Annotated in this window: 49 protein-coding genes (2 of these 49 cut by a window edge); 21 read left to right on the top strand and 28 right to left on the bottom strand. The window is 71.3% G+C overall.

The window, feature by feature from the left end; genetic code table 11:
- Positions 1-511 carry the 5' portion of an MFS transporter gene (locus GA0074692_RS26525; RefSeq protein WP_176738590.1) on the bottom strand. Its footprint begins 845 nt before the window's first position, so only the first 511 of its 1,356 coding nucleotides appear in the window; the start codon lies at positions 509-511; its stop codon lies off the left edge, out of view.
- 331 nt (positions 512-842) lie between these two features.
- Positions 843-1,793: a zinc-dependent alcohol dehydrogenase gene (locus GA0074692_RS26520; protein ID WP_176738589.1), complete on the bottom strand. Its 951-nt coding sequence runs from the start codon at positions 1,791-1,793 to the stop codon at positions 843-845.
- Between the two features lie 708 nt (positions 1,794-2,501).
- Here GA0074692_RS26520 and GA0074692_RS26515 point away from each other — a divergent pair.
- The 4 genes from GA0074692_RS26515 to queD all read left to right on the top strand — a co-directional run bounded on the left by GA0074692_RS26515 (position 2,502) and on the right by queD (position 5,736).
- A complete protein-coding gene (locus GA0074692_RS26515; RefSeq protein ID WP_091648834.1) occupies positions 2,502-3,878 on the top strand; it encodes a cation:proton antiporter domain-containing protein in 1,377 nt (458 codons plus the stop codon).
- Between the two features lie 156 nt (positions 3,879-4,034).
- Positions 4,035-4,736 (top strand): 7-cyano-7-deazaguanine synthase QueC, encoded by a 702-nt coding sequence (queC, locus tag GA0074692_RS26510; protein ID WP_091654127.1) that lies wholly within the window; start codon positions 4,035-4,037, stop codon positions 4,734-4,736.
- Positions 4,733-5,380, top strand: a complete 648-nt coding sequence (gene queE / locus GA0074692_RS26505; protein ID WP_091648831.1) for a 7-carboxy-7-deazaguanine synthase — start codon at positions 4,733-4,735, stop codon at positions 5,378-5,380. The genes queC and queE overlap by 4 nt, the downstream gene beginning before the upstream one ends.
- Positions 5,380-5,736, top strand: coding sequence for a 6-carboxytetrahydropterin synthase QueD (gene queD / locus GA0074692_RS26500; RefSeq protein WP_091648828.1), 357 nt, complete (start codon positions 5,380-5,382; stop codon positions 5,734-5,736). Before queE ends, queD begins: the two co-directional genes overlap by 1 nt.
- 99 nt (positions 5,737-5,835) lie before the next feature.
- On the opposite strand, the gene GA0074692_RS36230 is transcribed toward queD, so the two are convergent.
- The 3 genes from GA0074692_RS36230 to rsmI all read right to left on the bottom strand — a co-directional run bounded on the left by GA0074692_RS36230 (position 5,836) and on the right by rsmI (position 12,598).
- The gene (locus GA0074692_RS36230; protein ID WP_141725418.1) at positions 5,836-9,252 is read right to left on the bottom strand and encodes an MFS transporter; all 3,417 of its coding nucleotides are present in this window, start codon (positions 9,250-9,252) and stop codon (positions 5,836-5,838) included.
- On the bottom strand, positions 9,249-11,147 hold the full coding sequence (locus tag GA0074692_RS26490) for an FHA domain-containing protein (RefSeq protein WP_176738588.1): 1,899 nt from the start codon (positions 11,145-11,147) through the stop codon (positions 9,249-9,251). The genes GA0074692_RS36230 and GA0074692_RS26490 overlap by 4 nt, the downstream gene beginning before the upstream one ends.
- 635 nt (positions 11,148-11,782) lie before the next feature.
- Positions 11,783-12,598, bottom strand: coding sequence for a 16S rRNA (cytidine(1402)-2'-O)-methyltransferase (rsmI, locus tag GA0074692_RS26485; RefSeq protein WP_176738587.1), 816 nt, complete (start codon positions 12,596-12,598; stop codon positions 11,783-11,785).
- Positions 12,599-12,998: 400 nt separating this feature from the next.
- Between rsmI and GA0074692_RS26480 the strand changes: the two genes are divergently transcribed.
- Together GA0074692_RS26480 and GA0074692_RS36585 are read left to right on the top strand one after the other, a co-directional pair.
- Positions 12,999-13,763: a PIG-L deacetylase family protein gene (locus GA0074692_RS26480; RefSeq protein ID WP_091648822.1), complete on the top strand. Its 765-nt coding sequence runs from the start codon at positions 12,999-13,001 to the stop codon at positions 13,761-13,763.
- Entirely contained in the window at positions 13,760-14,722 is a 963-nt protein-coding gene (locus tag GA0074692_RS36585) for a methyltransferase (protein WP_091648818.1), read from the top strand. Before GA0074692_RS26480 ends, GA0074692_RS36585 begins: the two co-directional genes overlap by 4 nt.
- An 89-nt stretch (positions 14,723-14,811) precedes the next feature.
- On the opposite strand, the gene GA0074692_RS26470 is transcribed toward GA0074692_RS36585, so the two are convergent.
- The 6 genes from GA0074692_RS26470 to GA0074692_RS26445 form a co-directional block, all read right to left on the bottom strand.
- Positions 14,812-15,291, bottom strand: coding sequence for an SRPBCC family protein (locus GA0074692_RS26470; RefSeq protein ID WP_245730475.1), 480 nt, complete (start codon positions 15,289-15,291; stop codon positions 14,812-14,814).
- Between the two features lie 9 nt (positions 15,292-15,300).
- On the bottom strand, positions 15,301-15,642 hold the full coding sequence (locus tag GA0074692_RS26465; protein WP_091648812.1) for an ArsR/SmtB family transcription factor: 342 nt from the start codon (positions 15,640-15,642) through the stop codon (positions 15,301-15,303).
- A gap of 147 nt (positions 15,643-15,789) precedes the next feature.
- Entirely contained in the window at positions 15,790-17,031 is a 1,242-nt protein-coding gene (locus tag GA0074692_RS26460; RefSeq protein ID WP_218106714.1) for an asparaginase, read from the bottom strand.
- A 596-nt stretch (positions 17,032-17,627) separates the two neighbouring features.
- Complete coding sequence (locus tag GA0074692_RS26455) at positions 17,628-18,164, bottom strand: PepSY domain-containing protein (protein WP_091648803.1); 537 nt, start codon at positions 18,162-18,164, stop codon at positions 17,628-17,630.
- Positions 18,165-18,391: 227 nt separating this feature from the next.
- A complete protein-coding gene (locus GA0074692_RS26450) occupies positions 18,392-19,699 on the bottom strand; it encodes a sensor histidine kinase (RefSeq protein ID WP_091648800.1) in 1,308 nt (435 codons plus the stop codon).
- On the bottom strand, positions 19,696-20,391 hold the full coding sequence (locus GA0074692_RS26445) for a response regulator transcription factor (protein ID WP_091648797.1): 696 nt from the start codon (positions 20,389-20,391) through the stop codon (positions 19,696-19,698). Before GA0074692_RS26445 ends, GA0074692_RS26450 begins: the two co-directional genes overlap by 4 nt.
- A gap of 101 nt (positions 20,392-20,492) precedes the next feature.
- Between GA0074692_RS26445 and GA0074692_RS26440 the strand changes: the two genes are divergently transcribed.
- Positions 20,493-20,960 carry a septum formation initiator gene (locus tag GA0074692_RS26440; RefSeq protein WP_091648794.1) on the top strand — a complete coding sequence of 156 codons (468 nt, stop codon included), beginning with the start codon at positions 20,493-20,495 and terminating at the stop codon, positions 20,958-20,960.
- A gap of 182 nt (positions 20,961-21,142) precedes the next feature.
- The gene (locus GA0074692_RS26435) at positions 21,143-22,192 is read left to right on the top strand and encodes a hypothetical protein (protein ID WP_141725417.1); all 1,050 of its coding nucleotides are present in this window, start codon (positions 21,143-21,145) and stop codon (positions 22,190-22,192) included.
- A 164-nt stretch (positions 22,193-22,356) separates the two neighbouring features.
- Here GA0074692_RS26435 and GA0074692_RS26430 read toward each other — a convergent pair whose 3' ends face one another.
- Genes GA0074692_RS26430 through GA0074692_RS26420 form a run of 3 tightly spaced genes read right to left on the bottom strand, consistent with a single transcriptional unit; the run spans position 22,357 to position 24,783 of the window.
- The gene (locus GA0074692_RS26430; protein ID WP_091648787.1) at positions 22,357-22,821 is read right to left on the bottom strand and encodes a hypothetical protein; all 465 of its coding nucleotides are present in this window, start codon (positions 22,819-22,821) and stop codon (positions 22,357-22,359) included.
- Entirely contained in the window at positions 22,796-23,473 is a 678-nt protein-coding gene (locus tag GA0074692_RS26425; protein ID WP_091648784.1) for a sigma-70 family RNA polymerase sigma factor, read from the bottom strand. Before GA0074692_RS26425 ends, GA0074692_RS26430 begins: the two co-directional genes overlap by 26 nt.
- Positions 23,470-24,783 (bottom strand): S8/S53 family peptidase, encoded by a 1,314-nt coding sequence (locus GA0074692_RS26420; protein WP_245730474.1) that lies wholly within the window; start codon positions 24,781-24,783, stop codon positions 23,470-23,472. Before GA0074692_RS26420 ends, GA0074692_RS26425 begins: the two co-directional genes overlap by 4 nt.
- Positions 24,784-24,952: 169 nt before the next feature.
- Between GA0074692_RS26420 and GA0074692_RS26415 the strand changes: the two genes are divergently transcribed.
- On the top strand, positions 24,953-27,565 hold the full coding sequence (locus tag GA0074692_RS26415) for a CHAT domain-containing protein (protein WP_091648780.1): 2,613 nt from the start codon (positions 24,953-24,955) through the stop codon (positions 27,563-27,565).
- Between the two features lie 101 nt (positions 27,566-27,666).
- On the opposite strand, the gene GA0074692_RS26410 is transcribed toward GA0074692_RS26415, so the two are convergent.
- Positions 27,667-28,170, bottom strand: coding sequence for a hypothetical protein (locus GA0074692_RS26410; RefSeq protein WP_091648777.1), 504 nt, complete (start codon positions 28,168-28,170; stop codon positions 27,667-27,669).
- A 249-nt stretch (positions 28,171-28,419) separates the two neighbouring features.
- Positions 28,420-28,908: a peptidase inhibitor family I36 protein gene (locus tag GA0074692_RS35005; protein ID WP_176738586.1), complete on the bottom strand. Its 489-nt coding sequence runs from the start codon at positions 28,906-28,908 to the stop codon at positions 28,420-28,422.
- A 176-nt stretch (positions 28,909-29,084) separates the two neighbouring features.
- On the opposite strand from GA0074692_RS35005, the gene GA0074692_RS36215 reads away from it, so the two are divergent.
- The 5 genes from GA0074692_RS36215 to GA0074692_RS26380 all read left to right on the top strand — a co-directional run bounded on the left by GA0074692_RS36215 (position 29,085) and on the right by GA0074692_RS26380 (position 38,801).
- Positions 29,085-30,233 (top strand): helix-turn-helix domain-containing protein, encoded by a 1,149-nt coding sequence (locus tag GA0074692_RS36215; protein WP_141725416.1) that lies wholly within the window; start codon positions 29,085-29,087, stop codon positions 30,231-30,233.
- A gap of 233 nt (positions 30,234-30,466) precedes the next feature.
- Entirely contained in the window at positions 30,467-31,585 is a 1,119-nt protein-coding gene (locus tag GA0074692_RS26395) for a glycoside hydrolase family 183 protein (protein ID WP_091648767.1), read from the top strand.
- Between the two features lie 187 nt (positions 31,586-31,772).
- The gene (locus tag GA0074692_RS26390; RefSeq protein ID WP_091648764.1) at positions 31,773-33,560 is read left to right on the top strand and encodes an HSP90 family protein; all 1,788 of its coding nucleotides are present in this window, start codon (positions 31,773-31,775) and stop codon (positions 33,558-33,560) included.
- Positions 33,561-33,615: 55 nt separating this feature from the next.
- Positions 33,616-36,471 carry a hypothetical protein gene (locus GA0074692_RS26385; RefSeq protein ID WP_091654123.1) on the top strand — a complete coding sequence of 952 codons (2,856 nt, stop codon included), beginning with the start codon at positions 33,616-33,618 and terminating at the stop codon, positions 36,469-36,471.
- Between the two features lie 509 nt (positions 36,472-36,980).
- On the top strand, positions 36,981-38,801 hold the full coding sequence (locus GA0074692_RS26380) for a hypothetical protein (RefSeq protein ID WP_245730472.1): 1,821 nt from the start codon (positions 36,981-36,983) through the stop codon (positions 38,799-38,801).
- Between the two features lie 75 nt (positions 38,802-38,876).
- On the opposite strand, the gene GA0074692_RS26375 is transcribed toward GA0074692_RS26380, so the two are convergent.
- The 5 genes from GA0074692_RS26375 to GA0074692_RS26355 all read right to left on the bottom strand — a co-directional run bounded on the left by GA0074692_RS26375 (position 38,877) and on the right by GA0074692_RS26355 (position 42,110).
- On the bottom strand, positions 38,877-39,614 hold the full coding sequence (locus GA0074692_RS26375) for an SDR family oxidoreductase (RefSeq protein ID WP_091648757.1): 738 nt from the start codon (positions 39,612-39,614) through the stop codon (positions 38,877-38,879).
- Positions 39,615-39,682: 68 nt separating this feature from the next.
- Complete coding sequence (locus tag GA0074692_RS26370) at positions 39,683-40,357, bottom strand: hypothetical protein (RefSeq protein ID WP_141725415.1); 675 nt, start codon at positions 40,355-40,357, stop codon at positions 39,683-39,685.
- Positions 40,358-40,377: 20 nt separating this feature from the next.
- On the bottom strand, positions 40,378-40,935 hold the full coding sequence (locus tag GA0074692_RS26365; RefSeq protein WP_091654120.1) for a TetR/AcrR family transcriptional regulator: 558 nt from the start codon (positions 40,933-40,935) through the stop codon (positions 40,378-40,380).
- 163 nt (positions 40,936-41,098) lie between these two features.
- Positions 41,099-41,536, bottom strand: coding sequence for a VOC family protein (locus GA0074692_RS26360; RefSeq protein WP_091648747.1), 438 nt, complete (start codon positions 41,534-41,536; stop codon positions 41,099-41,101).
- Between the two features lies 1 nt (position 41,537).
- Positions 41,538-42,110 carry a DinB family protein gene (locus GA0074692_RS26355; RefSeq protein WP_091648744.1) on the bottom strand — a complete coding sequence of 191 codons (573 nt, stop codon included), beginning with the start codon at positions 42,108-42,110 and terminating at the stop codon, positions 41,538-41,540.
- A 61-nt stretch (positions 42,111-42,171) separates the two neighbouring features.
- Here GA0074692_RS26355 and GA0074692_RS26350 point away from each other — a divergent pair, with 61 nt between their 5' ends.
- Complete coding sequence (locus GA0074692_RS26350; protein WP_176738585.1) at positions 42,172-43,137, top strand: helix-turn-helix transcriptional regulator; 966 nt, start codon at positions 42,172-42,174, stop codon at positions 43,135-43,137.
- A 62-nt stretch (positions 43,138-43,199) separates the two neighbouring features.
- Here the strand turns inward: GA0074692_RS26350 and GA0074692_RS26345 are convergent, their stop codons facing one another.
- Positions 43,200-43,610 (bottom strand): VOC family protein, encoded by a 411-nt coding sequence (locus GA0074692_RS26345; protein WP_091648735.1) that lies wholly within the window; start codon positions 43,608-43,610, stop codon positions 43,200-43,202.
- Between the two features lie 351 nt (positions 43,611-43,961).
- On the opposite strand from GA0074692_RS26345, the gene GA0074692_RS26340 reads away from it, so the two are divergent.
- A complete protein-coding gene (locus GA0074692_RS26340) occupies positions 43,962-44,864 on the top strand; it encodes an aminoglycoside phosphotransferase family protein (protein WP_218106713.1) in 903 nt (300 codons plus the stop codon).
- Here the strand turns inward: GA0074692_RS26340 and GA0074692_RS26335 are convergent.
- The 6 genes from GA0074692_RS26335 to cds1 form a co-directional block, all read right to left on the bottom strand.
- On the bottom strand, positions 44,836-46,332 hold the full coding sequence (locus tag GA0074692_RS26335; protein ID WP_091648729.1) for an NAD-dependent succinate-semialdehyde dehydrogenase: 1,497 nt from the start codon (positions 46,330-46,332) through the stop codon (positions 44,836-44,838). The two genes, GA0074692_RS26340 and GA0074692_RS26335, sit on opposite strands and share 29 nt — an antisense overlap.
- A gap of 72 nt (positions 46,333-46,404) precedes the next feature.
- Entirely contained in the window at positions 46,405-47,166 is a 762-nt protein-coding gene (locus GA0074692_RS26330; RefSeq protein ID WP_176738584.1) for an IclR family transcriptional regulator, read from the bottom strand.
- Between the two features lie 11 nt (positions 47,167-47,177).
- Positions 47,178-48,269: an ABC transporter ATP-binding protein gene (locus tag GA0074692_RS26325; protein WP_218106712.1), complete on the bottom strand. Its 1,092-nt coding sequence runs from the start codon at positions 48,267-48,269 to the stop codon at positions 47,178-47,180.
- Entirely contained in the window at positions 48,266-50,053 is a 1,788-nt protein-coding gene (locus GA0074692_RS26320) for an ABC transporter permease subunit (RefSeq protein ID WP_091648722.1), read from the bottom strand. The genes GA0074692_RS26325 and GA0074692_RS26320 overlap by 4 nt, the downstream gene beginning before the upstream one ends.
- Positions 50,050-51,120: an extracellular solute-binding protein gene (locus GA0074692_RS26315; RefSeq protein WP_176738583.1), complete on the bottom strand. Its 1,071-nt coding sequence runs from the start codon at positions 51,118-51,120 to the stop codon at positions 50,050-50,052. Before GA0074692_RS26315 ends, GA0074692_RS26320 begins: the two co-directional genes overlap by 4 nt.
- 120 nt (positions 51,121-51,240) lie before the next feature.
- Positions 51,241-52,359, bottom strand: a complete 1,119-nt coding sequence (gene cds1 / locus GA0074692_RS26310) for an L-cysteine desulfhydrase Cds1 (RefSeq protein ID WP_091648712.1) — start codon at positions 52,357-52,359, stop codon at positions 51,241-51,243.
- Between the two features lie 134 nt (positions 52,360-52,493).
- Between cds1 and GA0074692_RS26305 the strand changes: the two genes are divergently transcribed.
- The 5 genes from GA0074692_RS26305 to GA0074692_RS26285 all read left to right on the top strand — a co-directional run.
- Positions 52,494-52,880, top strand: coding sequence for a nuclear transport factor 2 family protein (locus GA0074692_RS26305; protein ID WP_176738582.1), 387 nt, complete (start codon positions 52,494-52,496; stop codon positions 52,878-52,880).
- Positions 52,881-52,912: 32 nt separating this feature from the next.
- The gene (locus tag GA0074692_RS26300) at positions 52,913-54,514 is read left to right on the top strand and encodes a phytoene desaturase family protein (protein ID WP_091648706.1); all 1,602 of its coding nucleotides are present in this window, start codon (positions 52,913-52,915) and stop codon (positions 54,512-54,514) included.
- A gap of 26 nt (positions 54,515-54,540) precedes the next feature.
- Positions 54,541-54,939, top strand: a complete 399-nt coding sequence (locus GA0074692_RS26295; RefSeq protein WP_091648702.1) for a cupin domain-containing protein — start codon at positions 54,541-54,543, stop codon at positions 54,937-54,939.
- Positions 54,936-56,414 carry an aldehyde dehydrogenase family protein gene (locus GA0074692_RS26290; protein ID WP_091648698.1) on the top strand — a complete coding sequence of 493 codons (1,479 nt, stop codon included), beginning with the start codon at positions 54,936-54,938 and terminating at the stop codon, positions 56,412-56,414. The genes GA0074692_RS26295 and GA0074692_RS26290 overlap by 4 nt, the downstream gene beginning before the upstream one ends.
- Positions 56,415-56,534: 120 nt before the next feature.
- Positions 56,535-57,671: the 5' portion of an amidohydrolase gene (locus GA0074692_RS26285; RefSeq protein ID WP_091648695.1), read on the top strand. 441 nt of this gene lie beyond the right edge of the window; only the first 1,137 of its 1,578 coding nucleotides appear in the window; the start codon lies at positions 56,535-56,537; its stop codon lies off the right edge, out of view.

Raw genomic sequence — 57,671 nt, 5'->3', positions numbered from 1 at the left:
CGTTGATGAAGAAGACCCAGCGCCAGGAGGCGGCGTCGCTGAGTACCCCACCGATGATCAGGCCGAACGTACCGCCGGCGGCGGCGATACCGGTGTAGACGCCGATCGCCTTGGTGCGGGCCGCGTCGTTGGTGAAGTTGATCGGAATCAGGGAGAGCGACGTCGGTGCGACCAGCGCTGCCCCGACGCCCTGCGCGGCGCGGGCCGCGATCAGCATCTCCGGGGAGGTGGCCAGGCCGCAGATCAGCGACGCGACGCCGAAGATCACCAGACCGACGAGGAGCACCCGCCGCTGGCCGACGATGTCACCGGCCCGCCCGCCGAGCAGCATCAGGCCACCGAACGCCAGGGCGTACGCGTTGACCACCCAGACCAGTCCGGTCCCGCCCATCTCAAGGCTCTGCTGGATCTTCGGCAGCGCGACGTAGACCACCGTCGAGTCGAGGACGATCATCAGGGCGCAGGCGGCCAGGAGGGCCAACACGAGGCCGGGCCGCTTGGGGCCGGACATGTCGGACTGCTGGGGCACCGCGTCTGGCGACTTTTTGACCGTGTCAGACATAAACCGCCTCACTCATTATGGTCGGAAATCCGGATCGGCCAATATATGCGATTCGGCGTGTCCGTCTGAAGACCCTGAATGGCCGGTCCGTCCACTCTCGATGATTGTGCCAGCCCACGCGGCGTCCCGGCTCCGGCAAGGTTGTGACGTCTCGGTGACCATCTACCATGGAGCAACGAAACGGCCGGTGACGATTCGGGCACCGATCGGTGACCGTGGAACGGAGCCGGTCGTGGTGCCGCCGCGCTGGACGGCGACACCACGACCGGCCCGGCGGTGCCTACTCCTCGCGCAGGTCGAAGACGACCCGGACGGTGCCGTCGGTGCGGTTGATCGCCCGGTCGATGGCGGGAGCGTAGTCGTCCAGCGTGACGATGTCGGTGAGGATCGGACGGGTGTCGATCGCACCGTTGGCGAGCAGGTCGACGGCCTCCCGGTACTTGCCGCCCGGCCCCATCACGCCAACCAGGCTGGCGTACGACAGGGGCAGTCGGGCGGTCTCCAGCGCGTGCTCGGCGCCCACCTGGTACCCGACCAGACAGACCCGCCCACCGGGGCGGACCAGGTCGAGCGCCCGGACCACCGACTCCGGGTCGCCGGACGCCTCGAACACGACGTCCACCTTGTCCGCGTAGCTGGTGAGCTCGGGCAGTTCGCTGGGGTGCACCGCGGCGTCCGCACCGCTGTCCTCAGCGATCTTGCGCCGCTCCGCCACCAGGTCGGTAGCGAGCGTGACCGTAGCGCCGGTCGCCCTGGCCGACTGGAGGATGAGCTGGCCGATGCCGCCGGCACCGAGCACGGCGACCCGCTCGGCCGGCCGGAGGTTGATCCGGTCCACCGCGTGCAGCGCGACGGCGAGCGGCTCGGTCTGGCTCGCCGCGGCGAGGTCCATCCCCTCGGGCAGTGGGTAGAGGTTGGTCATCGGCACGGCCACGTAGCCGGCGCAACCACCGTCCACCGTGAAGCCGATCTCGATGAGGTTCTCGCACATCACCGGCAGCCCGTCCCGGCAGGGCCCACAGGTCTGACAACCGACGATCAGGTCGCCGGTGACCGGGCGGCCGACCCAGGACTCGTACCCCTCCGGGGCGGAGTCCACCACACCGGCCCACTCGTGGCCCGGCACGATCGGGTACCGGTTGCCGTGCCACTTGCCCCGGTAGAGCCAGAGGTCACTACCGCAGAGGCAGCAGTAGTGCACTTTGACCACACCCCACCCGGGAGGTGCCACCGGGCGCGGAGCGTCGATGATTTGAGCCTTGTGTCCTCCGTGGAACTGTAGCGCCCGCATTCGTCCCCCCACGCCGCTGGAGTTGTTCTCCGGACACGATAGAGGCCGGCTCATCCGTGCTCAACAAGTTCCTGAGTGGAAATTACTGCTTGACACGCTATCCATGATCGACTATCGTCCGGATGGTATTGCGGACCTGTGGAGAAAAAGACCTCCGGATTTCCGGATTCCGCGCTCCAGCATTCCGGCGTAAAGCCGACGAGCAGGGGCCAGCAGGACCGCACAGCACGTCTGGGGGTGTGGCGGTAGACATCACGAGAACTGTCTCGTTGTGTCGTGCCTCGAGAACGCTGTTCTCCGCTGTTGCCGAGTCGTATCCGCGCCTCGCCCAGCTCCGCACGTGTCGCCCATCTGTCGATGGTCCACGTCCACGGCCGGAGCGGGTTCAGCCGTCGTCGGGCTGGGGTGTCGCGACCGGCGACCGGGTCGGCGACCACCGAGACCTCGGCACCTGAGCCGACCCTCCGTTCGCCGCTGCCCGCGCCCGGCCCGTCCGTGCCCCCGACCGTCCTCCGGCCGGCCGCACGCGTACCGGTCACCCGGGCCGGTCCACCGTCCTCGCCCAACCGGGCGACCCGGTGCCCCGCACTGGCGCGCGGCGGGCCTCCGACCCCGACCGGTAACCGTGCTGAAAGCCAGGGACCCCAGATGGACTCCGTACATTCAGACCTGAAGGTCGCCATCGTCGTCGCCGACATCGCCATCGTGCTGATCGTCGGCTCACTGCTCATCATGTTGTTCCGTCGGATCAAGCAGCCGCCGGTCATCGGTGAGATCACCGCCGGCATCGTGCTCGGACCGAGCCTCCTCGGGCTGCTGCCCGGCGACGTCACCGGCTTCCTCTTCCCGGCCGAGCTGCGCCCCCACCTCTCGATGATCTCCCAGGTGGGACTGCTGCTCTTCATGTTCCTGGTCGGCTGGGAGTTCAACGGCCAACTGCTCAAGCGCCGGTCCGGGTCGGTCGCCTCGGTCTCGCTCTCCGCGATCGGCCTCGCGTTCGCGCTCGGTCTCGGCGCGGCGGCCCTGCTCTACGACCGGCACGACGTCGTCAACGGACAGCAGATCTCCTTCGGCTACTTCGCCGCGTTCCTGGGCATCGCGATGTCGATCACCGCGTTCCCGGTGCTGGCCCGACTCCTCACCGAGACCGGCCTGGCCCGGACCCGGGTCGGAGCCCTCTCCCTGGCCGCCGCCGCGCTGGACGACGTGATGGCCTGGACCCTGCTCGCCTTCATCGTGGTCATCTTCGGGGCGGGCGGTGACGGCACCGGCACGCTGGTGGCCGTCCTCGGGCTCTTCCTGCTCTACGTGGCGCTGATGGTCTTCGCGGTCCGGCCACTGCTGCGCCGGCTCGTCGGCCGGCTCATCCGGGGCGGCACGGCCTCGCCCTTCCTCGTCCCGCTGATCGCCGCCGGGGCCTTCCTCTCCGCCTACGCCACGTCGTGGATCGGGGTACACGCGGTCTTCGGGGCCTTCGCCTTCGGTCTGGTGATGCCCCGGGAGCCTCGGGCACTGCTCGCCCAGACCCTGCACGTCCCGTTGGAGAGCGCCACCCGCCTGCTGCTGCCGATCTTCTTCATCGTCACCGGGCTCAACGTCAACATCGGCGCCCTCGGTTGGACCGGCCTGGGCGAGCTGGCGATCATCATGGTCGCCGCCATCGTCGGCAAGCTCGTCGCTGCGGCCGTCGCCGCCAGGTTGTCCGGCATGAACTGGCAGGAGTCCTACTCGGTCGGGCTGCTCATGAACACCCGGGGCCTGACCGAGCTGGTGATCCTCAACATCGGGCTCTCCCTGGGCGTGCTGGACGGGGAGATGTTCACCATGATGGTGCTGATGGCCCTGCTCACCACGGCCATGGCGGTGCCGCTGCTGCCCAAGGGGCTGCCCCGGGCGCCGGGCGGCCTGTTCGACATCCCATCGGTCACCGTGCCGTCCGGTGCGGCCGCCCGGCGCACGCCCGCGCAGGGCGACGCCGCCGACGCTGCCACCAGCGGGCAGGAGGTGCCGTCCGGCAAGTCCTGAGCGACGACCGCGACACACCGGCGACGGGGACGCTCTGTCGCCGGTGTGTCGCTGACCGCAGGGCGACGCCCTGAGCCGGTGATACGCCTGAACGCTGAGTAGGCTTGGCGCCGGGTACCAGCGTGCCCGTCGACGAGAAGGAAGGTGGTGCGGCGCGTGCCGACCGGGAAGCGCAAGGCCGTGGTGCTGCTCAGCGGCGGACTCGACTCCGCCACGGTGCTCGCGATGGCGGTGCACGAGGGGTACGAGGCCCACGCGCTGAGCTTCCGCTACGGCCAGCGGCACACCGTCGAACTGTCGGCCGCCGCCCGGGTGGCGAAGGAGCTCGGCGCGACCCGGCACGTGATCGCCGACATCGACCTGCGGGTCTTCGGGGGCTCGGCGCTGACCGACGACGCGCTCGCCGTACCGCACCACGCCAGCGCCGACGAACTGGGTGACGAGATCCCGGTCACCTACGTGCCGGCCCGCAACACGATCTTCCTGTCGTTCGCCCTGGCCTGGGCGGAGACCCTCGACGCCTCGGACATCTTCATCGGGGTGAGCGCGCTGGACTACAGCGGCTACCCGGACTGCCGCCCGGAGTACGTCGCCGCGTACGAGGCGATGGCCAACCTCGCCACCAAGGCCGGCGTCGAGGGGCGGCAGCGGCTGCGGATCCACACCCCGCTGATCCAGCTCACCAAGGCCGAGACCATCCGCCGGGGCCTGGAGCTGGGCGTCGACTACGCCTGGACGCACAGCTGCTACGACCCGGTCGACGGCCGGGCCTGCGGCACCTGCGACTCCTGCCTGCTGCGCGGGCGCGGCTTCGCCGAACTCGGGCTGACCGACCCCGCCCTGGCCACCGCCGAGTGAGCGGCGTGTACCGGGTCAAGGAGATCTTCTACACCCTCCAGGGGGAGGGCACCCACGCGGGCCGGCCGGCCGTCTTCTGCCGTTTCACGAGCTGCAACCTATGGACCGGCCGGGAGCAGGATCGGCACCGGGCGATCTGCCAGTTCTGCGACACCGACTTCGTCGGCACCGACGGCCCCGGCGGAGGCCGCTTCGCCACCGCCGCCGACCTGGCCGCGGCGGTCGCCGCCGCGTGGCAGGGCGGGGACCACCCGCGCAGCCGCCCGTACGTGGTGTGCACCGGCGGGGAACCGCTGCTGCAACTCGACGAGGCGGCCGTGACCGCCCTGCACGAGGCGGGCTTCGAGGTCGCGGTGGAAACCAACGGCACGCGTCCGGCGCCGGCCGGCATCGACTGGGTCTGCGTCAGCCCGAAAGCCGGTGCCGAGGTGGTGCTCACCCGGGGCGACGACCTGAAGCTGGTCTACCCACAGCCGGACGCGGAGCCAGCCCGCTTCGAGCACCTCGACTTCACCCACTTCATGCTCCAGCCCATGGACGGCCCGGACCGGGTCGCCAACACCGAAGCCGCGGTGCGGTACTGCCTGGAGCACCCGCAGTGGCGGTTGAGCCTACAGACCCACAAGTACATTGGAATCGCCTGATGGAGATCTTCCGGGAGTTCACCTTCGAGGCCGCGCACCGGCTGCCGAACGTGCCCGAGGGGCACAAGTGCGCCCGGCTGCATGGCCACTCGTACCGGGTGGCCGTGCACGTCAGCGGGGACGTCGACCCACGGACCGGCTGGGTGATGGACTTCGGTGACCTCAAGCGGGCGTTCGAGCCGGTACGGGAGCAACTCGACCACTACTACCTCAACGAGGTGCCCGGGCTGGAGAACCCGACCAGCGAGGTGCTGGCCCGCTGGATCTGGCGCCGGTTGGCCGACCGGCTGCCGCTGTCGGCGGTGACGGTGCGGGAGACCTGCACCTCCGGCTGTGTCTACCGCGGCGAGAACTGACGGCCCCTACCAGGGGTCAAGGGCTGACGCCGCCGCACCGCCCTCCTCGTACGCGAAGGGGCCGGACCACCATCGTGGCCCGGCCCCTTCCGGTACGTGTCACATCCGGGATTCGCTGACCCGGTCCCCGTCGACCATCGGGGTCTCCCCCTCGGCCATCGAGGCGTCCTGACCCGTCATCGGGGTCGTCGACGCGTTCGCCATCGCCATCGGCTCGTCCGCCATCTGCTCGGTACGCAGCTCGGGCGGCGTGGGCAGCAGCGGGCGCAGGCCGACGATCTGCAGCCGCCCCGGGAAGACGTTCAGGCGACCGAAGTCGTCCAACTTGCTGCTGGTCCGGGCGACGGACCGGCGGTGCCGTCGGGTCGCCTCCAGGACCTGCTCCCGGGCCATCGGGTCGAGCCGCTCCCCACCCTGCTGATCGGCGCCGGCCATGGCCGACCCGGGCTGGGCGAAGTCCTGCTCGCTGGCGCGCAACCAGGCGGCGGTGTCCTCCCGGATGCTGTCGGCGAGCCGGCGGACGGCCTCCTCGTGGCTGACCCCCTCGTCCCGGTCCTGCCAGTACCGGTACACCCGGGACGCGTGCCCGACCATGCCGGTGGTGGCACCGCCGCTGATCAGGAAGCTGCCGTTGCCGAACGAGTCACCGGCGATCACGCAGTTCGGCGCCACCAGCGCGTCCCGTCCGATCCGCTCCACGTTGCTGATCAACTTCGGCGCGGCCAGGCTGAGGGTACGGACGAGTTCCCGGCGCGGGATCTCGGTCAGCTGCGACACCTGGTCGAGGAAGTAGTCCCGGAGCAGGTACCGGTGCGCGCCGAAGTACTCGACGGAGTTCCGGGCGGTACCCGGTGCCACCATGCCCGTCTGGATCGGGTCGAAGGTCCGGAAGTCCGGCACCTCGAGGATCGTCCAGCCGGTCTCGGAGAACCCGTCGTGCCCGAGGGTGTGCTGCCGGACCCAGTACTCGTTGCCCTGGTTGTCGAACGTGGAGACGACGCGCTGCCGGGAGTTGTTGCCGACGTTGACGGCGATCAGCCCGACGATGTAGTCGGCCTGCGCCACCACCGGGCCACGGCCGTCCTGGTGGTCGATCGTCACCCGGTCCTGGGTGAACCCGAGCCGCTTGGCGTCGGCGCTGTCCACCCCCTCCGCGATCACGATCAGCCCGGGCGTGCCCAGGTCGACCAGCTCGGTGCCGCGCGCCCGGATCCGCCGGTAGGTGCCCTTCTCGTCGACCTCCCGGATCGCCTCGATCCGGACCCGCAGTCGACCGTCCGGACCCCGGACGAAGCCCTCCTCCGGTGCCGTGGTGTCCCGACGCAGCCAGCGCCGCCACCCGGTCGGTTGGCTCGGTTCCACGACCCGGTGGTAGGTGAAGAGCCGGCAGCGCGGCTCCCGACCGGCGGCGAGGTCCATCCGCTCGATCTCCTCCAGGTACCGCCGCAGCATGATCAGCAGATCCTCGGCGTTGCACTGGAAGGCCGGGCGGTCGGCGAAGACCTCGTCCATGGCGCGGCCGACGGTCTCCGGCCCGTGTTCCATCGACGGAGCCGGCGGATTTTCCATGGTGACCGTCCGGTGCGGCTGGCCGTCCATCCACCGGTCGTCGACGAACTCCGCCGTCTCGACGTGTCCACCGATGCAGGAGTCGGCCCAACCGCAGAGGATCTCGTCGGCCCGGGCCTCCGAGCCGTCCTCGGCGTCCGGGTTGTAGAACACCTCGCCCAGGATGAACGGCTTACCGTCGAACCGGCGGGGGATGGCCTCCTCGCCGTACCGCTCCACCATCAGCCGGTCGATGACCGCCAGGTGGTGGTAGATGTCGGCGCTGACCTTCCACTGCGTCAGGGTGAGGTACGGGTCGCCCCGCAGCTCGACGCCGACCGAGCGCCGGCCCATGGCGACCGACCAGAGCATCGCCATCATGTTGGCCCCGCCGAGACCCACCGCGAGGAAGTCCGGATCGGCCGCGCCGGTCTGGTCGACCCGACGGGACGGTGGCGTCGAGGACGTCGCGTCCAGCGAGTCGGGCGCGGTCTTGGGCACCTCGCTCTCCACCGCGAAGACGGCGAGCAGCATGGCGGCCACCATCGTGCCGAAGCCGACCAGGAACGCCATCTGGAAGCCGTCGGTGAGAGCGACCACCGTCGTCTCGCCCCGGGACAGGGCGGACTCGGTGACGTTCGCCGCGACCGGGGCCAGTACCGCCAGGCCGATCGCCGAGCCGATCTGCTGCGTGGTGTTCAGCAGGCCGGACCGGACGCCGCTGTCCTTCAGGGTGGCGTCGGCCAGGGCGATCCGCAGCACCGGCGGCGTCGCGAGACCGGAGCCGATGCCGATGAGCAGGATGGCCGGCAGCACGTCGACCCAGTAGCTGCCGTCCGCCGGGATCCGGGCGAGCAGCAGCAGGCCGACCGCCATCAGTCCCATCGCGGGGAGGAGCAGCGTCTTGGCGTCGCTCTTCCGGGCCAGCCGGGGGGCGATCTTCAGCGAGCCGACCCCGATGGCGAGCGCGGCCGGCAGGAACGCGAAGCCCAGCTCCATGACCGTGAAGCCGAGAACGTTCTGCAGGTAGAGCGCGCAGAGGAAGAACATCGCGGTCGGACCGGCGACCATCAGCGCCAGGACGACGTTCGACCAGGCGACGTTCCGGGACCGGAGCACCTCGCCCGGCACCAGTGGGTTGCGGGCCCGCCGCTGCCAGAGCACGAAGCCGACCATCAGCAGCAGTGCCACACCGCCGAGCAGCGCGGTCCGGGCTCCGCCGGCGTCCGCCTGCACGATGGTGTAGACCGTCAGCATCAACGACGCGACCAGGGCCAGCGCCCCGAGCCAGTCGATCCCCTCGCCGGCCGTGGTGTCCCGGACGTTGTCCAGCAGCCGGACGGCCGCCGCGATGGTGACCAGTCCGATCGGCACGTTGACGAAGAAGATCCAGTGCCAGCTCAGCGAGGCGGTCAGCGCCGCGCCGGCGAGCTGCCCGAGCGCGGCGCCCGATGCCGCCAGGAAGGCGTAGAAGCCGAGCGCCCGCGCCTGCTCCCGGGGCTTCGGGAACATGGTCACGATCATGCTGAGTACGACGGCGGTGGTGAACGCGCCGCCCACGCCCTGGGCGAACCGGGCACCGACCAGCACCGCCTGGTCGGTCGCCAGACCGCAGACGACCGAGGCGGCGGTGAAGAGACCGAGTCCGCTGAGGAAGACGCGCTTGGTCCCGATCAGGTCACCCAGCCGACCGGCGAAGAGCAACAGCCCGCCGAACGGGATGAGATAGGCGTTCACCACCCAGGCCAGGTTGGCCTGGGAGAACCCCAGACCCTCCTGGATGCTGGGAAGGGCGACGTACACCGCGGAGCCGTCCACGACGGAGATCAGGACGCCCACGCAGAGCACGACCAGCGCGAGCTGGCGCTCCCGCAGGCTCCGCAACGGCTGCGCGGTGTGGCGTAGGACGACCGTCTCCCCCGAGGCGCCGTAGGAGTCGCCCCGGGGGTGGCTGCTGAGCTCGGTCACGACGCCGTACCGGCCCCGACGACGGCGGTCTCCCGCATGTCGGCGGACTGTCCGCCCGCCATCGACATGGCTCCGGCCGCGGCGGGGCAGGTCATCTGCCGCTCGGCCGGATGGGTCTCGAGGATCGGCGGTAGCTCGATGGTGCACAGCCGGCCGCTGCGCACCGAGAGCCGCCGCCAGTCCGAGGGGTCGAGCGGTACGAGCGAGTGCCGGTGCCGCCGGGTCGCGTCGATCGTGTTGGCCCGCTCGCCGGACTGACGGCCGGTCTGCTTCTCGATCTCCCTGATCCGCTCCTCGCCGAAGTTGATCGGCACGGCCTGGCTGAACTCCTGGGCGCTGACCTGGAGCCACCCGAGGGTGTCCACCTTGATTTGGTCGGCCAGCTCACGGATCGCCTGCTCCCGGCTGACCCCCGCGTCGCGGGACTGCCAGTACTTGAGCACTCGGGAGGCGTGCCCCACCATGCCGGTGATCGCGCCGCCACTGGTCATGAAGTGACCGTTGCCGAAGGAGTCACCGGCCACCACACCGTTCGCGGCGACCAGCGCGTCCGCGCCGACCTTCTCGACCAGGCTGAACAGCTTGGGGCCGTACGGAGCCTGGATCTTCTCCAGCTCGGAGATCGGCATTTCGGTGATCAGCGAGACCTGCTCCAGGTAGTACTCACGCAGGAGCTGCTGGTACGCGCTGAGGTACTCCTTGGTCTTCTTCGGGGTGCCCGGCGGAACGAGCCCGGCCAGGATCGGGTCGAAGGTCTTGAAGTCCGGCACCTGGACGAGGATCCAGCCCACCTCGGGGTCGTCCTCGTGACCCACCGCGATCTGCCGGACCCAGTACTCGTTGCCTTCACGGTCGAACTCGGAGGCGATCCGGCGGCGCAGCCGGGCACCGACGTGCAGCTCGAGGAAGCCGGCGAGGTAGTCGGCCTGGGCCACCACCGGTCCGCGGCCGTCGTGGTGGTCGACCGCGACCTCCTCCTGCCGGAAGCCGAGGCGGTCCGCGTCGCTGCTGTCGAAGCCCTGCGCGATCATGAACAGCTCGGGGACGCCCAGGTCGATCAGCGAGGTCCCGGGCTTGCGGAGCCGGCGGTACCGACCCCGGTAGTCGAGTTCCTGGATCTCCTCGAGGAGGATGCGCTTACGTCCGTCGGGAAGGCTGACGAAGCCGTCCTCCTGCCGCATCCACTTGAGGAAGCCGTCACCGTCGCCCGCGTCGCCGACGGCGACCCGGTGCGACAGGAAGAGGCGGACCCGCGGGGTGACTCCGGCGGCGATGTCCATCTCCTCGATGCGCTCGAGGTAGCGGCGCATCATCACGAGCACCTCGGAGGCGCCGGCCTGGAACGTGGACGGGCCGTCGAGCACCGTGACCATGTCCCGACCCACCTTGGACGGGTCGTGCTCGGCCGGCGGCTTGGCCGGCTGGAGGACGGTGAGCACCCGCTTCGGCTGGCCGTCCGACCACCGGTCGTCGATGAACTCGGTGTAGTGGATCAGGCCCGAGATGTGCGCTTCCTCGACGCCGGCGATGACCTCGTCGGCGTACACGTCGCCCGGCTCGGTCACCGCGCTGTAGAAGGTCTCCCGGAGCTTGAACAGCCGGCCGTCATCCTTGCGGGGAATGCGGTCCTCGCCGTACCGCTCGAGCATGAGCTGGTCGATCAGACCGAGGTGGTGCCAGTAGTCCTCGCGGACGTTCCAGTGCACACCGAGGGACGGATCGCCGCGCAGTTCGACGCCGACGGCCTGACGGCCGTTGGCCACCGACCACAGCATCGCCATCATGCTGGTCGCGCCCAGCCCTAGGGCGAGGAAGTCGGGATTCTGGATTCCCGTCCAGTCGACCTCGACTTTTGTGCCACGCGGTGCCTGGGACCGCTTCGTCGGATCGAGCACCGTCGGGGCGCTGTCGCGCGACGTACGCTTGACCAGAGAAGCTAATCGAAGATTCCTCATGACCTTTCCTCAATTCCTCACGGTGATGGATAAGTACCCAAGCGATCGACCGCCGAACACGGCGAAAATAGTCGCCATTCGACTGGGTCAATTCCAGCTCAACTGATCAAGCGGACACCGCTTGATCAGTCCCAGATACTGGGTGCATTCACGGAGGCCTGAACCAGCAGTCGCGGGTCTACGCGCGTCGTGGCGCGTCAGGTGCGACTGCCGTGGCCGACCCCGGCCGCGTGCACGTCAACAGCCAGCTCACTCGCCGCTGGCCGGTCGCATCGCTGCCAGGTCTATCGCATCGCCACCCAACATTAGAGGCATCACCTGACCCCGACTTTAACAGCGGGATCGGAGACCGTCCACATGCGCGACGGCCACCCGACCGGTCGGTCCGGAATTGGCGATCTGCCCGGCCAGGGCCGCGCGGACCCGTCGGACACTTCCCCTATTCCCGACGGCTCCGACATTATCTGACCACGATGTGACAGATGGTTACGGCACGCAATCAATGCGTTACCGCAGTTCGGTTCAGAAGTTGTCGTCCGCTGGCTCGGACCCCGGTGCCGGCCGAGGTCCCCGCGTCACTTCCGCGCCGCCAGGCGCACCTGCTCGTACACCCAGTTCCGGGGCATCCCGGTCACCTCCCGGACCACCTCCCGGACGAGCCGGGGATCGGCGCCGTGGCGCACCATGGTCTCGGTGAGCTGGCGGGCCAGCGCCTCGTCCTCGGCTGCGGGCTCGCCGGGGGCACCGGCGACGACCACGGTGAACTGCCCTCGAACCACCGACTCCGCGCCAAGCTCGGCGACCAGCTCGGAGAGGGAACCCCGAAGGAACTCCTCGTCGTCCTTGGTGAGGTTCCGGGCCAGCGCCGCCGGTCGGTCGCCGAGCACCGCCCGGACGTCCTCGAGCATCGCGACGATCCGGTGCGGCGCCTCGAAGAAGACCAGGGTGGCCACACTCGACCGGAGCGCGGTCAACGCGCTGCGCCGGGCCGCCTCCCGCCGGGGCAGGAACCCGACATAGTGGAACTGGTGGTTCGGCAGCCCCGAACCGATCAGCGCGGTCACCGAGGCGGTCGCGCCGGGCAGCGGGCGGACCGGCACGTCGGCCTCGACGGCCGCCGCCACCAGCCGGTAGCCCGGGTCGTTGACCAGCGGCGTGCCCGCGTCGGAGACGAGGGCGACGTCCGTGCCGTCGCGAAGCATCCCCAGCAACTGCGGACTGCGCGACTCCTCGTTGTGGTCGTGGTAGCTGAGCAGGCGAGCGTCGATCTCGAGGGACTGGAGCAGGCGGCGGGTGTGCCGGGTGTCCTCGGAGGCGACGACGCCGACCCGGCCGAGGACCTCGATCGCCCGGAGGGTGATGTCCCCGGGGTTACCGATCGGCGTGGGCACCAGGTAGAGGGTGCCGGGGTCAGACGTCCCCGACCGTCGCGTTCCGTCCGCCTCTGCCACCCGTCGCCCTCCGTGTCGTCGCGGCCAACTCTATCGGCAGTCTCCCGCCACCGGCCGCCACCCCGCCGCCCCGGTCGGTTTCGGACCCACCGGTCAATTCCCGGCACCGCACCACGGCGCGTAATCGACGCCCCCACGGCAACGGCGCAGAATCGACGGAGAGCCACCCACAACCATTCCGGTTACCCAATGTCACCAATGGAATACTTGACACCCTATCGGGGCATAACTAAGATCGATCTCTGTTGGGCACCGAATACTGCCAGGCAATAACGCATCCGGTAATTTTTCGAAACAGATCCTGTCTTGCTTCCGTCGCAATCGCTCGAAAGGGCGCCGAATGCCTGACCCGGATCACTCGGCAATAACGGACATCGTCGTTTCGCCGCATTTCGACGACGGCGCCCTCTCGGCCGCGTCGGTGCTACGCGGCGGACGCTCCGTACTTCTGGTCACCGTCTGCGGCGGGTCGCCGGCCGAGGGCGGCGACGACGAGTGGGACCGCCTGTGCGGTTTCGAGTCGGGTCCGGCCGCTGCGGCGGGACGCGCCGCGGAGGACCGGGCCGCCGCCGCACTCGCCGGCAACCGGGTGACCCACCTGCCCATTCCGGACGCGCCGTACCGGACCGACTTCCCGTCCGCGACGGTGGTGGCGGCGCTGGCCCCGCTGTTCCGGCCCGACGTGCGGGTCTGGGCCCCGCTGGGCATCGGCAGCCACCCGGACCACGTCGGCACCCGGGACGCGGTACTGACCGCGGCCGCCGGAACGGGCTGCCCGGTCACCTTCTACGCCGACTGCCCGTACGCCTTCGGCTCCGGCTGGGACGCCCCCGACCAGGACCGACCCCCCGTCGACCGGTGGCAGCCGCACCTCGCCACCCTGGCCCACCTCGTCGACGGGACCAGCCCCCGGATCACCCGTCTGGACGACCCCGCGATGCGGCTAAAGATCGCTATGCTTCGCTGCCACGCCTCGCAATTGGCCGGTCTCTCCGTGGACCACCCCCACTTCATGGCCTGGGAGGGGCCGTTGCGCCAGGAGGTCTTCTGGCCGGCGTCCGCCCTGATCCCCGGTCTGGAACCGACTCTCGGGAGTAGCGCATGATCGTCGGAGGCTCGACCATCCAGCCGGAGCGTGTCGACGCGGCGGCACTTCGACAGCTCGGCGACGCGATGCGGAAGGTGGTCGGCCGGGCCGAGTCGACCCCCCTCGCCGACCTGCTCACCGGCGCCCCGGTCGACCCGGACGCCCTGACCGGGGAGATCGGCGTGGCGGGCCGCCGGGCGCTGCTCGACAGCGGCATGGCCGTCGACGACGGCAGCGCCTTCTCCTCGCCCCTGCGCGGTCACCAACTGCACGGGGTGGTGGTGCTCAGCGACCCGGACGTCGAGGAGGAGGTGCAGCACCGCTGGTACGTCGACCCGCTCTGGGAGGCGGACCTGCTGGTCCGGCTGATGCTCCGGCGCGGCGGCGCGCGGGCCCTGGACATGGGGTGCGGCTCCGGTGTGCTCTCGCTGGTCCTCGCCGACCGCTACGAGTCGGTCCTCGGGGTGGACGTCAACCCGCGCGCGGTGGCGCTGTCCCAGCTCAACGCCGCCCTCAACGGCCTGACGAACGTCGCCTTCCGGGAGGGCGACATGTTCGAGCCGGCCGAGGGGCGGTTCTCCCGGATCGTCTTCAACTCGCCCACCAACGAGGAGGGCAACGAGTTCGTCGACCTCCTGGAGGCCGGCGAGCCGATCCTGGAGACGTTCTTCCGCAGCGTGCCGGGGAAGCTGGAGTCCGGGGGCGTGGTCGAGGTCAACCTCGCCATGAACGACTACCCGGGTGACCCGTTCCGCGACCGGCTCAGCGACTGGCTCGGGCTGACCGAGAACGGGCTGCGGGTGCACATCTTCACCTCGCAGCGCCGCACCACCGAGGACGGCGGCGAGTGGAAGCGGGGTTGGCTGGTCGTCGCCCCCGGCCCGGTGGGGCTCGCCGAGACCGAGTGGCCGTACCACGACCGGTACGAGGAGGACCCGGACACGCTGCTCGGCGGGACGGAACGGCACCTCGGCTGAGAAAGCGCCGGGTGGTCGACATCCGCCCGGACGAACAGCGTTGAACTCCTGGGAGACCGGGGCCGTGACGGCCCCGGTCTCCCACCGTTTCAGGAGGCGAGCAGCTCGTCGATCTGGTTGATCGCCCCCGAGGCGCCCTCCACGACCCCCATGTCCAGCACCTGCTGTAGCGCCTCGGCGGAGGCGTAGGTGCCCACGTAGGTCGCGCGCGTGCCGCCGTTGTGCGCGGTGAAGGCGTAGACGTTCTCGGAGACCGGCAGGTCCGGATTCGGGTTGAAGTCCAGGTCGGCGAAGCCGTCGTCGAAGGTGAAGCCCCGGGGCTCGTCCACGCTCTTGACCAGCCAGTAGCCGGCGTGCTTGTCGCCTTCCGGGCCGGTCATGTAGTAGGTCACCCGACCACCAGGCGTGAGGTCGTGGTCGACCACCGTCGCCGGGTAGGTCGGCGGCCCCCACACCTTCTCCAGTTGGCGCGGGTCGGCGTAGACCTGCCAGATGCGCTCCACCGGCGCGGCGAAGTCCGCGGTGATGGTCAGGGTCCGGTTGTCGAGGTCGTGCTGAACGTCGGTCACGGGCACGGGTCAGTCCTCCTGGTCGAAATCGGCTGCGATGAGCGCGTCGATACGGGCGATGCGGCCACGCCAGACCTGTTCGAGCTCGGTGAGCATGGACGCCACCGACCGCACCGCCTGCACGTCGCCGCTGGCCAACTGCTCGCGACCGTTGCGTCGCTTGGTCAGCAGACCGGCCTTCTCCAGCACGGCGACGTGCTTCTGCACCGCGGCGAAGCTCATGTCGTACTTCGCCGCGAGCGCGGTGACGGAGTGCTCCCCGGCCAGCACGCGGCGCAGGATGTCCCGTCGGGTGCGGTCGGCGAGCGCGTGGAACAGGGCGTCCGCCCGGTCGTCGCTCTCCTTGGTCACGACCCAAATATACAACCAATCGGTTGTACGTTGTCAAGGCCGCGCGCCCTCCGGGGCGTTCCGGCAGCTCGCCCAATGCCGGACGCCCCCGGGGAGAGTCCTCCCCGGGGGCGTCGGTTCGTGATGCCGGCGGTTCACCGGCAGGGTTCAGTTCTGCGGCTTACCCGGGGGCAGGGTGTTCCACTCCGGGTTGCCGAGGGTGGTGACCAGTTCGCGGATCTTCGGGACGTCGCCGGGCGCGGCGGCGAGGCTGAGCAGCAGCAGGATCCGGGCCTTCTGCGGCAGCAGGTCGTCACCGGCGATGATCGGCTGGGTGCTGCTGCCACCGGAGACCGAGCCGGCACCGACCCGGCTGGTGCTGACGAAGACCACGCCCTTCGCGGCGGCAGCGGTGCGCGCGGCGCTCTGCGCGGAGGAGATGCCACCCGCGCCGGTACCGGCGGTGACGATGCCCTTCACCCCGGCGTCGGCGAACGCGGTGATCGCCTCGCCGCCGGCCTGCTGGTAGTTGTAGACGACCTCGACCCGGGGCAGCGACCCGGCCGGAATCTTGGACAGGTCGAACGGGGTGTACCAGTCGTTCTTCTGGTCGCAGTCGGCCACCCGGGCCGGCGCCCGGCCGACCTTGATGATCGAGCCGTCGATCCAGCCCAGGACGCCCAGCTCACGGGTCTGGAAGGTGTCCATCCGGGTGGTGCTGGTCTTGGTGACGTCCCGCGCCGCGTGGAACTCGTCGTTGAGCATCAGCACGGTGCCGTAGCAGTAGGTGGTCTGACTGGCGGCCAGGACGATCGCGTTGTAGAGGTTCGCCGGGCCGTCCGCGCCGATCACCTGCGGCCCGTCGGGGGTCACCGCCGCCCAGGGGCGCATCGCCCCGGTCGTCACCACCGGCTTGCGGCTTCGCACGGTCAGGTCCAGCCAGTACGCGAACTCCTCCATGGTGTCGGTACCGGTGGTGACCACGACGGCGTCGGAGTCGGCGAGCGCCTTCTCGACAGCCAGGGTGAGGGCGTGGAACTCGGCGATGGTGTAGCCGCCGGAGCCCTTGTTACCGAACTGGACGGTGGTGACGTCGGCGACCTGGCCGATCTCCGGCTGGAGCTGACCGACCATGCTCTGGATGGAGATCTGTCCGGAGCGGTAGTCGGTGAAGCTGCTCCGCGAGGTGGCCACACCGGAGATGGTGCCGCCGGTGCCGATCACCGTGACCTTGGGCTTGGTGGTGGCGGCCCGGGCGACGGCCTGCTGGTACGCGACGCTGCGGATCTCCGTGGCGGCGACCACGTCCGAGGCGGCGCCGTCGGGTGCGGCGCTGGACCCGACACCGGCGGGGCCGATGGCGAGCACGGCGGTGGCGGCGAGTGCGGTGGTGACGATGGAGGTGGTCACGGCAGTACGCCGCGCGTACTTCGGCCGAGAAAGGGTGGGGGGCAAGACGGACCTCCAGGGGACGAGTTCTCGTGCCACCGGAGCCTGGGGGCAACACTTTTCCGACTCGTTAAGGCGCCATTTCCCCTCCCCACACTCCGGAGGGTGACGACAATCGGTGATCCGGCATCCATCGACGAAACCCATCGCCCCGGCATCGCGTCCGGCAGGCAAAGTGCCTGCCTGAGCTGCGCAGTCCCACCGAGGAAACCGGCCAACAGCATACGGCCAAATCCGCCGGATTCATGTGACGACAAAGGTTTCCACGCCGATATCCTCGCAATTGGATGGTGTGAGCGAACTCGGCTTCCATCGATCTCCGCCGCTCGAACAGTCTTCTGGGAGACTGGCGACCTCCGACCGGCTACGACGTCCACCGGGGGCAGCGTCCCGACTGGTGGAACGAGTGTGATCCGTCCGACCGATGCCGGACCGTTCCGCGCGCCGGTCCTGAGCGACGCGGGCACGTACGGGAACGGGCCCCGCTCGCCCGAGGGGAGCGGGGCCCGCGCCGGCCGGTGCTCGGCTCACCACCACACCGGCCCGGTCAGCTTCGGTCAGTCGTCGTCGCGGTCGTCGTCGTCATCGTCATCGTCGTCGCGGTCGTCGTCGTCATCGTCGTCGTCCACCGGCTCCTGCTCCGCCTTGACCACGCTGCCGTTGGCCCGGTCCACGTCGATCTCGTGCTCGGTTCCCCCCTTCACGATCTCGACGCTCCACACGCGGCGGCCGTGCTCCGTCTCCGCCTCGATTTCGACGATCCGGCCGCCACCGGAGCGGGCCAGCGCGATCTCTCCGGCGCGCTTCTCGTCCACCGCGTTCCCCGTCGTCGGGGTGGGGCCACCGGACGGCGAGGCGGGAGTGCTGGTCGCCGCCGGAGCGGTGGGGGTGGCGGTGTCGTCGTCGCCCGGGCTCCTCGTGGGGGTGGCGCCACCGCTGTCGTCGGGGGTCGTCGTGGCCGTCGGGGCCGTGGTCGCCGCGGTCAGGGTGGTACGACCGCTCTGCTCGCTGGCGGCAGCCGTGCCGATCGCCGCTCCGGCCACCGCCAGCACCGCCACGCCGCCCAGGGACGCCAGGATCAGGTTGCGCTTCATCTCGATGCACCTTTCCTCGGGTTCTGCCTACGAGGATCGGTCGAAGCGGGATAGCGGCGCGCTGCACCGACACTAAGGCCCGGTTAAGGCCGGAAGCTGACCCGAGTTGCCGCAAACGGGGGTGTCCGATCGACCGGAGACCCCGACATGCCGCAGACGGAGTTGATCATCCGTCGCATGGCGGGGAGCAAGCAGGGGCAAGCGGGAGCCCGGCCGTGGGTGCCGCGCTAAGCGGCGGTCGGGGTGGCTCGTGGGGTGAGCCAGAGCAGCACCTCGGCTCCGCCGGTCGGGCCCGTCCGCAGCTCCAGCCGTCCGCCGCCGGCCTCCGCCGCCCGGCGGGCGATGTCCAGCCCCAGACCGGTCGACCCGGCCGTGCTGGCCCCCCGGCGGACCGTGTCGGGCGGCATGCCCGGCCCCTCGTCGGCCACCGTGAGCAGCACCTGCCCGTACGACCCGGCGCTCCTGCCGGCCACCGGGGCGAGCCGCACGGTGAACGGGGCGCCGTCCGGCGTGTGCGCGAACACGTTGCCGAGCAGCGCGTCCACCGCTGCCGCCAGGTCGTCGGCGGCCACCGCGACCGGTAACGGCCCGGCCGCCAGCGCGCAGTGGACCGTCCGCCCGGTGTCCTCGGCCAGCACCGACCAGAACGCCACCCGGTCGGCGACCACGGCCGCCGCGTCGCAGCCCGTCGGGGCGGCTGTCGGCCGCTGCCGCCGGGCCTGCCGGATCAGACCGGTCACCGCCCGCTCCAGTCCGTCCACGGCGGCGGTGATCCGGGCCGCGTCCTGCGGGTCGCCCAACGACTCGGCCTCCAGCCGCAACGCGGTCAGCGGGGTACGCAGCCGGTGCGACAGGTCGGCCACCTGCTCGCGTTCCTGGGCCAGCAGCTCCTGGATCCGGCCGGCCAGATGGTTGAGCGCGCCGGCCACCTCGCGCAGCTCGACCGGGCCAGCCGGGGTCACCCGGGCGTCCAGTTCGGCGTTCGCGAGCCGGTGCGACACCGCGGACAGCTCACTGATCGGCCGGACCAGGGAGCGGGCCAGCCGGTCCGCCACCACCAGCCCGATCACCACCAGCAGCATGCCGAGCAGGGCCAACACCAGCCAGGCCCGGCCCACCCCGGCGGTCAGTTCGGCGCCCGGCACCACGGTGCGGATCACCCCGGTGCCGTCGGGCAGGCCCTGCACCGCGATCACCACCTCGCGTCCCCCCGCCGACTCGGCGGTGAGGCTCTGGCCCCGGGCCGCCAGGGCCACCGCCGGGGTACGCGGAACCGGGGTGCCGAGCACCGTGCCGTCGGGCAGGAAGACGCTGACCGGCCGACCGGAGTCGGCGGCGAGTTGCTCGACGGTCAGCCGGATCGTCGCGGCGTCGGCCGTACCCACCACCGGCACCAGGCTCTGCGCGTCGGCGGTGGCCCGGACGGTGGCCCGGTCCTCGGCGACGGTACGCACCAGCAGCGCGAGCGGCACCAGGAAGGCGACCAGGGTGAGCACGCTGACCGCAGCGGCCAGCAGGGCCAGGCGCGCCCTCACCCGGCCTCCCCCGGCGGCGTCAGCCGTACCCCCACTCCCCGGACGGTGTGCAGGTAGCGGGGCTGCTGGGCGCTCTCGCCCAGCTTCCGGCGCAGCCACGACAGGTGCACGTCGACGGTCTTGTCCGCGCCGCCGTACGGGATCTGCCAGACCTCGGTCAGCAGTTCGCGTTTGGTGACCACCTCGTCGGGGTGGGCGGCCAGGTGGTGCAGCAGGTCGAACTCGCGTGGGGTCAGCTCGACCGGCTCACCGTCCAGGGTCACCTGCCGTGCCCGCGGGTCGACCCGTAACCCGCCCACGACCAGCGTCGGGTCGTCCGTTCCGGCGGCCGAGGCCGCGCGCCGCAGCACCGCCCGGACCCGCGCGTCGAGCTGGGCGGCGGTGAACGGCTTCACCACGTAGTCGTCCGCGCCCGCGTCGAGGACCCGGACGATCTCCGTCTCGTCGTCGCGGGCGGTGGCCACGATCACCGGCACCGGGCTGACCGCGCGCAGCATCCGCAGCAGTTCCCGACCGTCGAGGTCGGGCAGTCCGAGGTCGAGCACGACCAGGTCCGGCCGGTTGTCGAGAGCGTCGCGCAGCCCGTCCATCGCGGTCGACGCGGCGGCCACGGCGTGGCCCCGGTCCCGCAGCGCTCGGACCAGCGGGGTCCGGATCGACAGGTCGTCCTCGATGAGCAGCAGGCGGGGCACACAGGCAGGCTAGCCGCCTGCGACGGCTCCGGCCCGCGCCTTAACCCTCCCTTATCGTCGTCCGGTGCTCGCCCCAACCCGCGATCGGGGATAGTCGGGGCATGCGTCGTCCGTTCCTCGCCGTCGCCGGCTGGTTGGTCACCGCCGTGCTGGTCACCCTGGTCGGGGTGGCCGCGATCCGGCTGGTCGGGGAGAGCATCACCGGCACCCCGGGCGGCGTACGCAGCCAGGAGGAGGTCGAACGGGCGCTGGCCACGCCGCAGCCGACCGGTTCCGGCCCGGCACCGCCGGCCGGCCCGTCCACCCCCGGCACGCCGTCGCCGACCACCTCCGCCCCGTCGGGCGTACGGCGGGTCTTCGCGACCACCGGCGGCAGCGCGGTGGCCGAGTGCGGCCCGGACGGGGTACGGCTGGTCTCCTGGGCACCGGCGCAGGGCTACCGGGTGGGTGAGGCCGACCGGGGCCCGGACGACGACGTCGAGGTCAGCTTCGTCGGGCCGTCCGGCGAACACGAACTGAAGGTGCGCTGCGTCGGCGACGAGCCGGTGGCCGAAGAGGACGACGACTGAGGGATCCGCCCACGGGCTGATCCACGGCTTCTGCCGCCTTTCACCGCGTCTGTCGTGAACTTCCGCCATCTGACAACGCAGCGGACCGCCGGACGTATTTTCGTCCGCCGATCCCCCTCGGTAAGGGTGTCCACCCGCGCGCCGGCCACCGGTCGCGGGACCCCCAGCACCGGGAGGGAAACGTGTCCACGCGTCTGACGCAACGCACCCGTCGAACCGTGCTCACCCTGCTCACCGGGGCGGCGACGGCGGCGCTGCTCACGGTCACCTCGGCCACCGCGGCGCCACTCGACCGCTCGGGTGACGTCGGCACCCTCATGGCCGCCGACGTCTTCATCAAGGACCACCCGTCGGACGTCGGACTCCAGCCGCACGGGTACGACCCGCTCTGGGAGAGCCCGGACATCAAGGTCTGCCACTACGCCACCGGGTGCAGCAGCAGTCAGAACCCGATCGTCGGGGTGCGCAACTACGTCTTCGTCAACCTGAACACCCCCGGCCCGTACGGCGGAAGCGACACCGAAGAGGGCTACCTCGAGGTGTGGCGGACCGTGCCGGGTGGTGGGGCCATCTGGCCGGGTGGCTGGACGCAGATCGGCTGGAAGGCCGTGCCGGTCGCCTCGCCGGGCGTGACCACCGTCGTCATCCCGTGGGACAACGTGCCCGGCCCCGGCCACTACTGCCTGGTGGCCCGCTGGGTCTCCCCGAACGACCCGATGAACTTCGAGGGTCCGGACATCAACATCAACACTCGGCACAACAACAACATCGCCTGGCGCAACGTGGACACGGTCGAGGTGGAGGCCGGCGGGCTGGCCCAGGTCCGGCCGTTCGCCATCGGCAACACGACGCCCCGGGTGACCCGCAACACCCTGGCCTTCAGCGAGGTCGGCGCGCCGCTGCGCGTCGCCGGTGGCCGGCTCGTCGCCGACCTCGGAACCACGCTCTACCAGCGCTGGGTACAGGGTGGCAAGGCCGGCAAGGGCGTCCGTGACCTGGGCCGTAACCAGATCGAGATCGTCGAGCCGGGGCAGGCCAGCCTGGACAACCTGACGTTGAACCCGAAGGAGCGACTCACCCTGTCGCTCAACTTCACCGCCACCACGGTGACGAAGGAGCCGATGGCCGTACGGGTGACCCAGTTCGGTCCGGACAACACCGGCGCGGAGCGGGCGGACCTGGGTGGGGTCCGCTACGACGTGACGGTGGGTCAGCGAGCCGCCATGCGCTGACGAGGGGGTGGAACGGAGGTCGCGGACGGGACCCGCGGCCTCCGTTCCGGCGTGTCCGGCCAATCACCTTCGGCGGCGAGGACCGCGACCGGACCGACCACCGGCCCCGCCGCATCCCGGGCGCGGCCGACGGCACGCGGGCCGAACGGGAAAGCGGGCGCGGCTCAGCGCAGGCTGACCCAGGCGGTTCGTACGGCGTACCTCGTGGTGCTGGCGCGGAACTGCACCGGACCGGCCGGCGGCACCCCCATCGAGAAGAACCCGACGTCGTCCACCGGCACTTCGTCGTACTGACCGGCTGCGGTGCGGGCGCTGACCCGACCGGGACGGGCCGGGGAGAGCTGCCCGACGATGCCGGTGGCGGTCACCTCGAGCTCGACGACCACCGGCCCGCTGCGGAAGGTCAACGTCCGCTCGGCACCGGTGGAGCGGGTCAGGCCGGCCGGTTCCCGGTCACTGGCCGAGTCGAAGGTCAGTTCGGCGAGCGCCAGCTCGGCGTCGACCGTACGCCAGGCGAAGGCAGCCAGCGCCGCGTCCAGGAACTCCTCGGAGACCGGCCCCGGGTCGCGCAGGGCGGCACCCAGCTCGACCAGCAGCGCGTCGTCACCGGCGGGCGGCCACTGCTCCATCGCGTTCACCTCCGGTCCCCTCCGCCCCGCCCGGGGACAGTCGAACATACGGGGCGAGTGCCGGGCAGTCACGCAGCCTCGCCAGACAACGGGCCTGCGTCGGACCGACACTGCCCACCGGCATGCCGAGCCGCTCACCGACCTCCCGGTAACTCGCCGGAGGATCTCCGGCGAGCAGCGCCAGCAGGTCCCGGCAGCGGGTCGGGAGCTGCGCGAACGCGTCCCGCAACGCCTGCTGCCGCTCGGCCCGCAGTAGGTCCTCGTCGGGGCTGGCCGGGTCGATCAGCAGGAAGACGCCGGTGTGCCCGTCGACCGAGTCGTCGTACGGGTCGAACGGCTGGGTGCGCCGGCCGATCCGCAGCAGCCGGTGACACTCCCGCCGGGTGGTGGTGACCAGCCAGGCCGGCAGGGCGTGCGCCTCGCGCAACCGGCCGAGTTGTTCGACCAGCCGCAGCCAGACGGTCTGGTTGACGTCGGCGGCGTCGACCCGGTCCAGCCCGTGGCTGCGGATCACCGTCACCACCAGGGGGGTGTACCGGCCGACCAGCTCCGCCCAGGCCGACTCCTCGCCAGCGGCGGCGGCGGACACCAGGGCGGCGGTGTCGCGCGGCGGTGGGGTGCCGGGCACCGCCCGGTGGTCGGCGCTGCTCATCCGACCAGCACGCCGTAGTCGGGGTGCCAGACCGGGCCGGCGACGAGGAGCGCCGCAGCGGAGGCCGCGTCCAGTCCGGTGGCGGTCATCAGCGCGGCGATCCGCCCGGAGACGTGGGCGGTGGCGAAGGAGGTGCCGGCCCAGGCGGCGAAGCCGTGGAACAGCAGGGTGGGCTGGCCGGACAGGTACAGCTCGCCGTCGACGTAGGTGCTGTTCCGGTCGCCCTGGGCGCAGGCGTCCACCCAGGAGCCGTGGCCGCTGTACGTGGCCGGGACCGGGCCGGTGGGGCCGGCGCTCACCGCCGCCACCGCCACCACCTGGTCCAGGGCAGCCGGCCATGCCTTGCGGGTGGTGCCGGCGTTGCCGGCGGCGGCGACCACGGCCACCGTGCGGGGCAGCCCGGCGAGGGCGTTCGCCACCGGCAGCGGCGGCTGGTCGTCCTGGGTGAAGTAGCCGAGGGACAGGTTGACGATCGCCACCGCCGAACTCAGCCGGCCGAGCGCGGCGACCAGGCTCTCCTCGTCTCCGATCCCGGTCGGAGTGAGCGCGGCCTCCGGGTCGAACCGGACGCCCGGGGCGGCCTGCCGGACCACCCCGGCGACGAAGGTGCCGTGGCCGCCCTGGAGGGCGAGCTGGGTGCCGCCGAGGTAGAGCGCGTCCTCGTCGTCGGTTTCCGGCAGGTAGCTGCCGCCGAGCCACTGCGGGTGGGCGGTGCCGGCCCGGCGCCAGATGCCGGTGTCGCAGACCCCCACGGTCACGCCGGCCCCCTCGCCCTGCCGGGCCGGATCGGGGGCCGGCAGCGGAGCGGCCACCCGGGGTGGCCCACCGGGGTTGCCCATGATGTTCCCGAAGCCGAGCAGGACGTGGTGCGGCTGCACCAGCGGGACCGGCTGGCCGGGCCACTGCCGTGGGTCACGCAGCTTCGTCACCACGCCGGGAATGTCGGTCTCCTGCTGGAACAGCAGCCGGCGCACGCCGCCGAACCCGGCCACCTCGACGACCTGGTGGCCCCAGCCGCGCAGCCGACTGAGCACCCGGGCGAGATCCTGCGGGGCGACCAGGAGCTGCCGGGGACGGTAGAGGAACTCCCGGCCCTGAACGGTGTGCCGGCGGACGGTCGGGTCGGCGGCCACGGCCTCCAGGAACGCACGCTGGTACGCCTGGTCGGGCGACTCCGCGGCACCGGCCGGCCCGGGACGGCCGAGTACGCCGAGCGGCACCGCGGCGGCGGCCAACACCGACCACCCCACCAACCGTCGACGGGAGACCTGCCCGGACGGACACGACACGTTGCGGTGGTCGGGTGACACCGGACCTCCAGGCGAGTGGAAGACGCGTGGCCGACGACGGTCAGGCGGTCACGAAACGCTCTCCGAGCAGGACAATTATTTCAGAAGATAGCCGGGTGTCAATCGTTGATCACGCTGCGTCCGGTCCCTGACATTGACCGGAGCGCGCCGGTCGGGGATTCTTCTCCGCATGGCCGACCGGACCGTTTCCGGTGCCGGCGCGGCACAGACCGCCCTGGACGCGGTCCAGCGCTACCCGCACGAGGCGATCGCGGTCGCCCGGCAGGTGCTCGCGGGCGCACCGGACTCCGGTGCGCGGTCCACCGCCGAACGCGCCATCGGTCTGGCCCTGCGGGAACTCAACGACCTGCCCGGGGCACTGCGTCACCTGCGCCGCGCGGTCCGGGCCGCCGACGACCCCCGGCTCCGGGCGCTGGCCCGGATGAGCCTCGGGTACGTGCTGGCCAACGCCGGCCGGACCACCGCCGCCCTGCGCGCGGTGACCCTGGCGCTTCCCCTGCTCACCGGGGCGGATGCCGGGCGGGCCCGGATGCAGCGGGGCGTGGTGCTGCACTACCGGGGCCGGTTCGACGAGGCGGTCCGGGACTACGGCGTGGCCGTGGAGGTCGCCCAGCGGGAGGGCGACCTGTTGTTGGAGGCCCGTGCCCGCAACAACCGGGGCCTGATCGACGCACACCGGGGCTCCGGCCGGGGACCCGACGACGACCTGCACCGCGCGGCCACCGCCTTCAGCCTGCTCGGGCTCGACCTGGCCGCCGCCGACGCCCGGTGGAACAGCGGCATCGCCACCGGCCAGCGCGGTGACGTGGCCGGCGCGCTGCGCTGCTTCGCCACGGTCGACGCCGAGTACCGGCGGCTCGCGGTGCCCCGACCGGCGCTGCTGCTGGACCGGTTCGAGCTGTTGCTCTCCGTACCGCTGATCGACGAGGCGGTCGAGGTGGCCGCCACCGCCGTCACCGAGCTGCGTCGCCGGGGGATGGCCTCGGACCTGGCCGAGGCGCTGCTGGCCCGGGCTCGCGCCGCGCTGCTCGCCGGTGACCTGCCGACCGCCACCGAGGCCGCGGCGGCGGCCGGCAGCCGGTTCCGCCGGCAGGGGCGCCGCACCTGGGCCACCTTCGCCCGCCACGTCGAACTGCGGGCCGGGTACGCCCAGGGCGTCCGGTCACCGGCCCTGCTCGCCGCGATGGTGCGGACCGCCGGTCAGCTCGACGCGACCGGCTGGCCCGGCCCTGCGTTGACCACCCGGATCGAGGCCGCCCGGCTCGCCACCGCGCTGGGGCGTACCGACCGGGCGGCCGGGTTGCTGGCGGTGGCCGCCGACTCCCGCCGTCGGGGCACCGCGCCCCGCCGGGCCCAGGGGTGGTACGCCCTCGCCCTGCGCCGAAGGCTGGACGGCGACGAGTCCGGCGCGGCGCGGGCCCTGCGCCGGGGACTTGCGGTGCTGGACGGCCACCGCGCGTCACTCGGCGCGACCGAGCTGCGGGCGCACAGCGGGGCGTACGGGCACGAGCTGGCCGCCGAAGGGCTGGACATCGCCGTCCGGCGGGGTGCCCCGACCCGGGTGCTGGCCTGGGCGGAACGGTGGCGGGCCAATGCGCTGCGGATGCGGCCGGTCTCCCCGCCCCAGGACCCGGACCTGGCGACCGCCCTGACCGAACTGCGGATGGTCAGCGCCGCACTGGAGGACGCCCTGCTCACCGGCCACCCCGTACAGGCGTTGCGACGCAGCCAGGCCCGGTTGGAGCAGCGCATCCGGGAACTGGCCCGGGGCGTGGACGGCGGCGGTGAACTGCTCCGGCCGCCCGACGTACCGGCGCTCGCCCCGGCGCTCGGCAACGCCGTGCTGCTGGAGTTGGTCGCGCACGGCGACCGGCTACGGGCGGTGCTGGTCCGCGACGGCCGGGCCAGCCTGCACGACCTGGGGCCGCTCGCGGAGGCGGTACGGGTGGCCCGGCGGCACCGCTTCGGGCTGCGCCGGCTGGTCACCACCGGCGACAGTGCGGACGCCCGCGCCGGGGTGGCGCACACCGCCGCCGCACTGGACGGGCAGCTCTTCGACCCGGTACGCCGCCGGCTCGGCGACCGGCCACTGGTGATCGTGCCGATCGGCGAGCTGCACGCCGTACCGTGGGCGGGGTTGCCGACCTGCGCGGGCCGGGCGGTGACCGTGGCGCCCTCGGCGACGGCCTGGTTACGGGCCGCCGGTCGGGTCGGGCCGGTCGGGCCGCCGGTGCTGGTGGCCGGGCCCCGGCTGTCCGCCGCCGAGGCCGAGGTACGCCAGCTCGGCACGGTGCTGCCCGGCGCCCGCCCGCTCACCGGGGCCGCCGCCACCGCCGACGCGGTGACCTCTGCGCTCAACGGCGCGGGGCTGGCGCACATCGCCGCGCACGGCCGGTTCCGGGCGGACAACCCGCTCTTCTCCACGCTGGAACTGGCTGACGGGCCGTTGACCGCGTACGAGTTGGAGCGGCTGACCAGCCCGCCCGGGTGCGTGGTGCTGTCGGCGTGCGACTCCGGCCGGGCTGGTGTCCGGCCGGGCGACGAGGTGATGGGCTTCACCGCGGTGCTGCTGGCGCTCGGCACCCGCAGCCTCGTGGCCACCGTCCTGCCGGTGCCGGCCGACCTCACCACCGCGCTGATGCTGGACCTGCACCGGCGGATGCGGGGCGGCGCCGGCCCGGCGGTGGCGCTGGCCGAGGCCCAGCGGGCGTTCGACGACGGTGGCGGGACGGGGGCGGCGCACGCCACCGCCGCCGCCTTCGTCTGCTTCGGCGCCGGATGAGCAGCCGCCGGGCTGCCGGGCTCACCCGCCGGCCGGAAAAGAACGGCGGACACGTGCGGGGCCGGCACCGTCACCGGTGCCGGCCCCGAGCGGCGGACAGATCAGCAGCCGCAGGTGTAGTACAGGATGTCCCAGTGGTTGCCCTCCTTGGTGTAGAGGTTGCCGGAGGGCGCCCGGTACTGGTAGCCGAAGCCGGAGATGTATCCGACGTAGGTGTAGTTCGCCGAGATGTAGTTCTGGATGCAGGTGCTCAGGCCGATGTCGACCTTGTAGCCGTTCCAGTGGCTGTAGGTGCCGCCGGCGTGGCCGGTCTCGGTGCCGGCGGTGATGATGATGCCGCAGCCGCTGGCCCGCTTGAAGGTGATGATCCCGTCGATGGTCGCCTGACGGATGCCGTCAAAGGACGTGCAGGTCGGGTTGTTGCGGTCGCTGCACCCGCCGCTGGAGGTCCAGGAGATCCCGGCGTTGCGCAGTTGCGTGGTGGCACTGGAGTGGCTGATGGCGAAGGCCGGGCTGGCCAGGCCGAGGGCGGTGGTCACGGCGGCGACGGTGGCGACCAGCAGCGTGAGCATGCGGCGCCGCAGACCGGGTCGGGTGGGGGACATCGGCTCTCCCGTTCACGAGGGGGTGGGACTTTCCGAGTGAGCAGGCCGGCTTGAAGAATTCCTACCAGATATCGATGAGTATAACTATGTGGGAAACCCACATGCCAGGCGTTTCCCCCGGTCATCGCACCTTGCGCGGATGCCGGACGGCGGCACCCGGGGCCGCGTGAGCGACCCCGGGCACCCGCGTCGGGCGGGCCCCTCCACTCGCCCCTCGCCGAGCGAGGAGGCCCGACCCGACCGGCGCGGTCAGGAAAACTTGATGGAACTCGCCCGGTTGCTCCAGCCGGTGCCGATGTTCGCCAGGTTGGCCGAGGCGTCGATCCAGGTGGACGCGGCGCCGGAGAAGTTCAGCCCGTCGTAGAGCTTCACGTCGCACTGGTTGTAGGTGCGCACCGAGCTGATCCGGTTGTTCATGTTCCCCGCTGCGGTGCTCCGCAGGTCAGCCCACTGCCACTCGCTGTCGTACGACGAGGTGCACTGCCGGGACTGGGCCCAGGCCAGCACCGTGCCGGTGTAGTTGGTCCCGTCGTACGTACGGGCGATCACGATGCTGGCCTGGGCACCCACGTCCCGTAGCGCCTGCTCCTCACTCCCGGCACAGGACCACGCCCCGGTGTCCAGGTTGATCGCGCAGTTGCGGGCCGCCGGGGCGGCGGCAGCGGGCGCGCCGAGCGCACCGAGCAGCCCCAGGGCGCCGATCGCCGCACCGGCCAGGGTGGTCTTTCGGGTCCGCACAGCTCTCTCCTCTCGTCGGATGCGGAGCGACCGGTCGATCGCCCCGCATCCATTGCTATGCGCCGGACGGATTGACCGGAACACCCTTCTGAGCTGGTCAATCAATTCCGGACAGCGGTGCGGGTCGAACGAGTTTCCGACAGCTCTCTGGATCCAGTTCGACACCGTGGGTAACCATGGACCGGACTGCCCGTGAACCCCTGGAGGAGTACGTGGCCCGTCAGGAGCGACCCGTCGATCCGACCGCCGGACCCGTGCAGGCTCTCGCGTACGAGCTGCGCAAGCTCCGTGCCGAGGCGGGCAACCCCACCTACCGGACACTCGCCCGCACCGCCGGCTACAGCGCGACCACTCTCTCCGAGGCGGCCGGCGGCACCCGGCTGCCCACCCTGGAGGTGCTGCTCGCCTACGTCGGCGCGTGCGGCGGGAACCCCGACGAGTGGCGGCGGCGCTGGCACGAGGTGGCGGACGAACAACGCCCAACCGACACCGGGAACGTGAACCCGGCCGATGGCCCGCCCGACGAGGACGGACCGCTCCCGCGCCGTTGGCGGCGGCCGGCACTGCTGGCCGCCGTGGCCGCCACCGCCACCGCCATCACGGTCGCCACGGCGGTCGGGGTGGCCCGGCGTGGCAGTCCTCCGGCGACGGCACCGTCCTCCGCTCCCCCCGCCTGTCCCCGGCTGCCGGCCGACGCCACCTTCACCGGGACGACGTACGGCGCCGGTGCCCACGTCCGGCGGGGCGCCAGCCGGGACCAGCCGGTGCAGACCACCATCCCGGCCGGCTGCACGGTCGGCTTCACCGGTTTCTGCGTCGGCGAGAAGGTCTACGACAACACCGGCGGCACCCCGGACGTGCGCTGGTTCACGGTGGCCGGTGGCGGGGTCGTCTCCTCGGCGGTCGTCCACGGCAACCCGCCCCGTGGGCTGCGCGCGTCCGAGTGCCCGCAGGGTCGGCCGCTCCCGAGCACCCTGGACTTCTCCGTCACGGCCGACCGCTCCGGCCCGCTCACTCTGCGCGCCACCGGCCCCGGTCTGGACGTCGTCGGCTTCGCCACCTCCCCCGACGGCGGATCCGGCTGGCGCCAGATCGGCCTGGTCGACGTACGCGATCCCGCCGTCGGGGCGAGCGCCCGGACCGACCCGCCGGCCGGCGGTGCGGCGGTCCTCGTCGCCGCTGCCTGCCTGGGTGGGGACAGCCCGACCGGGCTGATCCGGGCGGTGCGGTCGACCGGACCCGGCCGGGCGGTACCGATGCCGATCGACCCGGGGCAGCAGGCCGCGGCAGCGGCGTCCGCCTGCCGTTACCCGAGCGCCGGCTGATCCCCTTCCCGTCACGAGCCGACCTCGTGCCGGTTTCCGGCCCGGACGCGTGAGCCGCCTCCGCAAACGACGAGGTCGGCCAGCGTCAACAGCTTCTCGTAACGGTGTCAGAAATGAAGGAAAGCCCCACCGGATACATTGACACATGTCTCAGTCTTCGCAACACTCCGGGCATTCGGCCTCAACGGCGAAGCCACCCTTTGACCCGGCACGGGGGTCGAGAAAGGACAGCCATGGGAATGAATCGTCGCGCGCTGCTCGGCCGGATCGCCGCCGTCGGCGCGGCCGGGGTGGCCGGGTCCGCCCTGGTGCTGCCCGGGACGGCGCAGGCCGCCACCTGGAAGAAGCGGCTCACCGGGGCGGACCTGGACACCAACCACCGCTGGCAGGTGGCCGGCACCGACCTGGGTATCCCGTACGTGCTGGAGAACGGCTCGATCGGCTATCTCTTCGGGGACACCTTCAACACCCCGTGGCCGGAAGGCCCGCCGCTGCCGAACGACTGGCGTTCGCCGGTCATGCTGCGTTCCGCCGTCCACCCGGGCGCGGCGGGTGGGGTGGTCTTCGACAGCGCGGCCAAGGTGTGGGGCAACGGGCGTGCCCCGGAGATCATGCACAACGGCCACAACGGCATCGGCATCGACGGGCTGTGGGAGGTCACCGTCATCCCGAACGACGGGATCAGCTTCCCGGAGACCGGCCGGCAGCTCGTCTCGTACATGAGCATCGAGAACTGGCACTCGGTCGGCCCCGCCGGGCCGCACTGGAAGTCGCGGTACGCGGGAATCGCCTACTCCGACAACGGCAACGACTTCGTCCGGACGAACCTGAAGTGGTGGAACAGCCCGGACAACAAGGACCCGTTCCAGATGTGGACCATGCAACGCGACGGGGACTGGGTCTACGTCTTCTCGGTGCGGTCCGGCCGGCAGGACGGTCCGATGATGCTGCGCCGGGTCCGCTGGGACCGGCTGTTCTACCCCGAGTCGTACGAGGGATGGGGCTGGAACGGTTCGAACTGGGGCTGGGGTCGGCCGTGCAGCCCGATCCTCAACGGCCGGTTCGGCGAGCCGTCGGTGCGGCGGTTGGCCGACGGCACCTGGGTCATGGCGTACCTGAACGCCGCGACCGGCAACATCGTGACCCGGACCGCCACCGGTCCCGACCAGGTCTGGACGCCGGAGAAGATCCAGGTGACGAGTTGGCAGGAGCCCGGCCTGTACGGCGGCTTCATCCACCCCTGGTCCAGTAGCAGCGCCAACGGCCTGCACCTGATGGTCTCCAAGTGGACCCGCCTCCCGGACGGCCGCAGCACCGCCTACCACGTCAGCCAGTACGTCGGCACCGTGTGACGGACGGGCTCGACCGGTCGGCACGGGTGCCGGCTCGGCGTCGCGCATCCGCTGCGCCGGCACCCACGACCGGAACCCCGCCCACAGCCTGACCCGCCGACCGGCGAATCGCCGGTTGAAAGGGGGAGGTGTGTGTCGGTGATCATCGGTACGGTGGTCGCCGACTCAGGACGGGGAGCACTCAGGCGTGGACCACACCTTCCAGGTCGACCTCCGTGGCGTGGTCGACCTGCTCAGTCATCACCTGTACGGCAGCCCGCGGGTGTACGTCCGCGAGCTGATGCAGAACGCGGTGGACGCGATCACCGCACGACGGGCGGCCGAGCCGGACGCGCCCGCGCTGATCCGCATCGAGCCGCCCGAGCTGACCGGCGACGGGACGCTGCGGGTGCACGACACCGGCATCGGCCTCACCGAGGCGCAGGTGCACGAGCTGCTGGCCACCATCGGCCGTAGTTCCAAGCGGGACGAGCTGGGCTTCTCCCGGCACGAGTTCCTCGGCCAGTTCGGCATCGGGCTGCTCTCCTGCTTCCTGGTGGCCGACGAGATCCGGGTGCTCACCCGGCACGGTGACCAGCCGACGGTCTGCTGGACCGGCCACTCCGACGGCCGCTACGCCGTCGAGCCGGCCCCGCCGGGCGCCGGCCGGAGCGAACCGGGCACCACGGTCACGCTGGTCCCGCGCCGGGACGCCGACCAGTGGTTCACCACCCCGACCGTCACCGAACTGGCCCGGCTCTTCGGCTCGCTGCTGCCGGTCACCGTCCGGGTCGGGGACGTGGTGACCACCGCCGGCCCGCCGCCCTGGCCGACCACGCCCGGCGCCCCGGTGGACCGGGCCGCGCTGGTCCGGTACGCGCGCGAGACGCTCGGCTTCGACCCGTTCGACGTACTGCCGCTGTCGGTGCCGGAGGCGGGGCTGACCGGCGTCGCGTTCGTCCTGCCCGGCCCGGTGAATCCGGCGGCCCGCGCCGGCCATCGGGTCTACCTGAAGCGGATGCTGCTCACCGAGCACGCCGACGGCCTGCTGCCCGACTGGGCCTTCTTCGCGCACTGCGTGGTGGATGCCAGCGAACTGCGGCCGACCGCCAGCCGGGAGGCGCTCTACGAGGACACCCTGCTCACCGCGACCCGGGAGGCCCTCGGTGACCAGGTACGCGGCTGGCTGGTCCGGTTGGCGAAGCACGACCCGCGCCGGCTGGCCGAGTTCCTCCAGGTGCACCACCTCGGGGTGAAGGCGCTGGCGCTGCACGACGACGAGATGCTCCGCCTGGTCGACGAGTGGTGGCCGATGGACACCAACGTCGGCACGCTGACGCTGGCCGAGTTCCGCCAGCGGCACGGCCTGATCCGGTACGCGGCCAGCCTGGACGAGTTCCGCCAGCTCGCCGCGGTGGCCGCCGCCCAGGACCTGGCCGTGGTCAACGGCGGCTACACGTACGACACCGAGCTGATCGAGCGGCTGCCCACGGTGGACCGGTCGGTGCTCATCGAACGGCTGGAGCCGAGCGACCTGACCACCCGCTTCGACGCGCTCGACCCGCAGGTCGAGTTGGCCCTGCGGCCGTTCCTCGCCGCCGCCCAGCGGGCCCTGGACCGGACCGGCTGCGAGGTGGTGATCCGGGCGTACGACCCGGTGTCGCTGCCGGCGCTCTACCTGGTCAGTCGCTCGGCGGCGTTCAACGACCAGCTCGCGGCCAGCCGGGACCGGGCCGACGAGCTGTGGGGCGGGGTGCTCGACGCGCTCGCCGCGTCCGCCCCGCCGGACCGCCCGCAACTGGTACTCAACCACCGGAACCCGCTGGTCCGCCGGGTCAGCACGCTCACCGAGCCGGAGCTGGTCGGGCTCGCCGTCGAGGCGCTGTACGGGCAGGCGTTGCTGCTCGGGCACCATCCGATCCGCGCGGCCGACGCCGCGCTGCTGAACAGTTCCTTCCTCGGCCTGCTCGGCCGGGCCGTACCGGGACGGGAGTGAACGGTTGTCCACCACCGACGAGGACCTGTGGCGGGTGCTCCGCGAGGTCAACAACATGCCGTACGGGCCGGGGCAGATCGCCGCCCTGGAGCAGTTGCTCCGGCGGGTCGACGCCGCCGGGGACCGCGAGCTGGCCTTCGTCACCCGCATGCAGGCCACCAACGGTTACACCTACGGCGGCGAGCCGGCCAAGTCCTTCGTGACCTTCTCCTGGTGTCTGGCCGAGTTCGACCGGGACCCGCAGCCCTACCACGCCCGCCACGCCGGGCAGTTGCTCTGGCACTTCAAGTACATGGTCAACGGCCTGCTGAAGTTCCCCGAGGTGCCGCTGGACCGCACCCAGGGGGTGCTCGACGACATGGAGCGGCGGTACCGCGCGGGCGGGCACAGCCTCCAGGCCGTGCACAAGCACCGGTTCCGGGTGGCCGACCACGTCGGCGACGCCGAGGCGGCGGCGCACTGGTACCGACTCTGGCAGACGACGCCGCGCGACGACCTCTCCGACTGTGCCGGTTGCGACCCCACCACCCAGGTGCAGTACCTGGCCGGCACCGGTCAGCACGCCGAGGCGGTGGCCCTGGCGGAGCCGGTGCTCGCCGGACGCCTCACCTGCACCGAGCAGCCGCAGGCGATCCTGACCGCGCTCCTCGGGCCGTACCTGCACACCGGCCGGCACGCCGAGGCGCGGGACGCGCACCGGGAGGCGTACCGCCGGATGCGGGGGAACCTCGCCGACCTGTGGGACATCGGCGACCACATCGAGTTCCGTACCGTCACCGGCAACGGGGCCCAGGCCCTGGAGCTGGTCGAGCGACACCTGGACTGGCTGGACCGGGCGCCCTCGCCGGCCGCCGCCATGCACTTCGCGGCCACCGCGTCGGCCGCGCTGCGGCAGGTGGACGGCGCGCTGACGGTGTACCGGCGGGCCGCCGGCGACCGTCCGGCGGCGGACGTCCCGGCCGGGCAACTCGCTGACGAACTGGCGGAGACCGCCACCGCGCTGGCCGCCCGGTTCGACGCCCGCAACGGCACCACCCACCAGTCCGAGCTGGTCGCCAGCCGACTGGCGGTCCGGCCGACCGGTGAGCACCTGCCGCTCTCGGCGAGCCTGCGCCGCCGTCCGGCCCGTCCGGCCGCCGGCACCGGGCCGACCGGCGGCGGTACGGCCTCAGGTGCCACGACCGCCGACGCGACGGGCGCCCACACGACGGCGGGCGGACCGGTGCCCGCCCCGGTCGAGATCCCCGCCGACGCCGGCCCCGACCAGTTGCTGGACCTCGCCGAGGACCACTGGCGACGGCACGACCAGGTCACCCTCCGGGCTGCCCTGGCCGCGTACGACGCCCGGTTCGCCGGGACCGAGGTCTCCCCGGCGACGGCAGCCCACCGGCTGGAGCTGCGCGTCGCCGAACTGCGCGACGACGCGCAGTCCCCGGCCGCGATCGAGGCCAACCGGGCGGCACTGGCCGCGTACCGGGAGCTGGGCGACGAGGTCCGGTCCCAGGTGGTGGCCGGCCGGCTCGGCGTACTGCTCGCCAGGACCGAGGAGGCGGAGGAGGGTCTGGCGCTGGTGCACGCCGCCGCCGAGGTGCTGGACCGGCTCGGCGACGACCGGCTGCGCGCTGCCGCCCACGACCGGGTCGCGCTGGCCCTCGCCTACGGGCAACGCTGGGACGAGGCGCTCGTGATGCTGGACCGGGTACCGGCCGACGCGGGCGGCGATCCGTATCTGGCGCTGCGGGTGACGCTGCACCGCACCCAGCTCCTCGCCGACCTGGAGCGGGAGCAGGAGTGTCAGGAGTCGGCGGAACAGGCCCGCCGGCTCGCCCGGGAGCTGGGCGTCAACGACCTGCTGGCGGTGGCCTGCCTGGCGGCCGCCCGGACGGCGGACGACCCAGCGGACGCGGTGACCGCCTGCGACGAGGCGTTGGGTGTGGCCCAGGCCGAGCTGCTGGTGCCGGCACGGGTCACCCGGGCCCGGGCGCTGATGGCCGCCGGACGGGCCGACGAGGCGGTGGACGACTTCGCCGAGGCGGTGACGCTCTGCGTGGAGCGCGGCGTCGAGGGGGATGCCTTCCTGCGCTGGGAGTTGGCGAACGCGTACCGGGTCGCCGGCCGGCTGGGCGAGGCCGCCGAGGTCGCGGAGGAGGCGGTGCTCGGGCTCGACCGGCTCGGCGCGCAGGCCGAGGCGGACCGCTGCCGACACCTGCTGGCCGGCATCTACGAGGGGCTGGGCGAGATCGATCCGGCGCTGGCGCTGCTGGCGCAGCTCGCGGAGAACCTGGACGGGCCGGACAACCTCCCGCACCGGGCCCAGGCCCTCGAGGAGGCCGGCGGCATCCTCTACGACGCCGACCGGGACGCCCTGGCCGCAGAGCGGTTCGCCGCTGCGGCGGACGCGTACGGACTGGCCGGGCTGCCCCTCGACGAGCTGCGGGCCCGCCGCCGCGAGGCGTACGCCCGGCTCTGGTCCGGCGACAGCGCTGCGGCGGTGCGTACGGTCGAGGTGGTGGACCGGGTCGCGGCGGCGCTCGCCGGGCAGCCGGACCAGGAGCCGCCGGTGACGTACGAGCTGGCGTTGGCGGCCGAGGCCGGGGCGCGGGTGCTGGCCGGCGAGGGCCGACCGGGCGAGGCGCTCGACCGGCTGACCGGGGTGCCCGACCGGCTCCGGTCGATCGAGGCGTTCGGCGAGGCGGCCCAGGTGGAGGTCCTCACCGGTGACCTGCTGCTCCAGCTTCACCGGCCGGAAGAGGCGGAACGGCTGCTGCGCCGGGTGCTCGGCGGTCTGCCCGCCGGCTCCCGTCCGGCCCAGCAGACCGCCTGGCTGCTGGCCCGGACGCTGGACGAGCTGGGCCGGCCGGAGGAGGCGACCGCGGTACGCGAGGAGCACGACCTCGACCACGACCACTGACCGGGTGGCCTGCCCGACCACGGTCCAGCGGTGTGCCACAGGTCCGGCTCCTCGCGGTGGGCTCGTCTGTCGAAACCTCCAACCACCCCGTTCCCGCAGGAGACCAGGACAAACCGGTTGTCCGCCGCCGGCTGCCGATCGTCGTGTTCCGCGTCCTCGCCGATAGCACTCGAAACCCGGAAATCCGCAGACAGGTCGGCTTTCTGTCAAGTCGAAGAAGTTGAGTAATCGCCGTTGCGCGGTACGGCTGACAGGAGTTACCGACGCCGGTACGCTGTCGACGCTTGAGATTGACATCAAGCTATCAAGCCCGGTCGTACCGTCGAGCAGCTAACTGTTCCATGGCCGGTGACCAGGGCGAATGCGCGCCGCGCCTGACGTACGCGCCTCATCGCGAGGCACGGCCAACGGGAACGGCAAACCGATATATCGGCGCGAGCGTATCGCGCCGGAAGAGAGGGAAAGGGATGCACCGGGTCAGAATGCCTCGCTGGCGTTTACTGTCCGCCATGGTCGTTCTCGGCGTCCTGCCGGCCCTTGCCGCCACCCCGTCCGCGGCAGCCGGCACGACGATCGCGGGACTGTTGCCGCCCACACCACCGACCTTCCAGCACGAGCTGCTCGCAAAGGCCGCTCCCGACGAGTGCTTCAACGGGATCGGCATGCCCTACCCGGCCGGTCCCCCGTGCGAACAGGGACAACCCAAGGTCAACCAGGCCTACGTGTGGTCGCTCGCCCGGGCGAACAATCGCCTGTGGTTCGGCACCGGGGCAAACGTCAACTGCATCGTCGGCGGTACGACCCTCTCCCGGCCGAATCCCCGGCTCAACGACGACTACGTGTGCGAATTCGCGGAAAGCCAGATCGTCGACCAGAACCCGACCATGCCGACCAACGTCGGCGACCACCGCCATCCCCGGGCCTACGTCTACGACGAGACCTCCCGGGTGCTGACGGAGAAGACGGACGACATCAAGAACCGCTCGGCCGACGACGCCTCCCGCCTGCGCCGGACCCTGGGACTGCGGGCCGGCGCGACGCACCAGGGCGTGGTCATCCTGGCCGGGCCCGCCCTCGGGCAGTCGGTCAGCATGTTCGCCTTCGACACGACGACCGGGCAGTACCTCGGCTCGGCGAACTTCCCCAAGTACGGCAACATCCGCAACTTCGTGATCGCCGACAACGTTCTCTACGCCGGCGTCGGGGTCGGCGCGAACGGCCGGGAGGGCGGATACGTCCTGCGCTGGGCCGGGGACCGGACGAACCCGTTCAACTTCGTCGAGGTCGGGCAACTGGCGGCCCAGGTGGCGGACCTGGCGGTACACGAGGGCCGGATCTTCGTCAGCACCTGGTCGGCCGCAAGCGGTGGCGCGCTCGCCGCAGGCTCGACGACCGGCAGTTCCGGGCTGATCGGAAACCTCCTCGACCCGCTGCTCGGCCTCATCGGCATCAAGCCGGTCGAGGACGCGGATCCCGGGGTCGCCGGAGTGTGGATGAGCCCGCCGCTGGCGAACGGCGAACCCGGACTGACGGCCGGCGACGCCGGGGGCTGGAAGCTGGTCTGGAGCGCGTCCTCGTACGAGCCGGATCCGATCATCGCCGCCACGTACGGCCTCGGCGCCCTGATGTCGTACGACGGGTACCTCTACTGGGGCACGATGCACGTGCCGATGAAGTCGACGAGCAAGGTCGCCGAGGCGTACCCGCCGGGAGACGAGGTCGAGGCCCGTGCACTGCTGGAGAACTCCCAACGCGCGGTGAGCATCTTCCGGGGCAAGCGGTTCGACACCCTTTTCGAACAGGTGGACCTGCTCTACGGCGAGGAGAAACTGCCGGCGTACGACGCGACCGCGAACAACGGCGCCGGTGCCTGGGAGAACATCTCCACCGGACACCGCGCACTGCACGGCCGCATCGGTTTCGGCAACATCTACACCAACTACACCTGGACCATGGAGGTGGCCGGCGGACGACTGTTCATCGGCACCATGGACTGGAGCTACCTCGCAAAGGACCTGCTGCCCGAAACGGCGGCGCAGATGGGCTTCCGTAACGCGGCCACCGGGCTCAGCGAGGAACTGGATCCGATCGTGATCGACCCGGCGATCTACGGCGGCGATCTGTGGATGTACGAGTCGACCCTGCACCCCGCCACGGCGGTGGACACCAAGGGACTGGGCAACCACCTGAACTACGGTTTCCGGACGATGCTTCCCAATGGTTCGGGCCTGTACATCGGTACGGCCAACCCAATGAACCTGCGTACCGATCCGACGGACGATGTGCCGGAAGGCGGCTGGGAACTGCTCAAGCTGGTTCCCGCAGGCTGAGCAACCCGATACGAAAAGGCAACGGCCGGATGGCGGACAACGCCATCCGGCCGCTGTTTTCGGTTGAATGCCAGTTCAGGCGGCGGCTCCGTTGACGTACAGCACCTGGCCGTTGATCCAACGGGCGGCCGGGCTGACGAGGAAGGCCACCAGTTCGGCGGCCTCGGCCGGGTCGCCGAGCCGGTTCATCGGCGACGCCGCCGCCATCCGGGCGATGGTCTCCTCGTCCTTGCCCCGGAGGAAGAGGGCGGTGGCAGTGGCCCCGGGGGCGACCGCGTTCACGGTGATGTCGCGTTCCCCGAGTTCCCGAGCCAGGATCAGGGTGACCGCGTCCACCGCGGCCTTGCTCGCGGCATAGGCGGCGTAGCCGGGCATGGACAGCTTCGGCGTCGTGCTGGAGATGTTGATGATCGTGCCGCCGGACCGGACCCGGCGGGCCGCCTGCTGGTCGACCACGAAGGTCCCCCGGACGTTGGTCCGGTACACCCGGTCCAGTTCTGCGAGGTCCAGGTCGGTCATCCGGCCGTGGACCGCGATCCCGGCCGAGTTCACCACGACGTCGATCCCGCCGTAGGTCCGCTCGGCGGTGTCGAAGAGTCTGGCCACCGCGAACTCGTCGGCGACGTCGGCCTGCACCGCGACGGCGTCGCCACCGGCGGCGACGACCTCGGCCACGGTCTGCTCCGCCTCGACCTTGCTAGTGGCGAAGTTCAGCACGACCGCGTAGCCGTCCGCCGCCAACCGTTTCACGATCTGGCGTCCGATCCCCTGGGCTCCGCCGGTGACGATCGCGACCCGCTGCGAGACGGTCATGGTCGACTCACTCCTTGATCATCGAGGGGGTCCGGCGCGGCGAAGCCGCTCCCCGACCCCGGATTAGATCAAACGGAGATGTCGGCCGACTGCGGCCCCTGCCTGCCACTTCGCCGCCAGAGGGCCAGCGCCAGCCAGACCGAGCCGACCCCGACGAGCACACCGTGGGCAACCCGGACGGCTGCCGGCGTGTAGAACTGCGGAAGGAAGAGGGCGAAGCCGAGCGCGAAGAGAATGCCGCTGGGGCGTGGCAGCACCCCCGAGCGCCAGACCGTGACGGCGGTCAGCACTGCCGACACGCCGAGCGTGATCAGGCCGATCCCGAACGTCGTGATCGCGACCGGGTCGTACCGCACCGTCTCGACCAGGTCGAGCAGGTCGAGCGGCTGCCCGGCGGCGTACTTGCCGGCGATGGCGTGCAGGCCGAAGTCCTCGGCACCGTAGTAGGGCAGGACGAGCCCCACGCCGATCCACCCGGTCACCACGGCGGCGAAGGCGAGCCGTTCGGCCCGGGTGTGCCGGACCGCGTCGCGTACGGCGAGCAGACCCAGCGTCACCAGGATAAAGCCGATCATGGCGAACAGGTGCGAGGCGACCCACCAGTCGGAGCCCATCGCCTGGGCCGCGCCGTCGGCTGTGGATTCGTCGTGCCACGGTCGGGTCGCCGGATAGAGGACGAACAGGACACCGGCGACAGCGAGCGCGAGGGCACCGAGCCTGGTACGGGCGGGGTAACTGGACATCGTGGTCTCCAACGTCATGATCAGGTGCGGGGCAGGCTCGCGACGAACATGCGGATCAGTTGCTCGTGGGTGGTGTCCAGGTCCTCGGGCAGGCCGAAGCCGCCGGCCGCCTCGATCGAGGCGAAGCCGTGGACGATCGCCCGCAGGCAGCGGGTGGTGTGGATCGCGGCCGCACCGTCGAGCCCGTAGCCCCGCAGCACCGCAAACAGGACCTCGATCAGCCGGGCGCCCGCGCTGGCCAACTCCGGGTCGTGCAGTGGATCCGGCGGAATCGCGGCGTGCCGGGCCGGATGATCGACCGCGTATTGCCGGTAGGTACGCATCAGGGTGGCGACGGCGTCGTCGCCGCTGCGGCCGACCAACGCTTTGGTGAAGCGTTCAGTCAGCTCCTCCATGATCCGTACGGCCATCTGCGTCCGGAGCTGGGCGAGGCTGCCGACGTGCTTGTAGAGCGAGGGTGCGGCGACCCCGGTGCGCTCGGCGACCGCGGCCAGGGTCAGGGCATCCAGCCCGCGCTCGTCGATGAGGTGGAGAGCCGCGTCGACGACGGCCGCGGTGGACAGCCCGGCCCTAGGCATGGTCGTGCCCCTGGTCGCGACCATGCTCAGGGCCGGGCTCATGCCGGAGGCCGGCGGAGCAGGCCCGGGAAAAGCCTTGGCTAACGCTCATAGCTATAAAGCTATGGCCAATAGCCAATGCCGTCAAGCTCGCTCGGGGAGTCGCGAGGCGTCAGCTTCCTGGTCAGTCGAGGCAGAACTCGTTGCCCTCGGGGTCGGCCAGCACGATGTGTCCGGCGCCGAGCGGAGGAGCGGGCTCGTGACGCTGGATCCGGGTGGCGCCGTGGGACACGAGCCGCTCGGCCGCCGCTTCCAGGGCCGCCATCCGCGCGTCGCCCTCCAATCCCGGGGCGGCCCGCACGTCGAGGTGCACCCGGTTCTTGGCCTGCTTGCCCTCCGGCACCCGCTGGAAGAACAGCCGCGGCCCGGCGCCCTCGGGGTCGACCAGCGCCGAGGCGTCGTTGCGGCGCTCAGGCGGCACGCCCATCGCTGCCAGCGCCCGCTCCCACGACTCGAAGCCCGCTGGTGGAGCCTGCACCCGGTAGCCGAGGGCCTCGGCCCAGAACGCCGCCAGCCCGGCCGGATCGCCGCAGTCGAACGTGATCTGGATGTCGCGGGCCATCTCAGCTCGCCTCCCGTCGGGTCTGCCGGTAGAGGTCGCGGAGCAGGCACACCTCGGCCAGGTGGTGGATCAGCTCACGGTTGATGTGCAGCACCAGCTCGGCCATCGGACGCTCGGCGTACGGTCCCTCCGCCTCCCCACAGGGGCGGGCGAGCCCGGTTTCGCCGAGGGACTCGACCCCGGCCAGCCAGGTTGCGTACTCCGCGTCGAGCTGGGCCAGCGCCTCGGCGGCGGTCGGGGCGTACTCGAACGACGGGTAGTCGGTGGGCGCGCGGCCGAAGTGCGCGGCGTTGCGCACCGCGAGCACGCCGACGATCACGTGCCCGAGTCGCCAGGCGATCGTGGTGATCGGCGCCGGGTCGGGCTCCGGGATCGCGAAGTCGATGGTCATCGCGCCGGACCCGGCCTGCACCGGCGCGGTGCCCGTGCCACGCGGACGCACGTTCCAGCAGCCGGGGGCCGGCTCCCAGAAGTACTCGTCGTCGGTGAGTCCGGCGAGGCGGGCACGCAACTGGTTGGTCCAGTGCCCGGCGAACTGGTCGCGGAGCAGGTGATTCCAGATCTGGTCGGTCATGGCGCCAGCCTCCCCCGAATTGCGGACAGGATCGGTCCGTGATCTGTGCGACGATCACCACGTGACTGTCGAGGCGACCACCGAGCGGGTGCTGCGGTTGTTGACCCTGCTACAACGGCGGCTGTCCTGGACCGCTGTCGAACTCGCCGCCGAGCTGGGGGTCACCGACCGCTCGGTGCGCCGCGACGTGGAGCGACTGCGTACGCTCGGCTACCCCGTACACGCGGCTCCGGGCGTCGGCGGCGGGTACCAGCTCGGCGCAGGCGCCCGGCTGCCGCCGCTGCTCCTCGACGACGAGGAGGCGATCGCGACGGCGGTCTCGCTGCGGCTGGCGTCGGGAGGAACGGTCGCCGGGGCGGGCGAGGCGGCCCTGCGGGCGCTCGCCAAGCTCGACCAGGTGATGCCGTCCCGGCTGCGCGCCGAGGTGCGCGCGGTGCACGACGCCACCGAGACCCTCGTCGGCCCGAGGGTCGAGATCGACCCGGAGCTGCTGATGACGCTCGCGCGGGCCTGCCGCGACGCCGTGCGGGTGCGGTTCCGGTACGCCGGCCGCGACGGCAGGGAGCAGGAGCGCACGGTCGAGCCGGTGCGGATGGTCACCACCGGCCGCCGGTGGTACCTGATGGCCCGGGACGTCGACCGCGACGACTGGCGCACCTTCCGGCTGGACCGGATGCGCGAGGTGACAGCGACGACCTGGCGCTTCCGACCCGGCGAGCACCCGGACCCGGTCGCCTACGTGCAGCGGTCCGTGACCGAGGCGCCGTACCGGCATGTCGCCCGGGTGCGGGTGCACGCCCAGCCCGACCGGGTACGGGAACTGGTGCCGCCCCAGGTGGGGCGGGTCGAGGACGATCGCGACGGGTGGTGCGTACTCGTCGTCGGCGGGGACGACCTGGACTGGCTCGCCATGCACGTGGCCCGGCTGGGCTTCGAGGCGGAGGTGCTGGAGCCGCCGGAACTGCGGGTGGCCACCGCCCAACTCGCCCGGCGCCTCGCGGCAATGGCCGGAACCGGGGCAGGCTGATACCGGCGATGGCCGGGCCGGCTGACGTACCGGTCGTCAGCCCGGCCCCTGCCGGGGCCGGCTCACTGCGGCTGGATTACGTCGACCATCCAGGCGACGCCGAACCTGTCGACGCACATGCCGTACAGATCGCCCCACATCTGCTTCTCGAACGGCATGGTGACGGTGCCGCCGTCGGAAAGCTTCTCCCAGACCTCCTCGAGGCCCTCGCCCGGGTCGCCGCTGAGGCTGCACGTGACGGTGTCACCCGGGTTGTACGACATACCGGGCGCGGTGTCGGAGGCCATCAGGACGTAGCCGCGATCGGTGGTGAGCATCGCGTGCATCACGTTGTCGGCGACGGCCGGGTCGGACATGCCGTACTCGCCGAACGTGTTGAGCCGCAACTGGCCGCCGAACACCGATTGGTAGAACTCCATGGCCTCGCGAGCGTTGCCGTTGAAGGTAAGGTACGGGTTGAGTCGGGACGTCATCACAGGGCTCCCTTGCCGACTGACCGGGTCACCCTCGGACGTTAGACCCATCCACCGACACGGAGAGCATTTCCGGCGAATCGACACCTGCGCGTTTCCGGTCGCCGGGCCCGCAGCGGCCGGACAGGGCCGGTGCCGGCGTCAGCCGAACCGGTGGCGCAGAGCCGGAGCGGAGCACGTACGTGAAGACGTCGACGCCGGCGAGCATCCCGTCGCGATGCCGCCCCCAATCCAGGACACTGTTGGTGAGCATGCCGATCCGTATCCCGCGTCGGCGCAGCGGCGCGAAGCCGCGCAGCCCTTCCTCCGCCGCCACCGTCTCCGGGCGGCGGCGAGCACGGCGAGGTGAGTGTGGTTCAGCAGCTTCCCGCTGACGGCCCGATGTGCATCGATGTGCCGCTCGTCCACCGGCTTGTGGCCGCCCAGTTTCCGCAGTGGGCCGAGCTGCCGATCCGCCCGGTCGAGGCAGCCGGCCGGGACAATGTGATCTTCCGGCTCGGCACTGAGCTGTCCGTTCGTCTTCCCCGCCGCGAGCTCGGTGCTCGCCATCTCGCCAACGAACACCGCTGGCTGCCGTTCCTGTCGCCGCACCTACCACTGCCGGTGCCCGCGCCGCTTGGCCAGGGCCTGCCGTCCGAGGGGTACCCGTGGTGCTGGACGGTGACCCGATGGCTGCCTGGCGACGTTTCGGCGTTCGGGTCCGGACTGGATGAGATCCAGATGGCTGACGAGCTGGCGCGGTTCATCACCGCGCTCCGGGCGGTCAACCCGGCCGAAGGGCCGGCCAGCGACCTTCGCGGTGCCCCGCTGGTCGAACGAGATCCAGGGGTCCGCGCGGCAATCGCGGCCCGTCCAGGCGACTGGGATCGCCAGGCGATGACGGCGGTCTGGGAGTCGGCGCTGACCGTTCCTTCGTGGGTGCCTCCGGCGGTATGGACCCACGGGGACCTACATCCGGGCAATCTTCTGACCATTGACGGTCGGCTGACCGCCGTTATCGACTTCGGCCTCCTCGGCGTCGGCGACCCGGCCATCGATGTCCTCCCGGCGTGGACGGTTCTGTCTCGACCCACTCGGGACCGGTTCCGTCGTGCACTGCAGGTCGACGAGGCGACCTGGGCTCGTACGCGGGGCCGGGCACTCGACTTCGGGCTGATGTGCGTGGCAACTGCACCGCGCGGCTCTCTCGTCGGGAACATCGGCCGCCGCACGATCGATCAGATACTCACCGACGACCAGGGGTGGATTGGATAGACGGCGGGGTCCGGGAACCGGGCAGCGCCACGTAGGTGGTCTCGAGGTACTCCTCGATTCCCTCGAAGCCGCCCTCCCGGCCGAATCCCGAGGCTTTCATGCCACCGAACGGTGCGGCCGGGTTCGAGATCAGCCCGGTGTTGACGCCGACCATGCCGTACTCGAGCGATTCCGCCAGCCGGATCGTGCGGGCGAGATCGCGGGTGAAGACGTAGGCGGCGAGGCCGTACTCGGTCGTGTTGGCGCGGCTTACCGCCTCGTCCTCGGTGGTGAAGACGCTGATCGGGGCGACGGGCCCGAAGATCTCCTGGCGGTTGATCTCCGAGTCCTGGTGGACGTCGAGCAGCACGGTGGGGTGGTAGAAACAGCCCGGCCGGTCCGGCGCGGAGCCACCCACCACGAGGCGGGCCCCGTCGCGGACGGCGTCGGTGACGAGCCGGTGGACGGAGTCGACGGCGCGCTCGTCGATCAGCGGGCCGACATCGACGCCCGGGTCCTGACCTCGGCCGACGACCAGCCGGCCCATCCGGTCGGCCAGTTTGTCGGCGAACTCCTGAGCGACGTCCGTGTGGACCAGGAAGCGGTTCGCGGCCGTGCACGCCTCGCCCATGTTGCGCATCTTGGCGAGCATCGCGCCGCCGACCGCGGCATCGACATCGGCGTCCTCGAAGACGAGGAACGGAGCGTTCCCGCCGAGTTCCATGCTCAACCGTTGCAACTGGTCGGCCGACTGACGAACGAGTTGCCGTCCGACCGGAGTGGAGCCGGTGAAGGACACCTTGCGCAGGCGTGGGTCCGCCATCAGCGCCTCGCTCATCGCCGCGGCACGCGAGGTCGGTACGACGTTCAGCACACCTGGTGGCAGCCCGGCCTCGTGGAGGATGTCCGCCAGCGCCAGCATCGTGAGCGGGGTGAGTTCGGCCGGCTTGACCACCATCGTGCAGCCGGCGGCGATCGCCGGACCGATCTTCCGCGTCCCCATGGCCAGCGGGAAGTTCCACGGCGTGATGAAGAGGCAGGGGCCGACCGGTTTGCGGACGGTGAGCAGGCGGCTGGCGCCGTCGGGCGCGTGCATCCACCGACCGTGGATGCGGACCGCCTCTTCGGAGAACCACCGGAAGAACTCGTTGCCGTAGGCGACCTCGCCCCTGGCCTCGGTGATCGTCTTGCCCATCTCCAGGCTCATCAGCTCGGCCAGTTCGTCCGTCCGGTCGCGGATCAGGTCGAACGCCCGGCGCAGGATCTCCCCGCGGTCACGTGGCGCGCTCGCCGACCAGGAAGACTGGGCGGCGACGGCGGCATCGAGGGCCTCGACCGCATCGTTGACCGAGCCGTCCGCGACCGAGGCGAGGACGGACCCGTCGGCCGGGTCGAGTACCGGGAAGGTGGCTCCCGCTTCCGCTGCGCGCCAACCACCGCCGATGAAGAGGCCGCGCTGGTCACGTCCAGGCAGACTGCGTCCGGGCATGAGCGACTGAACTCCTTGGGTTGCCGGGGCCAGAGGGGATACAGCGGCCTACGGCCGCCGACCAAAGGGGACTCAGCGGCTGGCGGCCGCCGCCGCGCGCCGCAGCGCCGCCTGGACCGTCACGATGTACTGCTCGTCCGACCGGGTCATCGGGACGACCACGGCCAGGACGCCGAGCAGGACGTCGCCCCGGAAGACCGGCGCGGCGACCGCCCACGACTCCTCGGTCGACTCGCGACCGCTGTAGCCCATGCCACGTTCCCGGATGAGCGCGCATTCGGCCCGCAGGTCGGCCAGGGTTCGTACGGCCCCGGACTCGGTCTTGAACTCGTCGGTTCCGGGCGGCAGACCGAGGTAGCCGTGCTCGGCGTTGCCGAAGGCGATCAGAGCTTTCCCGGCGGCGCCCAGGTACACCGGCCCACGCTCGCCGGGGTGGCAGACCCTCCGCACGAGTCGGGCGGACTCCGCCGACTCGATGCAGACCCGGTCGTTTCCGGCGCGGACGAAGAACGCCACGGTCTCGTTGAGCTCGTCCCGAAGGCTGGTGGCGGCCTCCCGGGCAAGCTTGCGGATGCCCGACCACTGGTCGCTGGCGTACAGGAGTGCGGTCAGTTCGGGACCGGGAACGAACTGACCAGCCTCGTCCTGTTCCAGGAAGTCAGCCATCTTCAGGGTGGCCAGGAGCCGCGACGCGGTGCTCAGGCTGACACCGGCCTGGCCGGCGAGTTCGGTGAGGGTCCGGCTCCCGCGAGCGGTCGCGGAGAGCAGGTTGAGCGCACGGATCACCGACCTGACGCCACGCTGCTCCGCGGGCTCGTATTCCAGCTCGGTCACCGTGTTCTCCTTCATCGTTCGGCCGTCGAGCCGAAGACGTTCACATCACGTGCCCGCCAGATCATGCCGACCGTTTCGCCGGTGCGGTAGGGATGCTCGCCGTCATCGTGCTGCATTTGTACCCGCACCGGGCCGAGTGTTTCAGAGTGGACGGTGTACATCGTGTGCGAGCCGAGGTACAGCCGGTGCGTGACCTTCCCGGTGCAGCGGCTGAACCCGGCAGGTGGGGCGGCGGAGACGTCCGTCAGTGCGATCCGCTCCGGACGTACGGCGGCCACCGAGGCGTCGGCCGGCACGGTCCGGTCGTCGTCGAGTGACAGCAGTCCGCCGCTCTCCACGCTCAGCCGTCCCGGAGTCTCTGGACGGACCGCGAGCATGTTGTTGGTGCCGAGGAAGTCCGCGACAAAGGCGGACCGGGGGTGCTCGTAGAGCTCCCGTGGCGTCCCCATCTGCTCGATCCGGCCGTGGTTCATCAGGGCGACGCGATCGGACATCGACATCGCCTCCTCCTGGTCGTGGGTGACGTAGACCATCGTCACCTTCAGCGTCTGCTGGAGCTGCCGGAGCTCGACCTGGAGACGCTGTCGCAACTTGCGGTCGAGGGCGCCCAGGGGTTCGTCCATGAGGAGGAACGCCGGGTCGAACACGACTGCCCGCGCCACCGCGATCCGCTGCTTCTGCCCGCCGGAGAGCTGGTCGGGCAGCCGGTTGGCGGCGGCGGACATGTCGACGAGTTCGAGCGCCCGGTCCACCCGCTCGGCGATGACCTCGCGCGGTTCCTTCCGCATCTCCAGCGGGAACGCGAGGTTGTCGCGGACCGACATGTGCGGGAAGAGCGCGTAGTCCTGGAAGACGACACCGATGTTGCGTTTGTCGCTCGGCACGTGCGCGATGTCGACGCCGTCGACGCGGATGGTCCCCGAGGTCGGCTCGGTGAAGCCGGCGAGCATCATCAGCGTCGTGGTCTTCCCCGACCCTGACGGGCCGAGCACGGTGAAGAACTCACCGGGCTCGATCGTGAGGGTGAGGTCGTCGACGGCGACGTGGTCGGCGTACTCCTTGCGGACGTTGTCGAAGTGGATCGCGCCGTGGCTGAGGGTCACGATTTGCTCCTCGAGATCTGGGTGAGGCGGCGGAACAGCACATAGCCGAGCCAGATGACAGCGGCGCAGGCCATGACGAAGACGGAGATCACCGCCACGGTCGGGTTGGTCTCCAGGGAGAGCGCTTCGAAGATCCGCTTGGGGAGGGTCTTGACGTGGACGCCGGAGAGGAAGATCGCGACCGTCGACTCGTCGAACGAGGTCAGGAACGCGAAGAGGCCGGCGGTCGCGATGGACGGGGCGATCAGCGGCAGCACGATCCGGCGGAGCTGGACCATCCGGCTCGCCCCCAGGCTGGAAGCGGCTCGCTCGTAGACCGGGTTGAGCGACCGGAGTCCCGCGCTGACCACGCTGAACACGAACGGCAGCGCCAGCGTCACGTGGGCCAGGACGATCCCCAGCTCGGTGTCGGTGAGCCCGATCCGCTCGAACTCCACGTAGAAGCCGGCAGCGGCGACCACCGTCGGGAAGAGCAGCGGCAGCATCATCAGCGTCGAGGCCAGCGCGCCCCACCGGTGGACCGTTCCCCGGACGACGCCCATCGCGGCGAGCGTCCCGAGCACTCCGGCGATGACGGTCACGAAGAGCGCGATCCGGACGCTGACCGCGAGCGGATCGAGCCAGCTCGCGGTGAAGAACTCCGAGTACCACTGGGTCGAGTAGCCGACCGGCGGGAAGACCAGCGCCTTGGTGGCGGCGAACGAGATCGGGACGACGATGAACTGCGGCAGCAGCACGAGGGCGCCGAGCACGGCGGCCAGGATCTTCGGCAGCCGGCGGCTGCGGGTGACGCCGAGGCGGTCGAGCCCGCCGACCGCGCGTCCGGCGAGCTTGAGGACGTGTCCGCCGCCGCGCTTCGGCTTGCCGGAGCGGGTGGCCGCGGTGCCGGATCGCCCGGCGAGTTCGGTTGTCGACATCCCGGTCAGCCGCTGGAAGACGAGGACGATGGCCAGGACCAGGGCACCGAGCACGAGCGCGGCGGCCGAGGCGAGGCCGTAGTCGCCGCTCTGCTTGATCGCACTGTGGATCAGCGAGCCGAGCATGCTGCCCTTGGCGCCGCCGAGGAGCGCGGGGATCACGAACGCGCCGATGCCGTAGACGAAGCACAGGACCGAGCCCGCCTGGATGCCGGGCTTGGTCAGCGGCAGGTAGACCCGGACGAACGCTTGGGCCGGCCCGGCGCCGAGACTGGTCGCGGCGCGCGTCCGTGAGGTGCCGACCGAGCGCATGGTGGCGGCCAGCGGCAGGATCATCAGCGGCAACAGGTAGTGGGAGAGGCTGACGACGACCGCGATCGGCGTGAACACCATCGCGATCGGCTCCAGCCCGAACTGCGCGAGCAGCTTGTTGACCGGGCCCTGGCGGCCGAGGATCACCAGCCAGGAGAACGACCGCAGCAGGATCGAGGTCAGGTACGGTGCCATGATCGCCACGGTCAGGAAGGTGCGCAGCCACTTGCCGCCGTGCACCATCTGGTATGCGATCGGGTAGCCGAAGAGCAGCGCCAGGAAGGTCGCGGTCGCGGAGATCAGGATCGTCCGCACGATGCTGTCGCGGTAGCCGGAGTGGCCGAGGAGCCGAGTGAAGTTCTCCAGGCCTAAGGTCGGTTCCGTGACGCTGCGCAGGCAGAGGATCGCGACCGGAAGCACGAAAACCAGGGCCACGACCAGGGCGGCGGGGACCGCGTTCAGGTCCCAGCCGAGCCGGCGGCGGCGCCGGCCTCCCGTGGTGCGGGAGGCCGGCCCCGTACGGTCCGCGCCGGGCAGGGTCGGCGTGGTGGTCACTTGTTCTGCCAGTCCTGCCAGCGCTTGAGCACGTCCGCGCCGTTCTTGGCCCACCAGTCCACGTCGATGCGGAAGGTCTCGTCGCTGGCAGTCTCCTGGGTGCCGGGAAGGTCGGCGCGGGTCTTGGCGTCGAGGCCGTCGAGCACCGACTTCAGCGACGGCGTGTAACCGAGCTTGTCCATGATCGCCTTCTGGACCTCGGGCTTCAGCGAGTACTTGATCGCTTCGAAGGCGTCCGACTGGTCCGGCGCGCCCTTGGGCACGACGAGCTGCTGGACGGAGAGGACGGCGCCCTTCCAGGTGTAGTCGAGCGGCACCGCGCCGCTCTCGGCGATGCTCTTGATCCGGGCGAGGTTCCCGTAGCCCAACGCGATCTCGCCCTGCGAGATGGCGTTCTGCAGGTCACCGTTGGACGAGAAGAAGACGGTGTCGTCACGGATGGTGTCGAGCTTGGCGAAGGCGCGGTCCAGGTCGAGCGGGTAGAGCTGGTCGACCGGGACGCCGTCGGCGATCAGGGCGCCCTCGAGGATGCCCCAGGGCAGCCCCACCATGCCGCGCTTGCCCGGGATGCCCTTCGTGTCGAACAGGTCGGCCCAGGAGTCGAGGCCACCGGGCACCTCGTCCTTGTTCCAGAACAGGTTGCGCGAGAACGTGTACCACGGCACCGAGTATTCGGTGACCGCGCTCGGGTCGGCGAAGCCCTCCAGGCTCTTGGTGTCGATCGGCTGGAGGATGTCGGCGGCCATGAACTGGGCGAGCGAGGAGTCCTCGGCGTCGATCAGGTCGAGGTTCATCGAGCCGGACTTGGACATCTGCACCAGCTTGGCGACGTCGGAACCGCTGCTGTCGTAGAGGACCTTGACGTCGGTGTCCTTCGAGTACGGGTCGAAGAGCGCCGCCTTGACGGCCTCCTCGTAGGTGCCGCCGAAGCCGGCGTACGTGATCGACCCCTTCTCACCGCCGCTGTCGGACGAGCAGGCCGTGAGGCTGCCCAGGGCCACGACGACCGCAGCCAGCACGGCGCCGACGCGACGCCGACCCGTGGGCGCGTCGAGATATGTTCGCATGACGGTTCCTTCTTGATCGGGGCTGCCGGTCGGGTGCGTGAACCACCTTGAAGTTGAGCTTCCACACAATGGAAGTGTGACTTCCATTGCAGGAATGCTGGTGGCCTGGGCGGCGGGCTGTCAAGAGCTGTGACCAGGCTTTCCCGCAGCCACGCCGACAAGTGACCCCGAACGGTCGTATTCGTCCAGTACGGCGACGTACGGCGCCACGTCGAGGCCCTGGTCCGCACGCCAGGACGCGTCGTAGTACGTCGAGGCGTAGCGTTCGCCGCCGTCGCAGATCAGGCTCACCACGCTGCCCCGCTCGCCGTCGCGCTCCAGTCCGGCGACGAGTTGGAGGGTCGCCCACATGCTCGTCCCGGTCGAGGGTCCGACCCGGCGTCCCAGCCGGCGCGAGGTCCACAGCATCGCCGCGACCGACGCCGCGTCCGGCACGCGGACCATCTCGTCGATCACCTCGGGCACGAAGGACGGCTCGACCCGTGGGCGACCGATCCCCTCGATCCGGGAGCCCTTCGGCGACCGCAGTTCGCGGTCGCCGAGATGCCAGGCGTCGAGGAAGACCGAGTTCTCGGGGTCCGGCACCAGCAGCCGGGTGGGGTGCCGCCGGTAGCGGAGGTAGCGCCCGATGGTCGCCGCCGTTCCGCCGGTCCCGGCGCTGGCGACGATCCAGGCCGGCACCGGGTGCGCCTCGCCGGACATCTGCTCGAAGATCGACTCGGCGATGTTGTTGTTGCCGCGCCAGTCGGTGGCCCGCTCGGCGTAGGTGAACTGGTCGAGGTAGTGGCCGCCCAGCTCGGCGGCGAGACGCCGCGCCTCGTCGTACACCTGCCCCGGATGATCCACCATCTGGCAGCGCCCGCCGTGCCACTCGATGAGTTCGACCTTCGCCGGGCTGGTCGCGGCGGGGACGACGGCAATGAACGGCAGGTCCAGCAGCCGGGCGAAGTACGCTTCGGAGACTGCCGTCGAGCCGCTGGACGCCTCGACCACGGTCGTGGTCGGGCCGATCCAGCCGTTGCACAGCGCGTACAGGAAGAGCGAGCGGGCGAGCCGGTGCTTCAGGCTCCCGGTCGGGTGCGAGGACTCGTCCTTCAGGTAGAGGTCGATCCCGTGCCGACCGGGCAGGTCGAACGTCAGCAGGTGGGTGTCGGAGCTGCGGTTGGCATCGGCCTCGACGCGGCGAATCGCCTCGTCGACCCAGGTCCGGCCGGGACGGGCCGGCTCGCGCATCGTCATTCGAGGTCTCCTTCGGGTCTTCCTACGACCGCTCCTGCGGATGCCCTGGTCGGCGCTTGACCGGGTTCACATTCGGGGGCATCCTATGGCACGGAAGTCAGACTTCCACTGTGCGGAACATCCGAAGGAGTCCAGTGAGCAACCAACCCGTGAACCCGGTCGATGCCCGAGCGATCGAGGAAGTCCTCAACCGGGTCGCCTACGTCCTCGACGCCCACGAGTACGACCGGCTCGGAGAGGTCTTCGCGCCCGAGATCTCCTTCGACAACCCGGGCCGCCTGACGGCCAGTGGGCTCGACGAGGTGATCGCGGCCTTCAAGGCGATCGCGACGCCCGCGGTCAGCCACCACATCACCAACGTGGTGGTGGACGGCGTCGACGACGACACCGCCGAATGCCTGAGCAAGGCGCTCGCCCTGCGGGCCGGCGGGGCGGTCACCGCCGCGATCTACCGCGACACGGTGACCCGCACCGACGCGGGCTGGCGCGTCTCCGCGCGACGTATCACTCCGCTGGGCTGACCCGGCGACGGCGACGGAACGGGAGGAAGCGGATGGAGCAGGCGTACGACGTGATCGTCGTCGGGACCGGGCACAGCGGCCTGGTGGCCACCGGTTACCTGGCTCGGGCGGGGTTGCGGGTGCTCGCCCTGGAGCGCCGCGACATCGTGGGTGGCACCTGCGTCACCGAGGAGATCTTCCCGGGTTACCGCGGGAGCAGCGTGGCCAACGCGAGCCACAGCCTCGATCCGCGGATCGCCCGGGAACTCGAACTGGAGAAGTACGGGCTCCGCTTCGCCCACCCGCCGCTCGGCTCGCTGACCCTCTTCGAGGACGGCCGGGCCCTGCCGGCCTGGCCGGACCGGGCCAAGCGCCGGGCGACCATGGAGCAGTTCGCGCACGGGGAGGCGGACCTCGACGGCTACGCCTCGGTCATCGGGCTGTACGCCTCGGTGGCCCGGCAGATGAAGGTCTCCTTCTACGACCCGCCGCCGTCGTTCGCCGAGGTGGCCGCGCGCTTCACCACCCCGCGCCAGCGCCGCGACTTTGAGTCGATCATGTTCGGTCCGGTCGCGGACATCCTCGAGGAGCGGCTCTCCTCGCCGCAGCTACAGGCGTTCTTCGCCGGCACCGCGGTCGCCACCAACTTCGTCGGCCCACGTACCCCGGGCAGCGGCTACCTACTGCTCCAGCGACCGCTCTGGGAGGAGTCGCTGCGCAGCGTCGGCAGCCACGACGACAACGAGCTGATGATGCGCAACGCCGCGCCGCTGGGCGGCATCGGTGCCATAACCGGCGCGATGGCGGCCTACGCCCGCGCCCACGGCGCCACGATCCTCACCGGCGCGGAGGTCGAGCGCATCCTCTGCCAGGACCAGCGGGTCGTCGGTGTCGCCCTGCGCGACGGGCGCGAGTTCCGCGCGCCCCGGGTCGTGTCCAACGCGAACCCGAAGCTGACCCTGACCGAGCTGGTCGGTCCCGAGGACATCGGGGCGGAGCTGTACGACCTCGCCAAGTCGGTCAGCATGAAGGGCACCTCCGCCAAGGTCCACCTCGCGCTCGATGGCACCCCACGGTTCGCCGCCGCCCGGGACGAGGAGGAGAACCGGCTCTTCCTCGGCACCAACTTCCGGATCGCGGCCAGCATCGACGTGCTCCAGAACGCCTACAACGAGGCGGTGCTCGGACGCTGGAGCAGGCGACCCACCGTCACCGCGATGATCGACTCGGCGCACGACCCCTCGCTGACCCCACCGGGATGCCACTTCGTGAGCATCAGCGTCCGGGGAGTGCCGTACCACCTGGCCGAGGGCACCTGGGACGAGCAACGCGACGACCTGGGCAAGGCCGTGGTCAGCACGTTGGAGCAGCACATCCCGAACCTGTCCGAGATCCTGGCCGGCGTCCACGTCTACTCGCCACTGGACCTCGAGCGCGAGTTCGCCCTCGTCGAGGGGAACGGCGCTCACGGCGACATCGTCCCGGGGCACATCTTCGACTCCCGCCCGATCCCGGGCTGCGCCGACTACCGGACCCCGGTCGAGGGGCTCTACCTGACCGGCGTCGGCAACTGGCCGGGCAACTTCATGAGCGGTGTCACCGGCTACAACGCGAGCAACCGCGTACTGGCCGACGTGCGCCGTACCACCGACTGACCCGACCCACGAACCAGAGGAGCACGATGATCATCGGACGAGGCATTCCCACGGACCGGGTGTCGGCCATGCGGTCGGCGACCACGACCGGACAGGTCTGGTCGGACATCGTCCTGGCCGAGGGCGGGACCCGCGCCCTCAACATGTTCTTCGCGCCCGGGTCGCGTACGCACTGGCACCGGCACCCGGGCGGCCAGATGCTCTACACCGTCTCCGGTGAGGGCTGGATCCAGGAGCGCGGCGGCGAGGTGGTGGTGATGCGTCCGGGCGACGTCGTCTGGACCGAACCCGGGGTCGAGCACTGGCACGGCGCCACCGCGTCCGCGCAACTGGTCCAGTTGGTGCTCCACTTCGGCGACGTCGAGTGGACCGGCGAGGTCGACGAGGCCGAGTACGCCGCCTGCTGCGCCGAGGGCACACAATGAGCAGCCGGCCGGCCGACCTGGTCGCCCGGCTCGTGGGCGACCGTCCGGGCTCGTGGATCGACGGCGCCTGGGCGACCTCCCCGGACACGTTCGACGTCCACGACCCGGCCACCGGGGCGACGATCTGCGCGGTCGGCGACGCCGACGCCGACCAGGCCGCCGCGGCGGTCGCCGCAGCGGCGGCGGCCCTCGACGGGTGGTCGTCGGCGACCGGCTGGCAGCGCTTCGAGGTCCTCCGCCGAGCGACCGACCTGCTGGGGGAACGGGTCGAGGCGATCGGTGAGCTGATCAGCGCGGAGACGGGCAAGCCGCTGGCCGAGGCGGTCGGCGAGGCCCGCAACACGGTCCGCTTCTTCGAGTGGTTCAGTCACGAGACACTGCGTCTCCCGGGCGAGGCCTGGACCGACGTCGCGCCCGGACGCGACGCCCTGGTGCTGCACGAGCCGATCGGGGTGGTCCTGGCGATCACGCCGTGGAACTTCCCGGCGTTCATGGTGGCCTGCAAGGTCGGCGCCGCGCTCGCGGCCGGCTGCACGGTCGTGCTGAAACCGGCCCCGCAGACGCCGCTCACCGCGCTGGCCATCGCCCGTTGCTTCGAGGAGGCGGGTCTCCCCGCCGGTGTCCTGAACGTCATCACGGCCGGCGACCCGCAGCGGGTCAGCGACGCCCTGCTGGACTCCCCCGAGGTCGCGTGCATCAGCCTCACCGGGTCGCGCCGGGTGGGCGAACTCGTCATGCACAAGGCCGCGTCGTCGATCAAGCGGGTCCTGCTCGAACTGGGCGGCAACGCGGCCGCGGTGGTGCTACCCGACGCGGACGTCGTCCAGACCGCGCGTGACCTGGTCCGGGCCCGGTTCCTCAACGCCGGGCAGGCGTGCATGGCCGCCAACCGGGTGTACGTCGTCGAGTCGACCGCCGGCGACCTGGTCGCCGAACTCACCGCAGCGGTCGACCAGATCGTCCTCGGCGACCCGCGCGATCCGGCGACCACCATGGGCCCGCTCATCGACCACGCGGCCCTGGGACGGATCGAGGCGCAGTTGGCCGAGGCCGTCGCGGGCGGTGCGACCGTCGTCGCGGGCGGCGCCCGGACGGCCGAGAACGAAGCGAGCGGGTTCCTCGCGCCGACGCTGTTGACCGCCGAAGGGAAGAGCCAGCCCGCCGTACTCGGCGAGGAGTTCTTCGGCCCGGTGCTGAGCGTCGTCCGCTGCGCCGACGTCGACGAAGCTGTCCGGTTGGCCAACGCGACCGAGTACGGCCTCGCGGCGTACGTGTTCGGCGGTGACCAGGCCGCCGCGACCGCGGTCGCCCGGAAGCTCAAAGCGGGGTCGGTCGGCGTCAACACTCCGCTGGTCAGCGAGCCGGCCCTGCCGTTCGGTGGCATGCGCAGCAGTGGTCTCGGACGGGAGCGGGGGCGGCTCGGCGTCGAGGAGTACCTGGAGACCAAGACCGTGCAGCTACCCGCCATCCGCTGACGCGTTCCCTGACCGCCGCCGTCGGCCGCACCTCCGACGGCGGCTCCCCAACCATGCCCAGAAAGAGGTAGAGCAGTGCCAACAGAGACCGTGTGCTTCGTCGGTGGTCGGGTTCGCACGATGGACCGGGCCGGAACCGTCGCGGAGGCGTTCCGCACCGAGGACGGCCGGATCGTGGCGATCGGCACGACGGAGGAGATTCTCGCGGGGGCCGGGGACGCGCGGGTGGTCGACCTGGCCGGCGCGGTGGTGATCCCCGGACTGGTCGACTGCCACTCCCACCTGGAACTGCTCGCCTATTCCTGGGAACTCGCCGTCGACTGCCGCTCGTCCCGGGTGTCGAGCATCGAGGAGATGGTCGGCGTGCTCGCGGAGCGCGCCGGCACCCTGCCCGCCGGCGAGTGGGTCCTCGGTCAGGGGCAGCACTACCAGAACCTGAAGCTCGCCGAGGGGCGCTATCCCGATCGGCACGACCTGGACCGGGTCAGCACCACCCACCCGGTGTTGTACCGGGCGAGCTACCACCTCAACGTCTTCAACTCGCTGGCCCTGGAGCTGCTGGGTGTCGACGACGACACCCCGGACGCGCCCGGCGGCCGGATCGAACGTGACCCGGCCACCGGCGTCGCCACCGGCCGCACCTACGACATGTTCGAGCCGCTCGGCGGCCCGCAGCCGCCGGTCGAGGAACTCGCGGCGGCAATCAAGCGGGTGCAGGACCGGTACCTCGCCGTCGGCGTCACCACCCTCGGCGACATCCCCCTGCACCGCTCCGGACTGGAGGCGATCGCCGCCGTCGCCGCCGACGGTGACCTGGTGCTACGCGCCGCGCTGTACCCGAAGCTGAAGGCCGTGGTGTCGGCCGAGGACGTGCGCGCCGGCCGGACCAGGGAGCGGATCGACGCCCTCGACCCGGACCACCTCGCGATGGTCGGTTTCAAGGTCTTCCTCGACGGCGGGCTCACCGCCGGGGCGGCCGCCCTCCACGAGGACTACCCCGGTCAGCCCGGCTACCGCGGCGAACTCGCGTTCACCGACCGGGAGGTCGCCGCGCTGGTCGCCACCGCCGACGACGCGGGGCTTCAGATCGCCATGCACGCGATCGGCGACCGTGCCCTGGACCAGGCTCTCGACGGCGCGCTCGCGCTGCCGGTCGAGCGGCACGGCGTCGCCCGGCACCGCATCGAGCACGCGGGCAACATGTTCATGACGGACGAACGGATCAAGCGGCTGGCCGCCGCCGGAGTCGTCCCCGTT

This window comes from Micromonospora pallida (assembly GCF_900090325.1).
GTDB classification, from domain to species: Bacteria; Actinomycetota; Actinomycetes; order Mycobacteriales; family Micromonosporaceae; genus Micromonospora; species Micromonospora pallida.
Note: the sequence above shows the minus strand (reverse complement) of the source record. Positions and strands in the feature narration are given on the sequence as shown.

Coding starts and splice junctions, on each gene's coding strand:
- GA0074692_RS26455 (WP_091648803.1), bottom strand. CDS start 18,164: ATGAAGCGCAACCTGATCCTGGCGTCCCTGGGCGGCGTGGCGGTGCTG.
- GA0074692_RS26315 (WP_176738583.1), bottom strand. CDS start 51,120: ATGCGAACATATCTCGACGCGCCCACGGGTCGGCGTCGCGTCGGCGCC.
- GA0074692_RS26515 (WP_091648834.1), top strand. CDS start 2,502: ATGGACTCCGTACATTCAGACCTGAAGGTCGCCATCGTCGTCGCCGAC.
- GA0074692_RS26295 (WP_091648702.1), top strand. CDS start 54,541: ATGATCATCGGACGAGGCATTCCCACGGACCGGGTGTCGGCCATGCGG.
- cds1 (WP_091648712.1), bottom strand. CDS start 52,359: ATGACGATGCGCGAGCCGGCCCGTCCCGGCCGGACCTGGGTCGACGAG.
- GA0074692_RS26430 (WP_091648787.1), bottom strand. CDS start 22,821: ATGGAGCAGTGGCCGCCCGCCGGTGACGACGCGCTGCTGGTCGAGCTG.
- GA0074692_RS26440 (WP_091648794.1), top strand. CDS start 20,493: ATGCGTCGTCCGTTCCTCGCCGTCGCCGGCTGGTTGGTCACCGCCGTG.
- GA0074692_RS26370 (WP_141725415.1), bottom strand. CDS start 40,357: ATGTCCAGTTACCCCGCCCGTACCAGGCTCGGTGCCCTCGCGCTCGCT.
- GA0074692_RS26335 (WP_091648729.1), bottom strand. CDS start 46,332: ATGCCCGGACGCAGTCTGCCTGGACGTGACCAGCGCGGCCTCTTCATC.
- GA0074692_RS26385 (WP_091654123.1), top strand. CDS start 33,616: ATGCCGTACGGGCCGGGGCAGATCGCCGCCCTGGAGCAGTTGCTCCGG.
- GA0074692_RS26415 (WP_091648780.1), top strand. CDS start 24,953: ATGGCCGACCGGACCGTTTCCGGTGCCGGCGCGGCACAGACCGCCCTG.
- GA0074692_RS26300 (WP_091648706.1), top strand. CDS start 52,913: ATGGAGCAGGCGTACGACGTGATCGTCGTCGGGACCGGGCACAGCGGC.
- GA0074692_RS26355 (WP_091648744.1), bottom strand. CDS start 42,110: ATGACCGACCAGATCTGGAATCACCTGCTCCGCGACCAGTTCGCCGGG.
- GA0074692_RS26395 (WP_091648767.1), top strand. CDS start 30,467: ATGGGAATGAATCGTCGCGCGCTGCTCGGCCGGATCGCCGCCGTCGGC.
- GA0074692_RS26345 (WP_091648735.1), bottom strand. CDS start 43,610: ATGACGTCCCGACTCAACCCGTACCTTACCTTCAACGGCAACGCTCGC.
- GA0074692_RS26410 (WP_091648777.1), bottom strand. CDS start 28,170: ATGTCCCCCACCCGACCCGGTCTGCGGCGCCGCATGCTCACGCTGCTG.
- GA0074692_RS26480 (WP_091648822.1), top strand. CDS start 12,999: ATGCCTGACCCGGATCACTCGGCAATAACGGACATCGTCGTTTCGCCG.
- GA0074692_RS26360 (WP_091648747.1), bottom strand. CDS start 41,536: ATGGCCCGCGACATCCAGATCACGTTCGACTGCGGCGATCCGGCCGGG.
- GA0074692_RS36215 (WP_141725416.1), top strand. CDS start 29,085: ATGGACCGGACTGCCCGTGAACCCCTGGAGGAGTACGTGGCCCGTCAG.
- queD (WP_091648828.1), top strand. CDS start 5,380: ATGGAGATCTTCCGGGAGTTCACCTTCGAGGCCGCGCACCGGCTGCCG.
- GA0074692_RS26380 (WP_245730472.1), top strand. CDS start 36,981: ATGGTCGTTCTCGGCGTCCTGCCGGCCCTTGCCGCCACCCCGTCCGCG.
- GA0074692_RS26425 (WP_091648784.1), bottom strand. CDS start 23,473: ATGAGCAGCGCCGACCACCGGGCGGTGCCCGGCACCCCACCGCCGCGC.
- GA0074692_RS26290 (WP_091648698.1), top strand. CDS start 54,936: ATGAGCAGCCGGCCGGCCGACCTGGTCGCCCGGCTCGTGGGCGACCGT.
- GA0074692_RS26365 (WP_091654120.1), bottom strand. CDS start 40,935: ATGCCTAGGGCCGGGCTGTCCACCGCGGCCGTCGTCGACGCGGCTCTC.
- GA0074692_RS36585 (WP_091648818.1), top strand. CDS start 13,760: ATGATCGTCGGAGGCTCGACCATCCAGCCGGAGCGTGTCGACGCGGCG.
- GA0074692_RS26375 (WP_091648757.1), bottom strand. CDS start 39,614: ATGACCGTCTCGCAGCGGGTCGCGATCGTCACCGGCGGAGCCCAGGGG.